The sequence below is a fragment of the Plantibacter sp. lyk4-40-MEA-4 genome (assembly GCF_030209415.1).
Lineage (GTDB): Bacteria > Actinomycetota > Actinomycetes > Actinomycetales > Microbacteriaceae > Plantibacter > Plantibacter flavus_A.
In genome coordinates this window covers 113321-170114 of sequence record NZ_JARVSA010000011.1, presented here as the reverse complement: position 1 = coordinate 170114, position 56794 = coordinate 113321, and the positions used below count along the sequence as shown (strand labels likewise).

The window sequence follows — 56794 nt, the reverse complement described above, 5'->3', positions numbered from 1 at the left end:
TCCGCGAGGACGGCACCGCGGACCTGGTGCGGCAGCTGGAGGGCACCGCCACCGTCGGACGCCCAGCGGCCGGTGACGACCCCGCCGGGCACGTAGGTGGGGCGGAAGCGTCCGTCCTTCACCCAGGTCTCGACCCACGTCCAACCGTTCGCGGTGAGGAGACGGGACAGCTTCTTGTACCGGAGCAGCGGCTCGATGACGGGGTGCTCGATCTCCTGCAGCTCCCACTGCCGAGTGGAGGTCGCGTTGATGCCGGCACGCTGCAGGGCCTTGAGGAGCTCGCCCGGTGACTCGGGGCTGAGCTCTTGCACCCCGAGGGCGGCCTTGACCTCCTCGAGGACCGCGGCCAGCTTCGCCGGACGGACACCGGGCGGCACCTTGGGGCCGAGGGCGTCGGCGAGGATGCGGTCGTGGGCCTCGGCGTCCCACGGGAGACCGGCGAAGGTCATCTCCGTGGCGATGAGGGCACCGGCGGACTCGGCGGCGAGGAGGAGTCCGAGCTGCGAGCGTCCCTGCGGTGTCGCGCCGTCGACGGCGTCACGCTGGAGCGTGAACTCGGCGACGGGATCGCGTTCGCCGCCCGGGAGGTCGAGGTCGAAGAGGGTCCCGACCGCCTCCGCACGCTGGGCGACGCGCGGGTCGAGGACCTCGTCCCACGGGCCGGCCGGAGCCGTCGCGAGGGCGGAGTCGGCGGTGAAGGCGGCGTTGCGGAGGAGGTTGTGGGAGAGCCGGAGGTCGACGCAGCGGGCGACCCGGACACCCGCGGCGAGGAGCGCCGGGTACCAGAGCGTGGTGTCGTCCCAGACCCAGCGCGGCGGATTCGGCTCGGCTTCAAGACGCCGGACGAAGGCCGCGAGGTCGGCGCGCGGGATGGTGGTCTCGGAGACCGGAGGTGGTTCGCCGGACGGAATGGGGCGGTCCTCGAGGTGCACGACGCGCACACGGGCGCCGTCGAGCTGCTGGAGGACGATGTGCACCACCCCAGTCTGCCGTCACCCGCCGACCTCGCCCGACGCAACTCAGCGGCCGAACGAAGGAAAGGCCCTCCGTCCGGCAGCCGGGTTCACGATGCGTGTGCCGCGATCACCTCGAGCGGGTTTCGTTGATCAACCTCAGGACGAGATAACAAGCGAGAAGCAGAACACCGACTCCGCCCGCAACTGCCGCATATTCCGCCGGGGTATACGTCAGGTTCTGACCGACCACGGCAATCAGAACCGCGCTGGACACTAATCCGGCGGTCATAGCGCGTCGGATCTGCAGCGGCTCGCGGCGGGAGTTCACACGCACTGCGGATATCCGAGCTGCTGAACGTGGATACGAAGCACATTGCCGCATAGACCATGAGCGGCAATAGCGGCTGCCGCTGCAACGAAGACCCCGGTAGCTACTGCGCAGAGCGGAATGCCAACGCCGGGCAATGCGCACAGCGCAACCGCCAGAGCACCGGCACCGCCGCTAGCGATGATCCCTTGATCGGTCCGATTGAGATCCACATACAGCCCGTAAGGCCCCCAGCCGCCACCGAGACGCGATCGGTCCTGAGAAACGGCCAACTTGATCCCGGATCCCAAGTCATATGTGGTGATGACTGATGAACCGTCAATGGTGGTCGCGCGTTCGAAGTCCGAAACCTCAAGATTCGCAACAGCGGCTGCGACGGTATCCTGATCGATTTCCCCTGCTGGGAGGCCGCTCGACGGCGATGAGGCGGCGAGCTGCGCGGGCTCAATTGTCTCGCCATGCGCCGGGAAGACCGCCCCGAAAACCACGAGTGCGGCCACCGCCGCTCCAGTAACGCCGCCACGCACGGATACTTTCCTCATCTTGAACCCCTGTTCTCCTTGAATTTCCAGGTTGCCATGACCATAAAGGAATATGAGATGCAAGTCGAGTTAAATATATTTGACTTCATCGTTCCCATGAAGCGGTCGGAACCCGGGACATCCCCCCTATGGGGGTGGGCGCAGCGGTGCCAGACTGCGAGCATGCTGATCTCGACGATGAACGACGTCCCCGGCCGCCAGGTCACCGAGGTGCTGGGCGAGGTGACCGGACTCACGGTCCGTGCACGCAACGCGGGCGTGCAACTCGGCGCCAACTTCAAGGCACTGCTGGGCGGCGAGCTCTCCGGGCTCACCAAGCAGCTCGCTGAGAGCCGCGAGGAAGCGAAGCAGCGACTCATCGAGGCGGCCACCGCGCTCGGTGCCGACGCGGTGCTCGCGATGCGGTTCGACGCGGCCGAGGTCGGCCAGAACTACCAGGAGGTCGTCGCCTACGGCACCGCCGTCAAGCTCGGCTGAGCACGGGGCCTGAACCGACGCGGTCCCTGAGCTGTCGAAGGGCGCACTTCGACAGGCTCAGTGACCGGGGGTGAGGGTCAGGCGCGGAGGCGCTTGAGCTCCTCGCGACGCACGGCCTGCTCGGCCGGGTCTGGCACGGGGAGCGATGCGAGGAGTCGGCGCGTGTAGACGTCGCTCGGCGCACCGAGCACCGCTGAGCCGGGCCCCTCCTCCACGATGTCGCCGCGATACAGCACGACGATGCGGTCGGCGAGGATGTCGACGACGGCGAGGTCGTGGCTGATGAACAGCGACGCGAACCCGAACTCGCGCTGCAGCTCGGCGAAGAGCTCCAGCACGCGGGCCTGCACGGACACGTCGAGTGCCGAGGTCGGTTCGTCGGCCACCAGCAGCGCCGGTTCGAGCGCCAACGCCCGCGCGAGCGAAGCGCGCTGCCGTTGCCCGCCGGAGAGCTCGTGCGGGAACCGGTCGCCGAACGCCTTCGGCAGCTGGACCGCTTCGAGGAGCTCGTCCACCCGGCGTCGGGCCGCCCGTGTGTCGCCGAATCGACCGTGCACGATGAGCGGCTCCGCCACGCACTCGGCGATCGTGAGCAGCGGGTTGAAGCTCGTCGCCGGGTCCTGGAACACGAACCCGATCTCGCGGCGCTTCGGAGCGAACTCGCGCTCCTTCACCCGGTTCATCTCCACGCCGAGCACCGACAGCGAACCGCCGGTCACCTTGGTGAGTCCGGCGATCGCGCGGCCGATCGTGGTCTTGCCGGACCCCGACTCCCCCACCAGGCCGAGGACCTCGCCGGCATGGATCGTGAAGTCGACGCCGTTGACCGCGCGGAAGCCGGCACGGCCGAAGCGACCCGGGTACTCGATCTCGAGTCCCTTCGCGACCACCACCGGTTCACCGAGCTGCAACTGCTTCCCACGCTCGACCTCGGCCGGCGCGGAGCTCTTGCCGCGCCCGACGTGCGGCACCGACGACAGGAGCTTCTTCGTGTACTCGGCCTTCGGTGAGGAGAACAGCTCCTGGACGGGAGCCTCCTCGACGATGTCGCCCTGGTACATGACCACGACGCGGTCGGCGAGGTCGGCGACGACGCCCATGTTGTGCGTGATGAGGACGATGGCCGTGCCGAACTCGTCGCGGCACCGACGCAGGAGGTCCAGGATCTCCGCCTGCACCGTGACGTCGAGCGCGGTCGTCGGCTCGTCGGCCACGATCAGGCCGGGGTCGAGCACGAGCGCCATCGCGATGACGATGCGCTGCTTCTGCCCGCCGGAGAACTGGTGCGGGAAGTAGTCGACCCGCTCCTCCGGCTCCGGGATGCCGACGCGACGCAGGATGTCGATGGCCTTGGCCCGTGCCTCGGCCTTCGTGTACGAACCGTGCGCGCGGAGACCTTCGGCGATCTGCCAGCCCACCTTGTAGACGGGGTTGAGCGCGGTCGACGGTTCCTGGAACACCATCGCCGCGTCGCTGCCGCGGATGGACCGCAGCTGCTCAGCCGACGCCGTGACGACGTCCTGCTCGGTCGAACCGTCGCGGGAGCGCAGCACGACCGCGCCGGACGCCGTCGCCGTCTCCGGGAGCAGGCCGAGGATGGTCTTGGCCGTGACCGTCTTGCCCGAGCCGGACTCGCCGACGATCGCGACGATCTCGCGCGGTGCGACCGACAGTGAGATGTCGTTGATCGCCTTCACCGCGCCGGCGTCGGTCGAGAACGAGACCCCGAGGTCGCGGATGCTGACGATGTCCTTGGTGCCGAGGTCGCGTGGACCGGTGGTCGGCGTCGACTGGCTCATGAGCGCTCGTCCTCTCGTCGGTTCTCCAGATCGCTGTCCGCCGCGGCGTCGCTCACGGCTCCCAGCGACTCGGCGTCCATCATCCCGGCGCCACCGGGGCTGTCGGGCGTGCCACCGGTGGTCGTGATGCTCGACGTCGCAGCGACCGATCCACTCGACGCACCGACACGACGACGGCTGCGCAGACGCGGGTCGGACAGGTCGTTGAGGCTCTCACCGACGAGGGTGATGCCGAGCACGACGAGCACGATCGCGAGGCCGGGGAACAGCGCGGTCCACCAGATCCCGCTCGTGACGTCGGAGACGGACCGGTTGAGGTCGTAGCCCCACTCGGCGGCCGCGGTCGGCTCGATGCCGAACCCGAGGAAGCCGAGACCCGCGAGCGTGAGGATGGCCTCGGAGGCGTTGAGGGTGATGATGAGCGGCAGCGTCCGGGTCGCGTTCCGCAGCACGTGGCGGAACATGATGCGGGAGCTCGACGCACCGATGACCTTCGCCGACTCGACGAACGCCTCGCTCTTGATGCGCACGACCTCGGAGCGGATGACCCGGAAGTACTGCGGGATGAAGACCACGGTGATCGATATCGCGGCGGCGAGGATGCCGCCCCAGAGGCTCGACTGGCCGCGGCTGATGACGATCGACATCACGATCGCGAGCAGCAGCGACGGGAAGGCGTACACCGCGTCGCAGACGACCACGAGCACGCGGTCGAGCCAGCCGCCGAAGTACCCGGCGACGAGCCCGAGCAGGACGCCGATGAAGATCGACAGGATGATCGCGGCCACGATGACGAAGAGCGCGGTCTGGGCTCCCCAGAGCACCCGGGACAGGACGTCGTACCCGCCGACGGTCGTGCCGAGGAGGTTCGTCGCGTTCGGCGCCTGCTGCGTGCCGAACGAACCGTCGTCGCCGCGCAGCTGGTTGAACCGGTAGGGCGCGACGAGCGGCGCGAGGATCGCGATGAGCACGAACACGCCCGTGACGACGAGACCGATGACGAGCATCGCCCGCTGCAGCCCGACCGACTGTCGGAACTGCTTGACGACGGGGAGACGTTCCCGCAACGGTCGCTTCGCCGGCGCGGTCTGAATGGCGGTGGTGGCTGTCGGAGCACTCATGCTCAGTACCTCACCCTCGGGTCGATGATCGCCGCGATGATGTCGACGATGAAGTTGGTCAGGGCGACGATGACGGCCAGCAGCGCGACGATCCCCTGGACGGCGACGAAGTCACGCGCCTTGAGGTACTCGCTCAGCATGAAGCCGAGACCCTTCCATTCGAACGTCGTCTCGGTGAGTACCGCGCCCGCGAGGAGGAGCGCGATCTGGAGGCCGATGACCGTGATGATCGGGATGAGCGCCGGACGGTAGGCGTGCTTCGTCACGAGCCGGAACTCACTGACGCCGCGCGACCGGGCCGCATCGACGTAGCCGGAACCGAGCGTACCGATGACGTTGGTGCGGACCAGCCGCAGGAAGACGCCGGCCGTCAACAGGCCGAGGGCGATCGCCGGGAGCACCGCGTGGGCGAGGACGTCACTGATCGCCGTCGGATCGCCGAGGCGGATCGCGTCGATCAGGTAGATGCCGGACGGGCTCGAGATGGTCTGGAGCGTCAGCTCGGTGCCGGTGCTCGCTCGCCCGGCGACCGGGAGGATCCCGAGCCAGACGGAGAAGATGAGCTTGAGCAGCAGGCCGGCGAAGAACACCGGGGTGGCGTAGCTGAGGATCGCGAAGACGCGGAGGCCCGCGTCCTGCCAGCGGTCACGGCGGGCGGCGGCGAGCATGCCGAGCGGGATGCCGACGATGAACGCGACGATGAGCGCGTAGATCGCGAGCTCGAGCGTCGCGGAGCCGTACGTGAGGAGGACCTCGATGACCGGCCGGTTGTCGGAGATCGTCGTGCCGAAGTTGCCGACCGCGATCTGTCCGAGGAACTCGACGTACTGGACGAAGAGCGGCCGGTCGTAGCCGGCGGCGCTGATGCGTTCGGCGAGCTGATCGGCCGGGAGCCGGCCTCCGAGCGCCGCCGTGATCGGGTCGCCGGTCAGGCGCATCAGGAAGAAGACCATGGTGACGAGGATGAACACCGTCGGGATGATCAGCAGGAAGCGGACGACGAGGTACCGCCAGAGTCCGCCACCTCCGGAACGTCTGGCCGCCTTGGGGGGTGGGGTTGCGACAGCTGCCGTCATTGCAGTGGATCCTCCTCGATCACCGACTCGGTAGAGCCCGGACAGACGATCGGGGCGGCTCTGTGGAGCCACCCCGATCGCGACGTCCGACTCACTGTAGTCGGATATCAGTTGGTCAGGCTACTCAGCCCTTGGTGATGGGTGCGTAGCGGAACTTGAACGACGCGTCGAGGACGGTACCGGAGATGTCCTTGCCGACGACCGCGACCTGCGCGCCCTGGAGCAGCGGGATGGTCGACAGGTCGGCCGCCTCCGCGTCCTGGATCTGCTCGATGAGCTTCGTCCGTGCGTCCGCGTCCGTCGTGGAGCGCTGCTCGTTGATCAGGTCGTTGACGGCCGGGTTGTCGTAGTGGTTCGCGAGGAAGTTGTCCGTGGCGAAGAACGGCGTCAGGTAGTTGTCCGCGTCGGAGTAGTCCGGGAACCAACCCAGCTGGTAGGCCGGGTAGACGTCCGTCGTGCGGTCCTTCGAGTACTGCACCCACTCGGTCTGCTGCAGGTTCACGGTGAACAGGCCGTCGGCCTCCAGCTGGTCCTTGATGAGCGCGTACTCGTCGCCGGACCCGGAGCCGTAGTGGTCACCGTTGTACTGGAGGTTCAGCGCGACCGGGACGGTCACACCGGCGGCCTCGAGCGTCTCCTTGGCCTTCGCGGCGTCGGGGCCGCCGTCGCCGTCGCCGTAGAGACCCTTGAGGGACTCGGTGGCACCGGTCAGGCCGGCGGGCACGTAGGAGTAGAGGGGCGTGTAGGTGTCCTTGTAGACGTCCTTCGCGATCGCAGCGCGGTCGATCAGGTCGGCAGCGGCCTGGCGGACGGCGAGCGCCTTCGCCGGGTCGGCGTCAGCAGTGGTGGCACCGTAGGGCATCGTGTCGAAGTTGAAGACGAAGTAGCGGATCTCGCCACCGGGGCCGTCGACGACCTTGACGTTCTTGTCCTTCTTCAGGTCTTCGATGTCGGTCGCCGAGAGGCTGCGCGATGCGACGTCGATGTTGCCCTGCTTGACGTCGAGCTTCAGGTTGGACTCGTCGGTGTAGTACTTCACGTTGACGGTGTCGTTCTTCGCCTCGCCGAGGAGGCCCTGGTAGTCGGCGTACTTCTTGTACGAGATGAGCTCGTTGAACTTGTAGCTGTCGATCGTGTACTGGCCGGCGAAGGCCTTGCCCTTGACGATGTCCGCGTCGGGCGTGATCTCGGTGGCGGAGAAGACGTCCTCGTCGACGATCGGGCCGACGGGGCTCGAGAGCACCTGCGGGAAGGTCTGGTCGTTCTCGGTCTTCAGCGTGAAGACGACGGTGAGGTCGTCGGGCGCGTCGGTCTTCTCGAGGTTGCCGAGGAGCGAGGACGGTCCGTTGTCGTCCGCGATGGCGAGTTGACGGTCGAAGCTGAACTTCACGTCGGACGAGGTGAGGTCGTTGCCGTTGGCCCACTTGAGGCCCTTCTTGAGCTTCACCGTGTACTCGGTGGGCGAGGTGAACTCGGCCGACTCGGCGATGTCGGGCTCGACGTCCGGGCTGTTGTACGGCGTGTTCAGGAGGAACGGGAAGACCTGGTTCATGACGGCGAAGGAGCCGTTGTCGTACGATCCGGCCGGGTCGAGCGTCGTGACCTTGTCGGTCGTGCCGATGACGATCGTGCCACTGGCGCCGCTGCTGGAGCCGCTCCCGCCGCCGGCGGCGCAGCCGGCGAGGGCGAGGGCGGTGATGGAGAGACCCGCGAGCGCGACGGCGCTCTTCCGGAATCCGCTACGTGGGGATGACATTGATGTCGACCTCGTTTTCTGTGTGTGAGAGACGGCACGGCTGTGTGCAGGTTCTTCGCACGTGCTTGTAGAGGATTACAGCACGCTCCGAACAAATCCCTCAAACCCAGAAGGCTTCCGGTGCTGATTCGTTACGAGCACGAAACGTGCGCATGCGGCAGCTGTCGCGCAAGGACCGCGCGTTTGGCCCGCAGTCCGTGGAACTCGCCATCTCGCACCGATCATGGATCACCGGTTGTCGATAGTATACAGTCTACAGATGACAGGTCCGGATGAGGCGGACCTCAAGACTCTGAGGAGCTCGTATGTCTGTGCACCCGCCTGCGGCCACCACCGCCCAGCTGGGCGGCGACACGCCCGCCGCTCCCGAGTTGCGCCCGGCGCAGAGCGCTCGCGTGGCGCGCACGCACCTCACCTATCGGGAGGCGGCTCCCGGGCTCTCCGTCCGTGAAGCGGACCTGTCGCTCAGACTCGACGGCGGCGGTCACGGGCTCCTCGACACGACGCACTTCGACACCGTCCGCTTCCCGCCACCGGCCTGGGCCGACCAGGCCATCCGCGAGGCCGTCACCAACGGCGAATGGGCGTACACCCCGTACCGAGGCGACCCCGGTGTGCTTTCCGACCTCGCCTCGGCGATCAGCGGCTTCCTCGGCAGCCCGGTGGGTCCCGGCAACCTCGCCCTGACCCCCGGGACGCAGGGCGCCCTGTTCACGACGCTGTCCTCGATCGTCGACGAGGGCGACCTCGTCCTCCTCGCCGACCCGGACTACCTGTTCTGCGAGCGGATCCTCGCGTTCCTCGGAGCACGGGTCGAGCGCATCCCGCTCATCCTCGACGGCGAGCACCCCGGCCTCGACCTCGACGTGGTCGAACGGTTCCTGCCCGAGCAGCCGAAGCTGCTCATGTTCTCGCACCCGAACAACCCGACCGGCGCCGTCTATCCCGCGGAGATGATCTCCCGCGTCGCCGAGCTCGCCGTCGCCAGCGGCTTCCGCGTCCTGGTCGACGAGCTGTACAGTCGCCTGCTCTACACGGACACCCCGTTCCCGCACCTCCGCTCCGAGCCCGGCATGGCCGACCGCACCATCACCCTGCTCGGCCCGTCGAAGACCGAGTCCATGAGCGGCTTCCGGATCGGCGTCGTGGTCGCCCCGGAGGACGTCATCGCGTCGGTCGAGCAGACGCTCGCGATGACCTCCCTCCGCGCCCCCGCCTACGCGCAGCGCATGCTGGCCCGGTGGCTCGTCGACGACGACGACTTCCTCCGCGAACGCATCGCCGACCTGGAGGCGATCAAGCGCACCACCGTCGAGAGCCTGTCGCGGGTCCCCGGCCTGCGCATGACGCCGCAGGACGGGACCGCCTACCTGTTCCTCGACGTCTCGGCGTTCGGGGTGTCGGACGTCGAGGTCGCCGGAGCCCTGCAGCGCGAGGCGCAGGTCGTCGTCTCGCCCGGGTACCAGTTCGGCCCCTCCGGCAGCGGGCACTTCCGGATCTGCTACGCCCGCGACGAGACGGAGTGGGCTGCGGCGCTCGAGCGGATGGTGGCGTGCCTGACCGGCCTCGCGACCGCAGCCGGTATCGACGCGTGACCGACGGCGCGCCTCGCGACGCGGGGCTCCGGCCGGCCGGCGCATACTCCGTCGCACGCCTCGTCGGCGAGCTGGTGCACACCGCGGGCATGACCCCACGGGTCGACGGCGCACTCGTGGCGACCGGACGGATCGGTCGCGAGCTCGACGACGCCCAGGCGCTGGCCGCCACCCGGATCGCGACCGAACGGGCCCTCGCCGCCGCCGCGAGCGCCGTCCCCGCGGGGGCAGCCCTCACCGAGGTGGTCTCCCTGACGGTCTACCTCGCCGTGACCGACGGCTTCGTCCGGCTGAGTGAGATCGCCGATGCGGCGAGCGCCGTGGTCGTCGAACGGTTCCCGGACGCCGAGCTCCCCGTCCGTGCTGCGCTGGGAGTCGCCGCACTGCCGGGCGACGCGCCCGTCGAGATCCAGCTCATCGCCCGATGCGCCGACCGGACGAGCACCTGATCAGCGCCCGTCGCACGACGCCTGTGGTCTGATGGTGGGATGGCCGTCTCGTTCAGTTTCACCGTCGGAGTCCGCGAGCCCCATCACGTCACGGTGCGGGTCGCCGGCATCCGGAACCGGGTGACGATCGAGGTCGACGGGTGGCTGGCGGCCGACAGCGGGGGCAATCTGGGGCGCATCATGCCGAACGTCTTCGACGTCGAGGTCGGGGTGCAGGAACGACACATGGTGTCGGTTCGGGTGATCATCCAGGAACCGATCGACGGTGGCGCACGCTACATCGACGTGTTCATCGACGGCCGCTTCGCCGCGCGGCACGACTGGCGGGCGATCCGCGAGCGGTGACCGTGGGTCGACGGCTCAGTAGCCCCGCTCGGCGTCGAAGCGGTTGAGGAGCGGTTCCCCCGCGCGGTACCGGGCGAGGTTCTCGATGAACAGCGCCGTGAGGGTCGCGTTCTCGCTCTCCACCGTGGACGCGGAGTGCGGCGAGATGAGCACGTTCTCGAGATCCCACAGCGGCGAGTCGGCGGGCAGCGGCTCCTCCCGGAACACGTCGAGGGCCGCACCGCCGAGTCGACCCGCGCGGAGGGCGTCGATGAGCGCGTCCTCGTCGACCACCTGACCGCGTGAGATGTTGACCACGGCCGCGTGCGTCGGGAGCATCGCGATGCGGTCGGCGCTGATGAGGTTCTCGGTCTCGGGGGTGAGTGCCGTGCACAGCACCAGTACGTCGGTCGTCGGCAGCACCTCATCGAGCCGGTCGACATCGCTCAGCTCGACACCCTGCGGCAGCTCGTAGCGTCCGCCCACACGACCAACCGCGGTCACGCGGGCGCCGATCGCGTCGAAGGTCCGGACCACGTTCGAGCCCATGCCGCCGACGCCGACGACGGTGACCCTCATGCCGGCCAGCTGCCGCGTGGTGTACCGCTCGAACCGATGCTCGCGCTGCTGCCGCTGCAGGTACGGCAGTCCCTTCACGACGAAGAGCGCGCCGGTGAGGGCGAACTCGGCGAGCGGCACGGCGTGCACACCGCCCGCGGTCGTCGCGATGATCCCGCTGTGGTCGAGCCCGGTGCGGCGCATGAACGCACCGATGCCGGCGCTCGTCGCCTGGACCCACTGCAGCTTCGGAGCGCGCTGCGGCAGTGCCGCCGGATCCTGCCAGTCGAAGTCGAACGCGACCTCGGCCCGCGCGAGCAGGTCCTCCCAGCGCTGCTGGTCGGCGGCGGACAGCTGCGGCACCGGACCGTGGTGGTCGGCCACGTACTGCGGGACACCGATGAGCGACGGGTCGTAGAGCACCTCGACGTCGGGGTGGGAGGCGCGGATCGCCTCGACGTGCTCCGGTTCGAGATAGCTGGTGATGAGGATCTGCATGATGGTCCATCCTGCCGCGGGCGCGGCGGTGCACGGGTCGGGACGCGGCGTCGGTCGGTCAGGCGGTCGGCCAGGGCGCGACCGCCGCGAGCCGTTCGGACGTCAGCGCGGGCCGCTCGGCGGCCGACTCCCCGGGAGTGGCACGGGGCTGCAGGACGCGGCGCGGCCCGCAGGCGATCGGCAGGAACCCGGGACCGTGGCCTGGCATGGGCGAGCCTCCGTGGACGATGATCCCGACGGTGATCCAGTCACGGCGGAACCCCATGTTGTGTCGGACGTCGAGGTGCTCGACGGCGAAGAGGTCGCCGAGACGCATGTCGATCCCGGCGAGCTCCGGGGAGTCCGGCGTGACCGCGAGGTCGACGTCCCACTGGTGGGCGGGCCGGCCGATCCCGTTGCCCGCGACCTTGCCCGGGAGGACGCCGACCACGTCGACGGTCGCGACGCCCGCCTCGACCGTGAGCGGGAGGGCGGCGAGGAGCGCCGGGTCGATGTTCAGGAGCACGATCTCCTCGGGCAGATCGTCCCGTTCGAGTCCCTGACCCATCGCGTGCACGGCGATCCGGTCTCCGGGCAGGAGCGCCGCCATGGTCTCGTCGTCGAACGACACGATGACCCTGCCGGCCTCGCCGCGTTTGCCGACGACGGAACCGGTCGCGCCCATAGCCGCCCCGGATCGGACCGTGGCGCGATTGCCGACGCACGCGAAGGACGTCAGGCCGAAGCGCGAGCCCGGGTCAGGGTGCACGAGGGTGACGCCGGGCGCCGCGTGGTCGGCGTCGGTCGCGAAGACGGAGTCTCCGAGGTGCACGCCGAGCACCACCCCACCGTCCCCGATGGGCAAATAGGGGTGTCCGTCGCGGTCGATCCGGTACGACACCATCGGGGTGAGGCCGGCGTGCTCGACGAAGCCGAGCAGGTTGTTGGCGATGATCGAGCTCATACGGTCGTCTCCGTCGCGGTCGTGGGGGTGGAGGTGGTCGTCGCCCGGCCCATCGCGGTGAGCGCGGTGGCGAGGTTCGCCGCAGGATCGTCGAGGACGGTGAACGCCGACGCGGGTCCCGACAGCAGGGTCGAGGGCCCTGGTCCGTGCCCGAAGAGGCGGCACTCGCCGGTGGAGATGACCCCGATCGTGATCCAGCCGGGCCGGTAGCCGCGTCCGTAGGAGTGGTCCTGGTCCTCGAGGACGACGATGTCGCCGATGCGGAGGGACTCGAGGCCGAGCGAGAGGTCCTCGCTGAGGCCCGGGTAGGCGCCCATGAGGTCGGTGTTGGCGAACTCGGAGAGCATGCCGCCACCGGCGCCGGCCGCCTCGGCCGGGACGCGCATGGCCACGCCGACCTCGAGCGTGCCGTCTGCGGCCGTCGAGAACGGCAGGTGCGGCAGGAGCCGCGGGTCGAGGTTCTTCACCCGGACGTCCGGGTGGTCGAGGAGGCGCAGCCCCTGACCGCGGGCCTCGACGCTCACGGCGTCGCCGGTCGTCACCTGGCGGAGTGCGCCGTCCGCGAAGTCCGCGAGGACGTAGGCGTGCTGACCGATGACGACCCCCTCGGCGCCGGTGGCAGGACCGGAGCGAACCGTCACGATGTTGCCCACGCAGCTGAGGAACTGCAGCGCGGCGTTGGCCTCGGCGCCCGCGTGCCGGATCGACAGCCCGGGTTCGAGATGGTCGCTCGCGTGCCCCGTGGCGGCCTCACCGACGTGCGCGCCCATCGTGACCCCACCCATGCCGGGCAGGATGAAGGGGTGGCCGTCGGGATCCACCCGGTAGCCGTGACGGTCGGCCTGGGGCGGCCAGACCTCTCCGGTCAGGATCTGCGTGACCAAGCGGTCCTCGTTGGTCCTGAGACTCATGCCGTCGCTCCCTTCGGGGCCGGTGCGGTGCCGAGGGCGAAGCCGCGGATGCGGAGCGGTGGCGCGGTCGCGGCACCGTTGAACACGTTCATGAGCGGCTGGCTCAGCGACACCGATCCGACGCCGTCGACCCGCGCGAGACTGTCGAGCACGCTCACCGTGAACCGTTGCGACTCGACCGGCCGCGTGATCCGGCCGTTCTCGATGAGGAAGCATGCGTCGCGCGTGACCCCCGTGATCGTGGAACGCACCGGATCGACCGTGCGCGTGTACCAGAAGCGCTGCAGGTAGACCCCGCGTTCGACGCCCGCGATGAGGTCGAGCTCGGTGGTGTCGGCCGCGCGGAGGATGACGTTCATCGGGATGGCGTGCGGTGCCTCCTCACGGGCGATGTGGAAGTTGCCGCTCGAGGCGGTCCCGAGCGCGAAGGCGGTCTCCCGGTCGGTGACGACCTCCGCGACCCGTCCGCGGTCGAGGAACGGGACGTCGCGCTTCGTGGTGCCCTGGAAGTCGAACGGGAACGGCAGTCCGAGGTCGGCCGTCGCATCGTCGTGCACCGAGACGAGCGATGAGGCAGCCTGCTCCCCGGCTCGGGTCGCGGCCGTGCCGAAGCCGGATGCCAAGGCCCCACCGGTGAATCCGAAGGCACCGAAGAAGTCGAGGAACTCACCGGCGGCGAGCGCCCCGAGGACCACGTCGTACTCGCCTGGGGCGAGCGGGGAGCGACCCCGGGTGGCGGACGCCTCGGAGAGGGTCCGCTCGACGGACTCCGCCGCGAGCAGGCGGTCCGAGGAACGGGAGAGGTCCTTCCAGTGCGAGGACCCGTCGTCGATGCGGACCGTCAGGGACCCCTGCGCCTCGGTCGCCGCCGCATAGCGGGACGTGCCGCGCTCGCGGTCGTGGAAGGCGACCTCCGTGACCGCGCGGCCGAACATGCCCGCAGCCACTCCACCGGCACGGTCGGCCTCCGTCATCGCACGATCGGCGAGGGCGACGTGTTCGCCGACGTCCCAGGCCGCCGTGTCCTCGCCCCAGAGCAGGGCGCCGGACGCCGTGCGTCCCGCCACGACCGGTTCGTCGACCGGGCCGGGCTCGGCTCGTGGCGGTGCGGCTGGGAGCCCTCGCTCGGCCTGCTCACGCGCGGCGGCACTCGCGTTCGCGACCGCCCGGCCGAGCCCGGCGATCGAACTGGCGGCGGCGAGCGACGCCCGCCCGTCCACCTCGGCGCGGACCATGATCTGCACCTCGTCGATGGCCTGGCTCTGGTGCACCCGACGACCGGCGAATCGGGTGAAGTCCCCTCGTCGACCGGTGAGGAACGCCTCGATCCGGTCCGCGGGGGCGTCGCGCAGGGCGGCCTCGAGCGCCTCGGCGGCTCGCTCGCCGCCGACGACGGGCCCGAAGGCGGTGGTGGTCGTGCTGTCGGTGTCGCTCATCGGTCCACTCCGATCCGGAGGTTCCGCACGAGCGTCGGCGAGGCGCCGTGCCCGAGGAAGCCCCATTGCTTGGGTTCGCCCTTGCCGCAGGGCATGCCGAAGGCCTTGAACTCCTCCGGTCCCGCGACCGCCTCGACGGACTGCCAGAACTCGGGCGTCGTGCCGCCGTAGGAGAAGCCACGCAGCAGGCGACCGCGCCGGCCGTTCTTCACCTCGTACGCCACCTCGGTGCCGAACTGGAAGTTGTGTCGCCGCTCGTCGATCGACCAGCTCCGGTTGTCGTCGATGTAGTAGCCGTCACCGAGCCGCTCCTGGAGTTCCTCGGTCGACCCGCTGCCGGGTTCGAGGAACACGTTCGTCGCGAAGCACACGGGTGTGTACCCCCAGCCGTCGGAGCGGGCGGCGCCGATCGACGGCACCCCGATCCGGGCGGCCGAGTCGCGCGTGGAGAGGAAGTTGCGGATGATCCCCTCCGAGATGAGCGGCTGGCGGGACGCCGGCACGCCCTCGTCGTCGAAGGCGAAGGAGCCTCGGGTGCCGGGCACGGTCGGGTCGGAGGTGATGTTCACCGCCTCGGAGCCGTATCGGAGCGAGCCGACCGCGTCGGGCCCGATGAAGGAGGTGCCGGCGTAGTTCGCCTCGTCGCCGAGGATGCGGTCGAGCTCGAGGGCGTGACCCGTGGACTCGTGGATCTGCAGCGCCATCTGCGCGGGCCCGATGATGACGTCGGCCGTGCCCTGCGGTGCGAGCGGGGCCGTCAGCAGTTCGACGGCCTCCCGGCCGATCCGGTCGGCCTCCTCGACCATCCGGAGCCCCTCGACGTACTCCCAACCCGCCTGCGCGGTGTTGCCGTGGAACGAGTTCGGGAAGGATCGACGCTGCATCGTGCCGTTGCCGACCGCGTTCACGAGCGCCATAGCCCCGCTCTCGATGAGGTGCTGGTGCTGCATCGAGCCCTCGGTGTTGGCGAAGTGCCGATGCTGCCGTTTCGCATTCAGGCCGGCCTGCGCCATCACCACCTCGACCGGGGCGCTCGCGGCGCCCAGGATGTCGCCGAGCAGCGCCTGACGCGTCGACGCCGAGACCGCGAACGGGTCGAGGACGACGTCGGTCGCGTACCGACCGCTCACGGCGGGCATCGGCGGCAGCTCGGTCCGGTACGCGCCGGACACCCGGTCGGCGTTCCGCGCGTTGGCGAGCGCCCGGTGCGCGGCGAGGGTGAGGTCGTCCGCGTCGTCGATTGGCACGGAGGCGAAGCCCCAGCTGCCGTTGAAGAGCACCCGCACGCCGACGCCGAGGTTGTGCTCGATCCGCTCGTCCAGTCCGGACTCGAGCGTCGAGTAGAGGCGCACCTCCTCGGCCTCGATCAGGCGGGCGTCGGCGTAGCTCACGCCTGGGACATCCACCGCGGCGAGCACCCTGCTGAGCATGGCCGCCGCGGCCTGATCGTCCGCGAGTTCACCCCAGGCGTGGGCCGCCGCGTCCACCGCGGCGAGCGGCGCGACCGTGTCGGCGCTCGTCACGCGCGGGCCGCCTCGGCGTCGCTCGCGTCCGAGGGGGCGAGCGCGAGCGGGAAGTCGCACCAGGCGCGCGTGCGGAAGGACAGCTCGAACGCGTTGATCGTCTCCTGGACGAGCGCGCCCTGGTCGAAGTTGCCCTGGTTGAAGTCCTCACCGGAGAGGATCTCGGTGGCGAAGTCCTTACAGAGGTTCGAGTAGAAGAGGAACGGCCATGGCTCGGTGGACGCCCCACCCTCGGGGAAGAACTCCTGCGGGATCTCGAGCTCCTCGAACTCGACCTGGTCCTTCTTCGCGACCTTGATCGTCTGGCAGATACCCGCCTCCTCGACGAGGCGGACGATGATCGCGCCCTCCGAGCCGTAGATGCGGGCCTCGATGCCGGGGAAGTTGCCGACGGTGACGTAGGACGACTGGATCGACGCCAGACGGCCCTGCTCGAACTCGGCGATCCACATGTCACCGTCGTCGATGTTCATCCGCTGCATCGCGCCCGTGTCGCGGACCATCCGCTCCGGGACGAAGTTGCGCATCGTCCCGACCACGCTCGTCATGGGGGCGTCGAGCCACCAGTGCATGATGTCGATGATCGGCGCGCCGTAGCCCTCGATGGAGGAGACGGCGATCACCTCGGGGTCCGCGTCCGGGTCCACCTGACGCAGCGGCGTCTTCGGGTCGATCCACTGGCTGTTCTGCTCGTACCCGTTGAAGATGTACGGCTCGCCGATGAAGCCCTGGTCGATGAGGTGCTTCGCGTACTGGATGGCCGGGGCGAAGCGGAAGGTGAAGCCCAGCTTCGTCTTGACGCCACGCTCGGCGGCGAGCGCCGCGGCACGCCGGGTCTCGGTGTAGTCGCTGTTGACGGGCTTCTCGCAGAGGACGTGCTTGCCCGCCGCGATGGCCGCCATGGAGATCTCGAAGTGCATGGCGTTGCCGGTCGCGACGTCGATGACGTCGATGTCGGGGTCGTCGATCAGTTCGCGGTAGTCGGTCACGGCACGCTCGACACCGAACTCCGCGGCCGCCGACGCGAGCGCCTCCTCGTCGATCTCGGCGAGCGCGACGACCTCGACACGCGGGTCGCGCTGCCAGCCGGGGATGTGGGAGCGGACGGCCCAGCGGCCGGCACCGACGACGGCGACTCGGAGCTTGCGATCGGACTCGGACATGGTGGTTCTCCTTCTGCGGGTGCCGGCATCGTGCGATGCGCGGACGGTGGTGGGATCGGTCGGAGGTTCAGGTCACGCGCGCTGCAGGCGGACGCGTGGGTCGATGACGGAGTAGAGGAGGTCGACGATGAAGTTGACGACCACGATGAAGAGGGCCGAGAAGAGCACGGTGCCGACGATCATCGGGGTGTCGAGGTTGGAGATCGCGTCGAAGGCGAGCCGGCCGATGCCGTTCAGTCCGAACACGGTCTCGACGATCACGACGCCTCCGAGGAAGTATCCGAAGTCGAGTCCGATCATCGTGACGAGCGGGATCGCGACGTGCCGGAAGCAGTGACGCCAGAGGATGGTCCGCTCGGGCATGCCCTTCGCCCTTGCCATCCGGACGAACGGCGAGTCGAGCGTCTCGATCATGTTCGTCCGCGTCATGCGGGCGTACCAGGCACCGCCGCCCGACCCGAGCGTGAAGGTCGGGAGCACGAGGTACCAGATGATCGGGTCACCGAGCCCGTTGAGCGGGAACAGTCCCCAACTGAACGCGAAGTAGTAGATGAGGAGCAGGCCGAGCCAGAACGACGGCGCCGACAGTCCGATCAGCGAGACGAAGGTCACCGTGCGGTCGACCCAACCACCGCGACGGTAGGCGGCGTAGATGCCGGCCGGGACACCGAGGATGATCTGCCAGACGAGCCCGCCGATCGCCACGAGGACCGTCGTCGGCAGAGCGGAGACGATCCGCTCGAACACACTCGTCTCCCGCAGGACGTACGAGGTGCCGAGATCGCCGCTCAGGAGCCGGCCGATGAACCCGAGGTACTGCTCCCACAGCGGGGCGTCGAGGCCGAGCTGTGCGCGGATGGATGCGATCGTCTCGGCACTCGCGTTCGGCCCGGCGAGGGTCGCCGCCGGGTCCGCGGGGACGGCGTAGACGAGGAGGAACGCGAGGCTGACCACCCCGAAGAGGACGAGGGCCATCTGGCCGAGTCGTCGTGCAAGCCACCAGAACACGGTCTACCTCGCCATCGGTGCAGCTGAGTCGAGCATCTCGGACAACCAGTCGCCGACGAGGTTGAACGCCATCACCGTCACGATCAGGCAGATGCCGGGGATGAAGAGCATCCAGGGGGCGATCTGGAAGTAGGTGCTCCCGTCGGAGATCATCTGCCCCCACGAGGCCTGTGGGATCGGGACACCGATGCCGAGGAACGACAGGGCGCTCTCGATGAGGATCGACGAGGCGACGCCGAGCGTGGCGTACACGATGATCGCCGGCAGCAGGTGCGGGATGATGTGCTTCCACATGATGCGGAGGTGCCCGACACCGAGCGTCCTGGTCGCGACGACGAACTCGCGGTGCTTCAGGGAGATCACCATGCCGCGGATGATGCGGGCGAGCGTCGTCCAGTAGATGAGGGCGATGACGATGATGACGTTCGTGGTGCTCCGGGTCGTGACCGCGATGAGGGCGGTGCAGAGCAGCAGGATCGGGAAGGAGATGACGACGTCGGTGATGCGCATGAGCACCGCCTCGACGATGCCGCCGAAGTAGCCGGCGATCACCCCGACCGTCACCCCGACGATCGTCGCGAGTCCGTTGGCCACGATCCCGATCACGAGTGACACCTGCGTGCCTGAGATGAGCCGCGAGAGCACGTCGCGACCGAGCGCATCGGTCCCCAGGAGGAACCCGGGCGTCCCGGGCGGGAGCGGCTGTCCCTGCGGCCCGAGTCCGATGTCGTTGTAGGTCTGCAACGGGTCGTGGGGCGTGATGAGCGGAGCCAGCACCGCGATGAGCGCGATGAGGAGCAGCACGATGAGCGACACGAACGCCGCAGGGTCGCGTCGGAGACTGCGCAGCACCTCGCGGGCGCGCATCGGTCGGTCATCGTCGGTCGCCGCCAGGTCGACACCCTGGCCGATGACGGGAGGCAGTGCTTCACTCATGCGTCGGCTCCGATCCGTGCGGGTTCCGGGACCAGGACGGGATCCGCGAAGTGGCACGCCGCGTCCTGCCCCGATGTCGTGGTCCGCAGCGGCGGGGCGACGGTCCGGCAGACCTCCTGGGCCATCGGACACCGCGGGTGGAAGCTGCACCCGCTCGGCGGGTTCGCGGCGCTCGGCGGTTCGCCCGTGAGACGGACGCGCGGCAGGCGGGTCGAGCGATCGCGGACGATCGGTTCCGGCACCGCCGACAGCAGGGCTCTCGTGTACGGATGCTGCGGGTTCTCGAAGATCTCGTCGCGCGTCCCGATCTCGACCAGACGTCCGAGGTACATGATGCCGACGTGGTCCGCCATGAACCGGAGGGTGGACAGATCGTGCGAGATGAAGAGGTACGCGAGACCGAGCTCCTCCTGCAGGTCCTTGAGCAGATTGAGCACCTGCGCCCGGACCGAGACGTCGAGCGCGGAGACGGCCTCGTCGCAGAGGATCAGGCGCGGGTCGACGCAGAGCGCGCGAGCGATCGACACGCGTTGCCGCTGTCCGCCGGACAGCTCGCGCGGACGCCGTTCGATGAAGCTCCGCGACAGGCCCACCTGGTCGAGGATGCCCTCCACCGCCCGCTTCGGGTCGGTCGGCTTGGTGGTCCGGAGCGAGATCGCCTCGAGCAGGGTCTCCCCCACCTTCATCCTCGGGTCGAGCGAGTCGTAGGGGTCTTGGAAGATCATCTGCATCGTGCGGCGGTACTCCGCGAGCCGACGTCCTCGCAGCGCTCCCACGTTCTCACCGTTCAGCCGCATGCTGCCGGCGGAGGCCTGGTTGATGCCCATGAGCGTCCTGGCGATGGTGCTCTTCCCGGAGCCCGACTCGCCGGCGATGCCGAGGGTCTCGCCGGCACGGAGCTGGAAACTGACGCCCTGCACGGCGGGGACGCGGGACGCCCGTCGGCCGATACCACCGGAGCGGCGGAACGTGACCTCGAGGTCCCGCACGTCGAGCAGCGCCTCGCCGGCCCGCGAGCGGCTGCTGGGACCGTTGACGAGGTCCGAACCGTCGAGCCGGCTCATGCGGCCGACTCCTGCTCGACCGCGAAGGCCTCCGGTGCGACGACGCCGCACGCGACCCGCTGCCCGACACCGCCGAGCGGTGCCTGGACGAGCGCCGGGTCGTTCGTCAGACACGCGTCGACGGCCGCCGGGCAACGCGGCGCGAACGCGCAACCGCTCGGGCGACGACCGGCTGTCGGTGGCGCCCCGGAGATGGTGCGGAGCCGCGGCGGGATCGGCTCGGACAACTTGAGGATGGAGCCGAGCAGCGCGTGCGTGTACGGGTGCTGCGGGTCGCCGACGATCTGCTCGGCCGTGCCCTCCTCCACGATGCGCCCCGCGTACATGACGAGGATGCGGTCGCAGAAGCTGGAGATGACACCGAGGTCGTGGCTGATGAGGATGACGCCCGTGTCCTGCTCGGAGACCATGTCGTCGAGCAGGTCGAGCACCTGGGCCTGCACGGTCACGTCGAGCGCCGTGGTCGGCTCGTCCGCGATCAGCAGCTTCGGTGAGCAGGCGGTCGCGATGGCGATGCAGACGCGCTGCCGCATCCCGCCGGAGAACGCCCCGGGGAAGTCGTTCATGCGCGCCTCCGCGTCGGGGATCCCGACGCGGCGCAGCAGGTCGACGGCGCGGGCGCGAGCGGCGACGCGGCCCATGCCCAGGTGCGTCTCGAGTGACTCCGTGATCTGCCGGCCGACCCGCATGAGCGGGTTGAGGCTCGACATCGGGTCCTGGAAGACCATCGCGACCTGCGAACCGCGCCACTGCTGCAGCGCCCGGTCGGAGTAGGCGAGGACGTCCTCCCCGCCGAACCGCACCGATCCGCCGGCGATCACACCGGGGTCCGACACGAGCCGCATCACGGCCTGCGACGTCAGGGATTTGCCGGAACCCGACTCCCCCACGATGCCGACGCGCTCACCCGCGGACACCTGGAACGAGACGCCGTCGACGGCGTGGAAGGGGTCCCCCGAGGAGGTCGGGAAGTCGACCACGAGGTTGGAGACGTCGAGCAGCGCACTCATGTCGCGTCCTTTCGGTGGGGGCGCCGCGGGTGGTCCGTCGAAGGACCACCCGCGGTTCGGGTTCCGTGGTGCGGTGATGCGGGTGGCGCGCCGGTGCGCCGGGTGATGCGTATCCGGTGGCTACCGCTTGGCGGTGCCGTCGGACTTCCAGTACTCGGCCATGTCCCAGCCCCAGATCGGCTGCGGGAAGTACCCCTCGATGCCGGTGCTGTGGAGCTCGGTCTTGGTACCGAAGTACAGCGGCACGATCGGGTTGTCGGCGAGCATGAGCTTCGACGCCTCCTCGTACTTCGCGGTCGCCGCATCCGGGTCGGTCTCGGCGAGCGCCTGGGCGACGAGGTCGTCCATCTCCGGGTTGCAGTAGTACGCGTAGTTGTGGCCCTGCGGGACCGCCGAGGCGCACGACATGAGCGCCTGCAGGAAGTCCGAGCCCTCGGGGTAGTCGGCCACCCAGAAGGTGAGGGCGAGCGGCGCCTTGCCGGCTCCCGCCAACTCGCTGAAGGTGTTCGGAGCCAGCGTCTGGAGGTTGACGTCGATGCCGATGGCCTTGAGGTCCTGCTGCATCTGCGGCGCCAGGGCCGAGAAGGGCGGGACGTTCCAGGCGTACATGTCGGTCGTGATGCCGTCCGCGAACCCGGCCTCCGCCAGCAGCTGCTTGGCCTTCTCGACGTCCTGTTCGTGGGTCATCTCGTCGCCCGTGTAGCCGAGGACCTTCGGCGGGATGAACTCGGTCGCCGCAGAGCCCTGGCCGTTGACGAGCTTGAGCAGCGCCTTCCGGTCGAAGGCGAGGGAGACGGCCTCACGCACCTTCGGGTTGTCGAAGGGGGCGGTGTTGACGTTCATCGTGAGGTAGTAGGTGCTCGGCTTCTCGATCTCGACGAGCTGATCCTTGAGCTTCGGATCCGAGGTCACCTGGATGAACTTTGCGGGCGGGATCGGGCTGCCCATCAGGTCGATGTCGCCCTTCTGCAGCATGAGCACCTGGTTGTCGGGGTCGACGCCGAGGATCATGCGGATGTGGTCGACGTACGGACGCGGGGAATCCCAGTAGTCGGGGTTGCGGTCGAGCGTGATCTCCTTGCCCGCACTGAAGGTGTTCAGCGTGAACGGCCCGGAGCCGACGGGCTCGGTCGCGACGGTGCCGCCGCTGCCCTCGGGGATGATCGAGCCCGCGGGCATGGCGAGGATGTACTTGAACGAGGAGTTGGGCGTCGTCAGCGTGATCTTCAGGGTCTGATCGTCGACGACCTCGATGCCGCTCGGGAGTCCGGTCGGGTTCGCCGCGTACTCCTCGGCGCCGGCGATACCGCGCCAGAACTCGGCGAGACCCGCCTTCGTCGCGGGGTCGAGGACCCGGGCGTAGGAGTAGGCGACGTCCTTGGCCGTGAGCGGGTCGCCGTCGCTGAAGGTGAGTCCCTCCTTGAGCTTCATCGTGTAGGTGAGCCCGTCGTCGCTGACCTCCGGGAACGACTCGGCCGCCTGGAGCTTCAGCTCGCTGGTGTCGCGGTCGTAGTCGTACATGCGGTCGAACATCATCCGCATCATGTTCCAACACGTCGCTCCCGTGCAGACGGCCGGGTCGAAGGTCTCGGGGTCGGACGCCGCGGCGGTGGTGATCGTGCCGCCGTACTTGGGGTCGCCACCAGTGGCGGAGGTGCTACCGCCGCCGGCACCGCCAGCGCTGCACGCCGTCAGAGCGACCGCGAGCGCTGCTCCCAGCAGCGCGCCTCGCAGTGATTTCTTCACTGAGTTCTCCTGTCAGGGTTGTGCCGGACCTCCTGAGGAAGCGAGCCGCCGACGGAACGTTCGTGTGCTGTTGGTGGACGATATCACAGACTGCACACTGTCGACAATCGACAACACCGATTCGTTTGGGCTAGGATTCGGGCATGGAAACTCTCGAACGAACCGGGTTGACAGGAGCCGCGGTCAACGAGCTGCGGGAGGCGATCCTCGAGGGTCGCCTCGTCCAAGGTGAACGCCTCAGCGAGGTCAATCTGTCGACCACCCTCGGCGTCAGCCGCGCCCCGGTGCGAGAAGCCCTCCTCCACCTCGAGCAGGAGGGGCTCGTCGTGTCTCTCCCGTACAAGGGAGCGTCGGTCGTCACGCTGTCACCACAGGACTTCCTCGAGCTGTCCACGCTCCGCACCGCCCTCGAACGGCTCGCCTGGTCGCGTGCGATCGAACGCACCGGCGACGACGAGGTCGCGGCCATGCGCGCGATCATCGAGGAGATGCGTGTCGCCGTGGAGACGGACCAGAAGGCGAAGCTCGTCCGACTCGACATCGACTTCCACGACCAGGTGTTCCTCCTGGCCGACCACTCACGGCTCTACACCGCCTGGCAGGCCATCAAGTGGCAGGTCGCGCTCTTCCTGCTCACCCGGCGTGTCAAGGTGGACGACTACCACAGCATCATCGTGCAGGAGCACACCGAACTCCTCGACCTGCTCGTCGAACGGCGTTCGGGTGCGATCGACGAGACCATCGAGCGGCACATCGGTTCCGGGTACGGGCGGGTCAGCGAACGACTGGCCGGAGACGCCCGCGCTGCTGCAAGCGACGGAGCGCTCGTCGAACCGGTGTGAGCCCTCGGGCGCGGTGACCCGGCAGGACTCGGAAGCGCTCGACGTGCACCCGGCCGGGTGCCCCCTCAGTCGTTGATGGCGGCGTTGGCCGCCTCCTGCGCCTTCTTGAGGCCGTCGGCGACGGGCGTCGTGCCGGCGAAGATCTCCTTGAAGATCGGGTCGTAGGCGGCGAGTCCCTTCGCATACCCGGCACCCGTCGGCGGTGCGATGGTCTTCGCGTCGTCGGCGATCACGTCGAAGAAGGGCTGAACGTCGACGTCCTGGCCCTTCCAGTAGTCGAAGTACTGCTTCTGAGCGGCGGTGACGGCCGGGACCGCCGAGCCGGAGGCACCGACGGGCGCGTTGCCCTCGGAACTGCCCAGCCAGGCGAGCACCTTCTTCACCTGGTCGGGGTGCTTGGTGGCCGCGTTGCCCGCTGCGGCGATCCCGTTCGTGACGCTGACCTTGCCCGCGGGGCCGGCCGGGAGCTCGGCGACACCCCAGCGGAAGTCGGCGCCGTCGTGCACGGCCTTCAGGCTGTAGAGCCCCGACTGGAACATCGCGACCTTGCCCTGGATGAAGGCGTCGCGGGCGAAGTCACCGTCGGCGTTCGTGGAGGCGGCCGGCGGGGCGACCTTGGCGCCGTTGATCGCGTTCACGAGGTAGCTCACCGACTCGCTCGTCTTCGGGTCGTTGAACGCGAAGTCGTCGCCGTCCTGGTACTTCCCGCCGTTCGAGCCGATGAACGGCAGCAGCACGGCCTGCAGGTCGTACCCGAGGCCGGTGCCGTAGGTCGCGGGGGCCGCGGGGTTGAAGCCGGGCTGGTCGGCCGAGACCCCGGCCGCGTCCTTCGTCAGCTTCTTCGCCAGGGGCAGGAACGTGTCCTTCGTCGCATCGGGCGACCAGGTCGCCTCCCCGAGCTCGGCGGGCTTCACGCCGGCCGCGTCGAGGAGGTCGGCGTTGTAGTAGACCGCGATACCGGCGTCGGACAGCTGCGGAACGGCCCAGAGCTTGTCGTTCCGGGTGAACTGGCTGACCACGCTCGGTGCCCAGTCCTTCGAGGCGTCCTTGCCGAGCGTCTGCCCGACGTCGAGCACGCTCCCGCTGTCCGCGTACCCGGCGAGGTAGGAGTTGTTCAACCAGAAGACGTCTGGAGCGCTGTCCGCCGCGACGTCGGTGCGGAGCTTCGTCCAGTAGTCGGCCCATTCGACGACGTCGACGCGGACGCGGATGTCGGGGTTCTCGCGCTCGAAGGCGGCGAACGAGGTCTCATAGGCGTCGGCGACGGCGGAATCCCAAACGCGCACGGTGACCGTCGTGCGCTCGGTGGATCCGGCGGCGCAACCGCTCAGCATCAGGGCGGAGGCGGCCGCGATCGCGAGGGCGGCGTGTCTCTTGAGCATGAGAATCCTTCGTTCCGTGAACCTCAGGGAGGCTAGCAGTTCAGTCTGAACGCCCGCGAGCTGTCAGAAACGGTCAGTGTGACGCCGTCGGACTGTGCGTTCGTGACAGTTCGCGGGCAGGTGGGGGCGTCACCGGGAGGACCACCAGTCGAGGAGGCGACGCGTCGCCTCCTCCTCGCCGAGCGGGCCCTCGTCGAGACGCAGTTCCAGCAGCCAGCGGTACGCCTCGCCGACCTCGCGACCGGGTGCGATGCCCAGCACCTCCTGGATGCGGTTGCCGTCGAGGTCGGGCCGGACGGACTCGAGCTCCTCCTGCTCCTGGAGCTCGACGATGCGCTGCTCGAGGTCGTCGTAGGCGAAGCCGAGGCGGTCGGCCTTGCGCCGGTTGCGGGTCGTGACATCGGCACGGACGAGCATGTGCAGTCGCTCGAGCAGCGGACCGGCGTCGCGGACGTAGCGCCGCACCGCGGAGTCGGCCCACACGCCCTCCGAGTAGCCGAAGAACCGCATGTGCAGTTCGACGAGCCGCGCGACGCTCTTGATCGTGTCGCCGTCGTACCGGAGCGCGGTGAGGCGCTTCTTGGCCAGCTTCGCACCCACGAGGTCGTGGTGGTAGAAGGTGACGGCTGCGCCGGGGCCGGTCTTCTTCGTCGCCGGCTTGCCGATGTCGTGCAGCAGCGCGGCCCAGCGCAGGACGAGGTCGGGCGCCTCACCGGGGTGCCGCGAGTGCTCGTAGCCGATCGCCTGCTCGAGCACCGTGAGCGAGTGCTGGTAGACGTCCTTGTGGTGATGGTGCTCGTCGGGCTCCAGCCGGAGTGCCGGCAGCTCGGGCAGCACCAGGTCGGCGATGCCGGTGTCGACGAGCAGCTCGAGGCCCGCGCGCGGGTGGTCGGTCGCGAGCAGTTTGCCGAGCTCGGCCTGGACGCGCTCGGGGCTCACGATCGAGATGGTCTCGCGACGCTCCTCCATCGCCTCGATCACGTCGTCGGTCGGCCGGAAGCCGAGTTGCGAAGCGAACCGCGCGGCCCGGAGCATGCGCAACGGGTCGTCACCGAAGGACACCTCGGGCGAGCTCGGCGTCCGCAGCAGGTGGGCGACGAGGTCCTCGACGCCGCCGGACGGGTCGACGAGGGTGATCTCGGGGATGCGGAGCGCCATCGAGTTGACCGTGAAGTCGCGCCGACGCAGGTCGTCTTCGAGGGTGTCGCCGAACGCGACGACCGGCTTGCGGGTCACGCCGTCGTAGGCATCGGCCCGATAGGTGGTGATCTCGACCGTGTCGGCGTGCTCGACGCCGTCGTCGTCGGTGACGGTGACCTTCGCGCCGATCGTCCCGAAGTCGCGGCCGACGTCCCACCAGGCGCTCGCCATCGGCTTGAGGACCGCGAGGATCTGGTCGGGCGAGGCGTTCGACGTGAAGTCGAGGTCGCTCACCGTGCGGCCGAGCATCGCATCGCGGACCGGTCCGCCGACGAGGGCCAGTTCGTACCCGGCTTCGGCGAACGCCGACGCCACCCGAGCGACCACGGGCGACGAGGCCAGGTCCTGCAGGCGCACCAAGGATTCCGCCACGCTCACCATGCGGTCAATCGTACCCGGACGCCGCCCGCGACCCCGTCGCCGTCAAGCAGCGAGCGCTCCTGGGCGACGGCCGTACAATAACGAGGAACCCACTCCCCAGCAGACCAGAGGCGGACACGATCACGAACGAACTCGACGACCAGCGGCCAACCGTCGGCACTCAGGCACCGACGGCCTTCACCAGTACCGTGAAGGACCCGATTCCGCCGGAACTCCCGTTCACCACCGCCCCTGAACTCGTCCTCGTGACCGGAAGTTCACGGTCCCAGCGCTTCGACCGACCGGACGTCGTGCAGCGCAAGGGCGTCTACACCCTCATCAACGGCCACCTGACCCCACAGCAGTCGATGGTGGAGGACCTGCTCGCCGTCGCCGACGTGCTCGACGCGGCCGAGATCGAGTACCTGCTCATCCGAGGCGAGCACGACCGCCCCGTCATCGTCGTCGACCGCTCCCTGCGCAAGCGCCTGCAGATCGCACTCGCGGAGGCGTTCGCCGACGAGCCCTTCTACAGCGTGCCGCTCAAAGCACGCATGTCGACGGTGAAGCCGGCCGGCGATCCGCACCTCCTCTCCGACGGCCTGCTCACCGGCGCCCGCAAGGCTGAGGTGTTCCGGCTGTACCGGCCGCGCATCGAACCGCTCGGTCGCCTCCGCTACGGCATGGAGACCGCCCTGCAGCTCGAACTCTGGCGCTTCGGTGACGAGGAGATCACCGCGCCCGTGGAGAACGTCCTCATGCGGACGTACATGCCGCGGACGGAGGCCGTCGAGACGACCGTCGAACGCTACGGCCGCAGCTGGCGGACGCTCGAGCACATGTTCGGCGCGCTCGCGAGCGACGTCACCTTCGACATCGACCTCGTCTTCTCGTGGGTGGACGGCTCCTCCGAGGAGTTCCAGCGCGCCCGCGCCAAGCGGATGCAGAGCTACGTCGTCGGCGACGGCGACGACTCCGACGCCCGTTTCCGCCAGATCAACGAGCTCAAGTACGCCCTCCGCAGCGTGCACACCTTCGCCCCGTGGATCCGACGCATCTTCATCGCGACCGACTCCCCCGCGCCCGAATGGCTGGCGGAGCACCCGAAGGTCACCATCGTGCGCAGTGAGGAGTTCTTCCGCGACCTCGACGCCCTGCCGACGCACAACTCCATGGCCGTCGAGAGCCAGCTCCACCGCATCGAGGGGCTGTCGGAGCACTTCCTCTACTCCAACGACGACATGTTCCTCGGCCGACCGATCAGTCCCGAACTGTTCTTCTCACCGGGCGGCATCAGCAAGTTCGTGGAGGCGACCACCCGCATCGGCCTCGGGGCGAACGACCCATCGCGCAGCGGCTTCGAGAACGCGGCCCGCGTGAACCGTCGGCTCCTGCACGAGCGCTTCGGACGCGTCACCACCCGCCACCTCGAGCACTGCGCCGCCCCCCTCCGCAGGAGCATCATGGCGGAGATGGAGCGGGAGTTCGCCGAGGAGTTCCGCGCGACCGCCCACAGCGCCTTCCGCGCGGCCGACAACATCTCGGTGACCAACTCGTTCTACCACTACTACGGCCTCATGACGGGTCGCGCGGTCCAGCAGACCCAGGCGAAGGTCCGCTACATCGAGACGACGCTCAAGCAGTCGCTCGGGCAGATGGAGCGACTCCTCAAGCGACGCGACCAGGACATGTTCTGCCTGAACGACGGCAGCCGGCCGGAGATCTCGGTGGAGCAGCGCACCACCGCCGTGATCGACTTCCTCGAGCGGTACTTCCCGTTCCCAGCGCCGTGGGAGCGCGAAGCGGCCGTGCCGAACGCGCTCGAGATCGAGCCCGCCAAGCTCAGCTGACCGCCCTTCGACAGGCTCAGGGACCGGCGACGGTCACCGCCCTTCGACAGGCTCAGGGACCGGAGGGGCGCTCAGGGACCGGAGTTGAACTCAGGGACCGCTACGGGACGATGCGCTCTGCGCGGAGTCGGTCGAAGATCGCGGTGAAGGCGTCCAGCGTCCGCCGGTAGCCGGTGAAGCCGGCGAGTCGACTCTTGCTCATGTCGGTGACGACCTCGATGTCCCGGCCGAGGTCACCGTCGGTGTGCCACCACGACGCCACGCGGGAGAGGTCTGCCTCGACGAGACCGTGTTCGGCCACCACCTCGGCCCAGGTGCCCTCCACGCCCGCCATCTGCTGCTCGAGCGGACGCGGCGCGGTGTCGAAACCCTCCGGCTCGACGCCGAGGTGCGCCGCCAGTCGCGGCCACATCCAGCGCCAGCGGAAGACGTCGCCGTTGACGATGTTGAATGCCTCGTCCGCACCGGCCGGTGAGGTCGCCGCCCAGAGCATCTGCTCGGCGAGAAGTCCGGCGTCGGTCATGTCGGTGAGGCCGTTCCACTGGGTCTCGGAACCGGGGAACACGAACGGCCGGTCGAGTCGCTTGCAGAGCGCCGCCTGCACCGCGAGCGTGGATGCCATGTTCATCGCGTTGCCCACCGCATGTCCGATCACGGTGTGGGAACGGTGCACCGACCAGGTGAACCCGGCTCGCTCAGCCGCGGCGAAGAGCTCGTCCTCCTGCTCGTAGTAGAAGTTGGGCGTGTCGAGTCGGTCCTCGTCCTCGTGGAACGGCGTGTCGGGCATCTCGCCCGCCGCATAGGCCTCGAACGGGCCGAGGTAGTGCTTGAGGCCGGTGACCAGGGCGACGTGCTGAACGGGCTCGGCGGAGAGGGCGGCCAGCAGGTCGCGGACCATGCCGCCGTTGACCCGGATGTTCTCGGCCTCGGTGTCCTGACGCGACCAGGCGGTGAAGAAGACGTGGGTGACGCCGGTGCCGCCGAGGGCGCGTGCGAGGTCGTCCGCGTCCCGGAGGTCGGCCGCGACGTGTTCGACCTGCGGGTGGGCCGCCGGCGCGCGGCGAGAGAGGGCGAGGATCCGCCAGCCACCGTCCTCGAGGAGCTGCGACACGATCGCGGAACCGGTGATGCCGCTGGCGCCGACGACGAGTGCGGTACGGAGTGCTTCTGGGGAGGTCATCCGTCCACGATAGGCGCGTCCGACCGGGGAGGCTCCCGGAACGGCGGACCCGCCGGGTTGCGGTACCCTGCCGCGGTGCGGCCCTTCGACAAGCTCAGGGACCGGAGGGGAAGCTCAGGGACCGGAGGCGAGCTCAGGGACCGGTCGTCGTCAGACGAGGACGCCGATCGGCATCGTCAGCGGCGGCTCCGGCTGCACCGGCACCGTGTCCGACACGGGCAGCTCGATGCCGTCGCGAGCGAGCAGACGTGCACTCTCCTCGGCGTCGATGTAGTGCAGCGGCGGGGTCTCCCCCAGCGGCACCACCGAGTGCAGGACCGTCTTGCCGTAGACGTGGACGAGGTTGAACGCCCGCGCGCCGTCGCGACCACGCGTCCCGCCGACCGGCACGTTGAGGTCCTGCGTGTAGCAGGTGGCCGAGGCGACCGACACCGGGATACCCGCGAAGGTCGCGGTCGACGAGTAGTGCAGGTGCCCGGCGATGATGCTCCGGACGTCGGTCCCCTCGAGCACTTCGGCGAGCTTCGCCTGGTCGCGCAGCTCGACGCTCACGGCGAGGTCGAGCACGCTCGGGACGGGCGGGTGGTGCATCGCGAGGATCGTGCCGTGGGGCGCCTTCGTCGAGAGTTCCTCTGCGAGCCAGTCGAGCTGCTCGTCCGACACCTCACCGTGGTGGTGCCCGGGGACGCTCGAGTCGAGGGTGATGACGCGGAGGCCGTTGACGTCGTAGACGCGGTCGACCGGTCGGGTGGTCGGCACCTCACCGAACAGCCCGGCCCGGAACGCCTGGCGGTCGTCGTGGTTGCCCATCACCCAGATGATCTGCGATCCGAGGCGCTCGGCGACCGGCTCGACGATGGAGCGGATGCGGTCGTACGCGTCGGGTTCGCCCTTGTCGGCGAGGTCGCCCGTGAAGACGATCGCTTCAGGCCGACCGCCGGACGCCTCGAACTCGGCGAACAGTCGACGCAGGTGCGTCTCGCTGTCGACACTGTCGTAGAGGCTCCCCCCGCCGGCCAGGAGGTGCGTGTCGCTCACATGGAGCAGGAAGTGATCGGGCCTCGGGTACTCGGCCGTGCGAAGACTCACGTGACAACTCTCGTTCGAGCGATGCTCTCCGAACCGCATCGCAGCTGTTTGACCATCTGACCAGACTCGGTTGAACGGCAACGGAACGCCACGCTACGACGCAGGAAACTCGTGAGCAAGGTCAGAAGCCGACATCCAGGGGACTCACACCTGACGGTGGGCTGCGAGAGGATGTCCGCATGCCCTACCTCGACGACGACGAGCAGCCGCTGGAGCGGATCGATCTGGCGCAGATCCCCCCGACCGGACGCCGGTTCCGGCTCGAGCGGCGGATCGGGTTCCAGGAGCACGCCCCTGACGGTCCCGTCGTGTGGGCACCGGCGTCCGACGAGGGCCGCGACGGTGACCGGGCGGAGGGCTGGACCGACCTCGCGTCCGTCCCGGGCGTCCTGTGGAGCTTCATCGGCAGCTACGGCCGACAGTCCGCGCCGGCCGTCGTGCACGACCACCGCGCGCTCCTCGCACTGGGGCTCCCGGCGGACCAGGCACTCGAGCAGCGGTTCGAGGACGACCGACAGTTCCGCGTCGGACTCCGCCAGCAGCGGGTGCCGCTCCTCCGGGCCTGGCTCATGTGGGCCGTCGTGTCGGTCGAGCGGTACGTCAGGCACGCTCCAGGCGTCGCCGCCGTGCTGATCGGGCAGTCGGTCCTCGGGGTCCTGGCCGTCTGGGTCGCGACGATCGGACTCGTCACGCCCGTGCTCGGCGCTCCGACGCCCGGGTGGCTCGGCCTCGCGATGGCACCCGCGGTCCTCGCCGTGTGCTGGCGGGAGGAACGGAGACTCCTCGTCTGGCTGCCGTACGCCGGTGCGCTCCTCGGTCCCCTCCTCCTCGTCCAGCTCGCGGCGGTCGGGGCGTTCCGCCTCATCGAACTCCTCGTGCGGGAGACCATCGACCGCCCGTTCATCGACGACTCCCCCGGCCCCGTCGGCCCGCCGACCCTCCGCTGACCGGTTCCCTGTCTCAGGAACGCCTCGGCGTGTCGAACGCGGGGGACCCGACACGCCGAGACGCTCCTGAGACAGGGACGGAGCAGGGGTCCGGTCAGGCGCCGGGGAGGGTGCCGAGTCCGTCGACGACCGGGATCGCCGCGAGCAGCCGCTGCGTGTAGGCGTCCTGCGGGTCGGACCAGACGCGGTCGACCGGACCGTGTTCGACGATGCGACCGGCGCTCATGACCGCCACGTCGTCCGCGATGACCCGCACGACGGACAGGTCGTGGCTGATGAAGAGGAGCGCCGCACCCGTCTCGACCGCGAGCTTCCGCATGAGCTTCGCCACCCGTGCCTGCAGGGAGGCGTCGAGCGACGCGATCGGCTCGTCACCGATGAGCAGCTCGGGACCCGCCGCGATCGCCCGGGCGATCGCGATGCGCTGCCGCTGGCCGCCCGAGAACTGGTGCGGATAGCGGGTGCGGCTGGCTGCGTCGAGCTCGACGTGCTCGAGCAGCTGACCGACATCCCACGCGTCGCGCACCGGGTTGACCCGGAGGCCGTCCTCGATCTGACTCCCGACCGTGCGGCGCGGGTTCAGCGAGGCGTACGGGTTCTGGAAGACCATCTGGATCCGCAGCAGCTCGGGTGCGCGCTTCCGGAGACCCAGCTTGCCGATGGGCGTCCCTTTGAACGTGATCGCGCCACCCGAGGTCGGTTCCAGCCCGCAGACCGCTCGTGCGAGGGTCGACTTGCCGCAGCCCGACTCCCCCACCAGGCCGAGCACCTGTCGCGGCTCGAGGTCGAAACTCACGCCGTCGACCGCGTTCAGCGTGCCGCGACCGGGCAGCTTGTACGTCACATGGACGTCGTCGAGGTGCAGCAGCGTCATGACGCCGCCTCCGTTCCCGTGTCGGGCAGCGCGTCGATGAGCGCCTTGGTGTACTCGTGCTGCGGAGCGGTGATGACCTGGTACCGGCTGCCGTGCTCGACGATCTCGCCGAGCCGCATGACCGCGATCGTGTCGGCGAGCGCCGACATCACCCCGAGGTCGTGGGTGACGAGGATGATCGCGATCCCGAGCTCGTCGCACAGCTTCCGCAGCAGGCGGAGGATGCCGGCCTGAACCGTGACGTCGAGAGCCGTGGTCGGTTCGTCGGCGATGAGCACGGACGGCTCGCACATGAGCGCCGAGGCGATCGCGATGCGCTGCAGCTGTCCCCCCGAGAACTGGTGCGGGTACTTGCGCAGCGCCGCCTCCGGGTTCGGGACGGCGACGAGGCCGAGCATCTCGAGCGCCCGCGCGTGGGCGGCCGCCTTCGAGGCTCCCGTGTGGTGCCGGTAGTGGTCGACGAGTTGGGCCTCGACCGTGAGCATGGGGTGCAGGCTCGCGGTCGGGTCCTGGAAGATCATCGCGATCTCCGTGCCGCGGTACCGGTTCATGGTGCGCTGCTTGAGGCCCACCAGCTCGGTGCCGTCGAAGCGGATGCTGCCGCCGAGGTCCGCTCCGGCCGGCAGGAGCCCGCAGATCGCGAGCCCGGTCATGGTCTTGCCTGACCCCGACTCACCGGCCAGTCCGGTGATGCGACCGGCGGGGACCTCGAGGTCGATGCCGCGGAGGATCTGTTTGGTGGCGGCGCCGCGACCGAAGCCGAGCGTGAGCCCCTCGATGACGATCCCGCCGCCACCGCCTGCTGCCTGCGTCATGTCGCGTCCTTTCGGGTCGCCCGCACCGCGTGCGCCGCTCACAGTGCGCGCCCCTGCACGGCTTCCTGCGACCGGGGGTCGAGGGCGTCGCGGAGGGCGTCGCCGAGGAAGTTGAAGGCGAGCACCACCGTGAGGATGGCGAGTCCCGGGAAGACCGCGATCCACCAGGACGAGAAGTTCTGCACCCCGTCGGACACCATCGCACCCCAGTCCGGCGTCGGCGGGACGGCACCGAGACCGAGGAACGAGAGACCCGACAGCAGCAGGATGGCCGTACCGACGTCGAGTGTGGCGAGCACGACGACCGGCGACACGACGTTCGGCAGGATGTCCTTGCCGAGCGAGGTGAACGGCCCGTTGCCGAGCAGACGACCGGCGATGACGTACTCAGCGCCTCGTGCCCCGATGACGAGCGAACGCGTCACGCGGGCATAGGCCGGCCACGACACGATGAGCATCGCGATGACGGCGTTCGTGAGGCTCGGGCCGAGCGCAGCGGCGATGACCATCGCGAGGATGATCGTCGGGAACGCGAACACGAGGTCGGCGATCCGCATGATGGTCTCGTCGAGGGCCTTGCCGAAGTAGCCGGCGATCGCCCCGAGGAGCGAACCGATGAGCATCGCGAAGATCACGAGCATGAGGGCGAGCGGGATCGAGACCTGCGCGCCGCTGACGACCCGGGACAGGACGTCGCGGCCCACCTGGTCGGTGCCGAACCAGTGCGCGGCACTCGGGGCCTGCAGCCGGTCGAAGTCCTGGGCGAGCGGGTCGAACGGCCGGATCCACGGCGCGAGCACCGCGACGAGCAGCCAGAAGAGCACGATGACGCCACCCGCGACGGCGAGCGGGGTGCGCAGCTGCTTCGAGATGCGGAGGCGGCCCTTGCGCTTGGTCTGGACGGCGAGGACGTCGGTCATGCCACCCTCACTCTCGGGTCGATGAAGCCGTACAGCACGTCGACCAGGAAGTTCAGGCCGATGTACACGAAGCCGACGATGAGCCCGACGCCCATGATCGCGGGCAGGTCGAGTTTGGTCGCCGCGGAGTACGCGTACTCGCCGAGGCCGTGCCACGAGTACACCTTCTCGACGAGGACCGTTCCGGACAGCAGCGATCCGAAGGCGACGCCGAGCACGGTGATGATGGGGACGAGCGCACCGCGGAGCACGTACCGGGTCACGACGACGTGGCCGGGAAGGCCTTTCGCCCGCGCTGCCCGCACGTAGTCGAGGTCGAGCACCTCCAGGATCGCCGACCGCGCGAACCGGGTGAGCAGGCCGATCGTGTAGAGCGCCAGGACGGAGGCGGGCAGGATCAGGTGGGCGATGGCGTCGCCGAAGGTGGACCACTGGCCGGCGAGCAACGCGTCGATCGTGTACATCCCGGTGACCTTCGGCGGCGGGATCGCCGCGGGTGAGAGTCGCCCGGAGCCCGGGAACCAGTGCAGCTGGGAGAAGAACACGAAGTAGACGACGAGTGCGAGCCAGAACGACGGTACCGAGATGCCGATGAGGCTCACGACCCGGATGACCTGGTCGGTGATCGTCTTCCGGCGCAGCGCGGCCCACATGCCGAGGCCGACGCCGATGACGATCGAGATGACGATGGCGGTGAGGGCCAGTTCGGCCGTTGCCGGGAAGGCGCGACCGAGTTCGTCCGCGACGGCGCCCCGGGTCTGCTGCGAGGTCCCGAGGTCACCCTGGAACAGGTTCGCGACGTAGGTGACGTACTGGACGGGCAATGGCTTGTCGAGGCCGGCGTTCTCGCGGAACTGCGCGACGATCGTCGGGTCCGCTGCGGCCTGCTCACCGAGCGCCGCCTGCACGGGGTCGGCGGGGACGAGGTTGGTCAGCGTGAAGGTGACGAGCGTCACCCCGAACATCAGGAGGACCGTGAGTCCGAGCCGGATGCCGAGGTAGCGCGCGAGCGGGTGGAGACCCGCTCGCGCGCTGGACGTCGTCGGTGCGACGCTACTTGATTCCGGCAAGGTCGACGGTCCACGTCGGGTTCAGCGGAACCTCGGTGATCGTGGTCGCGGTGACCACGTTCTGCGCCGGCTGCAGGAGCGGGATGAACGGTCCGCTCGCGTTCTGCGCCTTCTGGAGGTCCTGGTACGCGGCGGCACGGGCGTCCGTGTCGGTCGCGGCGAGCGCCGCGTTCGCGAGGTCGGTCACGGTCGGGTCGGCGCCTGCCGGCCAGCCCGCGCGGAGGCCGACGAGCTCACCCGGCGTGAACGCGAGGTAGTTCGACGGGTCCGGGAAGTCCGGGCCCCAGTACCAGAGACCCACGGTCTCCTTGCCGTCGCGGTAGGCGTCCAGTTCGGTGGCGACCGGAGCCGGGGCCAGCGTGATGGTGATGCCGACCGACTTCAGCTGCGCCTGGACCGATTCAGCGATGCTCTGGAGCGACAGCCCCTGCACCGTGATGTCGTTCGGGAAGTTCAGCGTGACGGCTTCGCCGGCGTACCCGGACTCCTTGAGCGCAGCCTTCGCCGCATCGGCGTCGAACTGGTTGCCGTCGGCGGCGTCGAGCGCCCCGTTGAAGATCGAGGGGATGAAGCCACCGGGACGGACGGAACCGTCGCCCGCGAGGTCGACGATCTTGTCGTAGTCGATGCCGAGCTTGACGGCCTCGAGGAACTTCGGGTTGCTCGTGATGTCGCTGATCGCGGGGTCCTGGTTGAGCATGAGGAAGATCATGTAGCGCGAGGGGTTCGCGATGATCTTCACCTTCGAGTCGTCGAGCTCGGAGACCTGGTCGGGGTTCAGATCGAGGGCGACCTGCGAGTCACCGGCCTCGACGTTGAGCTTCTGCGTCGGGCCCTGCACGTTGCGGAGGACGACGCGCTCGTACGCGGGCTTGGTCCCCGTGTACTCGGGGTTCGCCGTGAAGACGACCTGCGAGGCGGCGTCGAAGGACTCGAGCTTGTACGGGCCGGAGCCCGCGGACGTGGTGTTGAGGAACGACTCGGCCGCGTCGTCGGCGGTCGCGCTGCCACCGTTCTCCTCGACGACCTTCTTGTTCACGACACCGAGGGCCGGGTTCGGAAGGATGAACGGGAGGGCGGGGTTCGGCGTCGCCGAGGTGAGCGTGAGGGTCGTGTCCGAGGTCTTCTCGATCGTGACGCCGTCGAGCAGGAAGGACGGGTTGCCCTTCACGCCCTGGACGCGCTGCAGCGAGAACACCGCGTCGTCGACGGTCACGTCGGAGCCGTCGGAGAACTTCTTGCCGTCCTTCATCGTGAGGGTCATCACCGTGTTGTCGGCGTTCATCTCGTAGCTCGCGAGGCCGTCGACGGGGGCGGTGACGTCGTCGTCCTTGAAGGTGAGGAGGGTCTCGTAGAGCGCCTTCGCGACGATCGAGCCGGTGGTCTCGTACTCGCGGTTCGGGTCGGCGGTCTTGAGGTCGAAGGACGCGTCGACGACGAGCGACTTGCCCGCGCTGTCATCGGAGCCGCCTGAGGGGGAACAGGCGCTGAGCGCGAGGCCGGCGGCGAGGGCGAGGCCGAGGGCCGCCATGCCGCGCCGGCTCGTGCGGCTGAAGGATCGTGACAAGGTGGAGCTCCTTATCTGGTTGGAGGGATGAGCTGAAAGTAGTGCGATACGCGATCATTCGTCAATCCACAAGCCGTTACCAAAGAAGAATTGTCTCGATTTCGCGGTGAATCTGCCATATCCTCTCAATCGACCGCCAGGACCACCGCCGAATCTGGACGTTTGGAGCAATCGATGCAACTCGACGACACCCACATCCGCATGTTGGAGCTGCTCCGGGAGGACGGGCGGGCTTCGGTCGCCGCACTCGCCGAAGAGCTCGGGATCTCCCGTTCGAACGCCTACTCGCGGTATGAGGCCATGCTCCGCGCCGGCGTCCTGAAGGGGGTCCACGCGGAGATCGAGCCGGCGACGGTCGGACTCGGCGTCGCGGCGATGGTCTTCATCACGCTGCGCCAGAGCCAGTGGGCCGACTTCCGCGCGCGGCTGTCTTCGGTCCCCGAGCTGGAGTACTTCGCCGTCACGACCGGCGAGCACGACGCGATGATGCTGATCCGGGCCCCCGACGTGGCGGCGATCCACGAACTGGTCGCCACCCGGCTCGCACAGTGGCCGTCCATCAAGGCGACGACGACCGTGTTCCTCATGGACGAGGAGCGGTCGAACGTGTCGCTCCGCATGACGAGGTCCGAGCGCACGAGCGTCGAGGACTCCGGCGAGCGCTTCGGCATGACCCGATTCGTCCGGACGAGCGACGAGCGCGCCCAGCGGGTGCCGGAGCGACGCGGACGCTGACCCGTCGGCGGTGGCGTGCCGACCCGACCGGTTCAGGCGGCGACGATCTCCCGACAGATGCTGACATGAGCCTGTCCGTCCGGACCGATGAAGTCCTCGGTGAGGATGAACGAGCCGTCCTCGGCGCGGGAGATGATCGAGCTCGCTTCGCCGCGCGTCGTCAGGTCGCCGGCACGGTTGCGGTGCACGAACGAGATGTCGATGCGTTCGCCGGTGCGCACCCCGCAGAACCGTCCGACGGAGACGGTGTCACCGACGTATTCGCCCCACAGCACGCCGTGCGTCTCGTGGTAGACGAATCGCGTGGGCGCGTCGGCGTCGACGACACTCGCGGACGACGAAACCATGTCGAACACCCTCGCGTCGAGGTTGAAGTCGAGCGTGGCGCTGGTGCCGGTGTCGGCGGTTCCTGTCATGCCGTCATTCTGCGGAGGCGTCCGAACAGGTGTCAACCTGCCGACGATCCGTCCATCCCGTCCATCACCTGAGCCGGTCGGACAGGACGAAACGACGGATCAGACGGTACGGACGAGATGTTCCGCTGGCTCCGGAGGTCGCAGCTTGACGGCGTCCACCGCGGGTGGCTTACTGATGTCCATGTGTCCAGACAGCCTGCAGTTCCGCGACCCCCGCACCCAGCCACTCCCCCGGGACGACGCGTTCCGCGAGTACCTCGCGACGGGCTGGGGTGCGGTGGACCGCTCAGTGGACCTCGCCGAGGGTGCCGGCGCAGCCGCCGGACGTCACCGCGACGCCATCAGCGCGCAGTTCCCCGGCCACTGGCTCGTGGTCACCGCGGGACGCGCCGTGACGCGCGCGAACGACACCGAGTTCCCGTTCCGTCCGGACAGCGACTTCGTGTGGCTCACCTCCTGTCAGGCGGAGGGCGCGGTCCTGGTGATGCGGCCGACCGCCGGTGGGCACGACGCGACGCTGTACCTCGCCGAGCCCGTCGGTCCCGGTGAGGAGGCGTTCTACGCCGACGCCATGCGCGGCGAGCTCTGGATCGGCCCGTCCGCCGGACTCCCCCAGTGGGCGGAGGCGCTCGGCATCGAGGTCCGCTCCCTCGAGGTGTTGGACGAGTCCCTCGCGCTCGTGCCCGCCGACGCACTCCGCGCAGGCGCCCCGGAGCCCCGGGTCGACGGTCGATTCGCGGCGTCGCGAGCGCTCCTCATCGCCCTGTCCGCCGCGAAGCTCGTCAAGGACGACTGGGAGATCGCGCAGCTCCGCGCCGCCGTGGACGCGACGGTCGGCGGGTTCCGCTCGGTCGTGCGCGAACTGCCCGCCGCCATCGAGTTCGGCGGAGAGCGCTGGTTGCAGTCGACCTTCGAGCGCCACGCCCGCACGTTCGGCAACGGTGTCGGGTACTCGACCATCATCGGCAGCGGGCCACACGCTCCCACGCTGCACTGGACGCGCTGCGACGGTCCGGTCCTCCCCGAGCACCTCATCCTCATGGACGCCGGCGTCGAAGCCCGCTCGCTGTACACCGCCGACGTCACGAGGACCTTCCCGGCGAGCGGGTCGTATTCCGCGGCCCAGCGCGAGGTCCACGACCACGTCGAGCGGGCCCACCGTGCCGCGATGTCGCAGGTCGGCCCCGGCCGCTCGTTCATCGACATGCGGAACACGGCGTACGAGCAGATCGCCACGAGCCTTCGCGACCTCGGCATCCTGCAGGTGTCGGTCGACGAGGCGATGTCGCCGAACGGCCAGCAGCACCGCCGCTACCTGCCGAGCGGCACCGGCCACCACCTCGGACTCGACGTGCACGACTGCGCCCGCATCGGGGACGAGCGGTACCTCGACGAGCCGCTGCAGCAGGGCGCCGTCCTGACGGTCGAACCAGGTCTCTACTTCCACGCGAACGACCTCACCGTGCCGCCGGAGCTGCGCGGCATCGGCGTCCGCATCGAGGACGACCTGCTCGTGACCGCCACCGGACACGAGGTCCTCTCCGCGGCACTCCCGATCAGCGCGGACGGTCTCGAGGCCTGGTTGCGGAGCTGACCGACGGTTCGCAACGCAGGACGGTCACCGCGTGTCGCGGCCCTTCCGTTCGGTGCTGCCAGCGACTCGCCCGGTGCGTCCTGCGTTGCGAACGAGCCTAGGCTTGCACGGTGAGTCAGCCCGACGCCCCCATGCGCACCGCCGTCCGCCCGAGCCCCGGCGTCCTCGCGACCCTGCGGAACCCCAGGGCCTTCAGCGTCGAGATCCTCGCTGGAATCGTCACGACGCTGGCGCTCATCCCCGAGGTCATCTCCTTCTCGATCATCGCCGGCGTCGACCCCAAGGTCAGCCTCATCGCCTCCGTGGTCCTCGCGATCTCGATGTCGATCCTCGGCGGGCGTCCGGCGATGATCACGGCCGCCGCGGGCGCCGTCGCCCTGGTCGTCGCGCCGCTCGTCAAGGAACACGGCGTGGAGTACCTGCTCCCCGCGGTGATCCTCGCGGGCCTCATCCAGATCGTGTTCGGCGTCACCGGTCTCTCCCGACTCATGCGGTTCATCCCCCGCTCGGTGATGATCGGCTTCGTCAACGCGCTCGGCATCCTCATCTTCGTCGCCCAGGTCCCCCACCTGCTCGGCGTCCCGTGGCTCGTCTACCCGCTGTTCGTCATCACGGTCCTGATCGTCCTCCTGCTCCCCAAGCTCACCACCGCGGTGCCGGCGCCGCTCGTCGCCATCGTCGTCGTCACCGCGATCACGATGATCGCGCACGCCTCCGTGCCGACCGTCGGCGACCAGGGCGACGTCTCCGGTGGCCTCCCCGGGTTGACCGCGCTGCTCGTGCCGCTGAACCTCGAGACGCTCGGCATCATCTGGCCGACCGCGCTGAGCGTCGCGTTCGTGGGACTCATGGAGACCCTCCTCACGGCGAAACTCGTCGACGACATCACCGACACGACGTCGTCGAAGGGGCGCGAATCGTGGGCCCTCGGCGTCGCCAACATCCTGGCCGGTTGGTACGGCGGTATCGCCGGCTGCGCGATGATCGGTCAGACGGTCGTCAACGTCAAACTGGGCCGCGCTCGGACGAGGATCTCCACCTTCGTCGCCGGCGTCTTCCTCCTGCTGCTCGTGACCGCGCTCAGCCCGGTGATGGCGCAGATCCCGATGGTCGCGTTGGCCGCCGTGATGATGATCGTCGCCATCAAGACCGTCGATTGGCACAGCGTGCGCCCGGCGACCCTGCGACGGATGCCGATCCCGGAGACGGTCGTGATGGTGGTGACCGTCGCGGTGGTCGTCGTCACCCACAACCTCGCGATCGGCGTCGCCGCAGGAGCGGTCCTCGCCATGGTGCTCTTCGCGCGACGCGTGGCCCACGTCATCCGCGTCCGCCGGGTCCTCGCGGACGACGCCACCTCCGTCCGGTACAGCGTCATCGGCCCCCTGTTCTTCGGCAGCAGCAACGACCTGGTCGAGCAGTTCGACTACGCGGCCGACCCTGCGGACGTCGTCGTCGACTTCACCGCCTCGCAGATCTGGGACGCCTCGAGCGTCGCCGTCCTCGACGCCGTGCAGGAGAAGTACGCCGCACACGGCAAGCAGGTCGTGTTCACCGGACTCGACGAACGCAGCTCGGCCTTCCACGGGAAGCTCACCGGCCACCTCTGAGCCGATCGCTCCGGCACCACCTCAGAGGTGCAGCACTCGCCGGAGCCCCGCGTCCAGATCCAGTGACAGGGTGACGGGCACCCTTCCGGCGGCCGGACCGAGGTCGTCCTCATCGAGGGTGAGCAGCTGCGTGGTGTTCACGACCGAATCCTTCGGCAGGCCGGAAGCCGCAGCAGGGAGGAACACGTTGCCCGGGAGCTCGGCGAGCGCCGTGTTCGACGTGACGACCGCGACGATCACGGTCCGGAGTGCGCTCCGCGTGTAGGCGTCTTGTTGGACGACGACGACCGGGCGCCGACCGGCGGGCGCACTCCCCCGCTCGCGAGGGCCGAGATCGACCCATCGGATGTCACCGCGGCGGGCCCACGGTACGCAGCCCAGGTCGGTCGCGGCCTGGCCGGCGCAGCAGCGGTGGAGAGGAGCTTCGCAAGCCGAGCTGTGGAGGACTGAAGTCGCCGATTCGCAGGCCACCAGAGGATGATGGAGTCATGGCAGAAACCGGAACGCCCAGAGTCGCGGTCTACATCGACTTCGACAACATCGTCATCTCGCGCTACAACCAGCTCTACGGGAAGGCGGCGTTCAGCCGGGATCGTGCGCGGTCCCACGTGCCCTCCGCCGCACCCGAAGGCGACGAGATCTCCGAGCGCCTGCAGGCCGCTCGCGTCGACGTCGGCGCCATCCTCGACTACACCTCGTCGTTCGGGAACATCGTCATCAGCCGTTCCTACGCCGACTGGTCCGAGCCGGTCAACTCCGCGTACCAGAAGGACCTCGTGGACCGCGCGGTCGACCTGACGCAGATGTTCCCCACGACGAAGGCGATGAAGAACGGTGCCGACATCCGCCTCGCCGTCGACGTCGTCGAGGACCTCTTCCGCCTCCCCGACCTCACGCACATCGTGATCGTCGCCGGCGACTCGGACTACATCTCCCTCGCGCAGCGCTGCCGACGCCTCGGACGCCACGTGATCGGGATCGGTGTCGCCGGTGCGACGAGTCGTGCGCTCATGGCGGCGTGCGACGAGTTCTCCGACTACGACGACATCCCCGGGATCGTCCGCCCGGTCGTCACGCGCACGCCCCGCACCCCTGCCGCCGTCGAGAGCACGGCGGAGGTGTCCTCTGAGACACCGAAGTCCGCACCCAAGTCCGGAGGGCGTCGTCGCGCCTCGTCCGGGTCCGCGCCGACGGCCGAAGCACCGGTCGCCCAGACACCTCCGCGGATCGGCGGCCTCTTCACCGAGCCGGTCTTCAGCCACCGCGACGCCGACGACCTGGACGACTCCGACGACGAGACCGCGGACCCCTCCGGTCCCGACGCACAGCGCGCGGCGACGAAGCTCCTGGTGCGCGCACTCCGCCTCGTGCACGCCAAGAACGACGACGAGGACTGGCTGCTGAACGCCGAGGTGAAGAACCAGATGATCCGCATGGATCCGGCGTTCAAGGAGAAGCCGCTCGGCTACCGCTCGTTCAGCGACTTCATCAACTCGCGCTCGGACCTCGTCGAGGTGAACCCGGACGCGAGCCCCGATGGACGACGGCTGCGGCTGCGCGAACTGGGTTGAGCCCGACCCCGCGGCAGGAGATCAGCCTCGCAGCAGGACCGTCCGCCTTCGGGCGTCCTGCTCCCGCGCGGTTCTCCTGCTGCGGCGGTGCTCAGGCGCCCCGGAAGAACGCCTGGACCGCCGCACTCAGAGCGGTCGGATCGTCGATGTGGCACAACTCGCGGGCGGAGTGCATCGACAGCAGCGGCGTCCCGACGTCGACCGTCCGGATGCCGAGTCGCGTCGCGGTGAGCGGGCCGATGGTCGAGCCGCACGGCACCGTGTTGTTCGACACGAAGTCCTGCGACGGCACACCTGCGGCGGCGCAGCTCCGGGCCCACAGCGCGGCCCCGAGGGCGTCGGTCGCGTAGCGCTGGTTCGCATTGATCTTGAGGAGCGGACCGCCACCGGCGATCGGCCGGTTGGCCGGGTCGTGGCGTTCCGGGTAGTTCGGGTGGACCGCGTGGCCGGCGTCCGCTGACAGGCACCAGGAGGCCGCATAGGCCTGGAGCCGTTCGGACACCGTCGCCCCCAGCGACGCACCGATGCGGGTGAGGACGTCGTCGAGGAACGGACCGCTGGCACCGGAGGTCGAGGCCGAACCGAGCTCCTCGTGGTCGAAGGCGGCGAAGACCGTGATGTGTCCGGCGTGGTCGGTCGCTCCCCCGTCACTCGCGGCCAGCAACGCCGCGAGTCCGGCGTGGACCGAGGTCAGGTTGTCCATGCGTCCGGCGGCGAACAGCTGACCGTCGAGACCGAATCGCCGCGGCTCCTGGGTGTCGGCCACGAGCACGTCGTACCCGGCGATCGCGGTGGGATCGATGCCTGCGATCACCGCCAGGTGCGCGAGCACGTCGGCGTGGGCGAGGTCACCGACCCCGTACACCGGCTGCAGGTGACGCTGGCGATCGAGGACGAGGCCGTCGTTGGCGCTTCGGTCGAGGTGCACGGCGAGCTGCGGGATGCGCAGGAACGGGCCGGTCCGGACGAGGTGCACGGTCCCGTCGAGCGTCACCAGGCGTCCGGCGAGTTCGAGCTCGCGGTCGAGCCAGGAGTTGAGGAGCGGTCCGCCGTAGACCTCCACCCCGGCCTGCAGCCACCCGTGGGCGCCGGTCGTCGGCTTCGGCTTGAGCTTGAAGCTCGGCGAGTCCGTGTGCGAGCCGAGGATGCGGAACGGCGTCGTGGCGTGCGCCTGCTCGGGCTGCACCCAGGCGATCACCGCACCCTCGCGTTCGACGAAGAACCGGCCGGCGCCACCGTCCCAGGGCTCGGTCTCGAGCCGCCGGGTGAAGCCGGCCGCCGTGAGGCGCCGAGCGCTCTCCGCGACCGCGTGATACGAGGTGGGCGAGGCGACGATGAAGTCGGCGAGGTCGGTGATGTGGGCGACGGAGTCCATCCCACCATCCTCCCACCACCCACGCACCCGGCACGTGGATGCACCAGGCCCTACCCTGGACGGGTGACGAAGACCCGCAGCGACCTCATCGGTCCCGCAAGCGGCCTGTCCGAGGATCGTCGCGGACGGATCGCACGCATCGTCGACGGTTGGTTCTTCGCCTTCGGCACGGCTGCGGCCGTCTTCCTGGCCTACGTGCTGCTCACCGAGGCGTTCGCCCGCGGTTGGGCCCAAGCCTGGTTCATCCTCGTCATCTACCTCGTCATCGCCTACCTGATCCTCCCCCGCCTGCACACCGTGCTGTCGCGCGTCTACCTGCCCGACTACTTCATCGGACGCACTCGCACGCGCGAGGGCATCCTCGGTGATTCGGTGAACCTCGGCCTCCGGGGTCGGGAGGAGCAGATCCACATGGCGATGCTCTCGGCGGGCTGGACGCTCGCCGACGACCTCGGGCTGCGCGCGAACCTGCGGATCGTGACCTCGACGCTGACCAGGCGCAGCTACTCGGAGGCGCCCGTCTCGTCGCTCTACCTGTTCGGTCGCCGCCAGGCGTTCTGCTACCAGCAGGAGGTCGACGGCAGTCCGGGGAAGCGGCACCACGTCCGGTTCTGGCCGACACCAGCGGGCTGGCTGCTCCCGGGCGGATACCAGGCGGATTGGTTGGCCGCCGGGACGTACGACCGATCGGTCGGGATCAGCATCTTCACGCTGCAGGTGACCCACCGGATCGCCGACGACGTCGACGACGAGCGCGATCACATCGTCGCGTCGATCGCGGCGGCGGAGGTCGGAGCGACGACGTCCGTGATCGAGAAGTTCTCCACCGGCTACCACTCACGGAACGGCGGAGGCGACGCGATCGTCACCGACGGCGACCTGCCGATCATCGATCTCAGCGCGGTGGTCGTCCCGCCGGCGGCGACCCTGCCGGCCGCCGACGCTCCCCCGACGCGCTCCCTCATCCGGGCCGGCGACCCGCGGCCCCTCGACACCACCGTCGGCGTGGTCCTGATGGTCGTCGCGGCACTGTCGACCGTGCTCTCCGGCGTCCTCCTCGTCTCCGATTGGAAGCAGGTCATCTCGGAGGCCCGTGCGACGGCCGCGACGGCTGACGACGTCGTCCTCATCCCGTGGGTGGTCGGGGCCGTGCTGGCCCTGTCGGCGGTGGTGACGCTCTGCTACCTCGTCCTCGCCTGGCGGGTCCATCGGGGAGGCAACCTCGCGCGCCTGCTCGCCATGACCTTCAGCTCGACGTCCATCGCCACCCTCGCCGCGAGCTATGTCGCCGGCGCCGGCGGATTGACGCTGCAGACCAACCTGATCGGCTTCGCGGTCGACTGTTCCATCATCCTCGCCCTCTCCGGAACCGAGGCCCGTGACTGGGCCCGTGGGCGACAACGACGCACCCGGAGGACGAAAGCATGACCGACGCACCCGACCAGACGGACGAGGGGCCACGCCCCGCCACCTCGCTCAAGCGCGCGCTGCTCCTCGGCGCAGCCATCATCACGATCGTCGCCGGGCTGACGGTGCACTGGTCGGTGGCAGCGGCCTGGGCGAACCCCGTGACTAACGCGCTCTACACGGTCCTCGTCGCGCTCCTGCTGGCCTTCGCCGCCCCACGGCGTCCGCTGTGGCAGATCGCCCTCGGCGCGTTCGGCTTCTCGGCGGCGATCGAGTGCTTCCAGGCCACGGGCGTGCCGGCCGCACTCGCGGACCAGTGGCCGCCCTCGGCGCTCGTGCTGGGCACGACGTTCATCCCGACGGACTTCATCTCCTACGCCCTGGGCGCGGCGGCGTTCCTGTTCCTGTCGCTCGCCATGTCGCTGGTGATCCGCTGGGTTCGCAACGACATCCTCGAACGACGCGCACGCGCGGACCGGGAGACACGGCGCCGATCGGACTCAGGACCCGCCTGACCAGCGCCCTAGCCGCGAGTCGTCTCCCCGTACTGGACGTGTTCGAGGTCGAAGACGGCCTCGGCCAACGCCGACCTCGCCGCTTCGAACTCGACGTCGTCGGGGTGGCCCACCACCCGGGCATGCTCGAGGTGCCAGGTGGCACTGCGCAGGAGTTCGACGGTGGTCGGAGCGGGGGAGGGCGCTCGCGTCGAGGCCGCGGGTGGGACTTCGGCGTTCGCCGCTCCGCCGGGGACGAACTCGATCGTGTTCGATTCCGCCGGAGTGTCGTCCTGAGCGTATGCCTTCTTCTTCATATGTCCTTCATCGAGGTCGTGGACTGCTGTGGCTTGTCGGGCGATGGGCTCCGACGGCGGCGCGGATGCCAGAGTTGGAGCCGATTTGATATATGCCGATATAGGCATGTTCTGCTTGGAACGCTGTTCGGGTCGCGCCATGGCGACGAGCGTGGGGACACGCCCACGGTCGTCCGGAACGTCCGAGGCACCGAGGACCTGGAACCGTTCCAGCCCCCAACGGGACCAGGCGGATGCCGTCCACGCACAGATGGCCGCGTCGATGAGGTCCTCCCGATGCTTGTGCGCCGATTCCTTCAGCGGCGAGGGTTCCGCGGCGAGGAGCGCCGTCACCGGGTGGGTGTCGAGGTCGAGTGGCGGCGTCGCCGAGGTCAGCGCCTGCAGGCGCGAGACGAGGTCGTCACAGACCTCCGCGCGCCGTCGCCGTCGCTCGGCGGCGGGGAGACCGGGGTCGAGGCGTTTGTACCGGGGCCGCGCATCGGGGTAACCGAACTCCTCGGCACCCACCAACGTGGTGTGGGGATAGGCCTCGAAGAACACGACGGCATCCGCCGCCGGCGTGCTCAGTCCGTCGAAGTACTGGAACCCCGCCGCCTCCAGCGCCGTGAAGAGCGCGACACCACCGAGCGCGGGCAGGCCGAGGTTCGACGGGTAGGCCGAGACCTGCCAGCGCCCGTACCGCTGCCCGACCTCACGTTCACAGAGACGCATGCCGGTCTCGTTCTGGACGAGCAGAGGGGCGTCGACCGCGATCACGGAGCCCGGTGAGGCGGTGGCGACGATCCAGGCGACGACGGCGTCGATCCCCACGGCCCACCCGGCCTCGATGACCGTCCCGGTCTCGTCGATGCACACCAGTCCCGACTCGTTCGCCGCGCGGGAGCCGGTCCCCTCGCCCCAGGCGAGGTCGACTCCGAGGAAGCGGGTCACGAGCGGTTCCTTCCGGTGCAGGCGGCGAGGCACCGCCTCCCGAGCCTACTGGGCAGACGTCGACGACTCCTCGGATCCGGCGGCGGGCCGGAGGTGAGGAGCCGTCGAGCGTCCCGAGCGCTCGATCAGCCGACCGGGCCCTCGATCAGCGTCACGTCAGCGGTCTGGGAGGTCCCACTCGCCGTGGTCCAGGTGACGGAGACCGTCTGGCCGGGCTCGAGCGTGGCCATGGTCGCCGTCAGGGTCTGAGCGGAGTCGATGGCGGCACCGTTGATGCCGGTGATGACGTCGCCGGCTGCGAGGCCGATCGACGCCGCGGGCGTGTTCTCGATCACCGAACCGACCACGGCACCCGGCACGGTCTGGGCTGCGCCGGACGCGGCCAGACCGATCCCGATGAAGGCCGGGTAGCCGATCGAGACGGTGTCGGTCTCGACGCCGGTACGGATCTGGTCGACGATGGACAACGCGTCGTCGATCGGGATGGCGAATCCGTCGATGTCGGTCCCGCCGGAGGAGGCAGCGGTGTCGACGCCGACGACCTCGCCCTCCGAGTCGTAGAGCGGCCCGCCGGAGTCGCCGGACTGGATGTCCGCGTCCGTCTGGATCAATCCGGTCAGCTGCTTGCCCGCCCCGGTCGTCTCATCCTGGACCGTGATGTCCTGCTCGAGGGCGGTCACGGACCCGTCCGCAGCGCTGGGGGTCCCACCCGTGCCGCCGGCGTTTCCGACCCCGGTGACGGCGTCACCGACGGCTGCGCCGCCGTCGTCGTCGATCGTGACGGTGTCCAGCCCTGAGGCGCCGTCGAGCTGCAGGAGCGCGACGTCGTTCGTGGCATCCGTCCCGACGACGCGTGCGTCGTACTGCTCCCCGGTCGCCACGACGGTGACGACGATGCTCGTCGCTCCCGCGACGACGTGGTTGTTGGTCAGGATCTGGCCGTCCGCGGTGAGGATCATCCCGGTTCCCGCGGCGGCGGCCCCCTGATAGGCCAGCTCGGTGTCGATGTCGACGACACCCACGGACTCCGCGGCGGTGGCGCTCCGGGTGTTCGCCGTCGCGGCATCCGGCGTCGCCTGCTGTGGCCCAGGCTGCCCACCGGGAGCTCGGAAGCTCTGACCGCCCTCGTCCGGCACCGTCTCCGTCACCTGCGAGGAGGCGGCGACACTCTGGAACGCGCCGGCCGCCAGCGAAGCGAGACCGAGGCCACCGGTCACGAGGGACACGACCGTGGCGGCCGTCGCGGCGGCGATGATCCACCCGATGGGCTGCTTCTTCGCCGGGGTGCCGGTGGTCGACGGCGGCTGGGGGATCGTCTGCTGTCCGTACGGTCGGGGCTGCCAGGTGCCGGAGGGGGCGTACTGGCCCTGGCCGGCGGCGTACGGACCGTACTGACCCTGTGGGCCCTGGTGATGACCGGGCCACGCGTGACCGCTCGTCGCGTGGGGAGCCGTCGCGTAACCGAAGGGCGTCGTGGGCTCGCGTCGCGGACCACCCGCGGCCGTGTTGCCGGGGTAGCCGGCCGGGGGAGTGACGTCCACACCCGGCTGGGGCTGGTACGAGCCGGTGGGCGGCTGGTACGGATCGGGAGCGGGGGACGACTGCGGCGTCTCCGCCGGTCGGGCGCCGTCCGTTGGACGCGGTTCAGGGCGTTCGGGGTCTGGGGTGGTGTTCACGGGGATTCCTCTCGGCGGGGGTGCTGAGATCATCTGACTCCCGCAATCCGAGTGAATCGTCTGGTTCGACCATGAACGACCTTTGAGCTTCCCGACCGTTTCCCGGATGACGATCGTGTACAGGCTCCATGCCCGACACCACCTCAGGGTCGCGTGAGCAACGCCTCCAGCGCGGGTCGGGCCTCAGCCTCGGAGATGTGTCCGGCGACGACGAGTTCCGCGAGCCCGTGGACCGCGGCCCAGACCGCCGTGGTCAGGGCGGCGATGACCTGCGGCTCGGCACCGGGGGCCAGCGACGCCGTCGTCTCGGCGAGCAGCGCCTCGACGCCACCGATGAGTGGCGCCATAGCCTCGCTGGGTGAGCCGGGGACACAGACTTCGGGGTCGTAGATCAGGCGGAACCGCTCCGGATGCTGCGCCGCGTAGTGCACATACGTCGAACCGATCCGGACGGCCGTCTCCTGTGGGTCTCGACCCGTCGTCGCCTCCCGCTCCTCGCGCATGGCGTCCAAGAGCTCGGCCATGCCGCGTTCGCTCAACCGTTTCAGGAGCGCGGTCCGGTCGCCGAAGTGGTGGTACGGCGCGTTGTGACTGACTCCGGCGCGACGTGCGACCTCTCGCAGGCTCAGCGTGGCATGGCCGTGCGTCCGCATGAGTTCGAGCGCAGCGTCCTCGAGCGCCGGCCCGAGGTTGCCGTGGTGGTACGCCGTCGTCGATCTTGACACAAGCAACATCGTACCCGTACCGTCGGTTCCGACCAGAAGTGGACAGTGTCCAGATTCTTGGCACTGTCCAGACCTACAACTGATGGAGAACTGATGCCCACCCTCGTCATCGACGGACACCCGAACCCCGGGTCTCTGTGCGCCGCCCTCGCCGCGAACTACGCGGAGGCGCACGGCGACGCGACCGTCCTCGCCGTGCGCGACCTCGCGTTCGACCCGAACCTCCGCCTCGGGTACACCCGGCGTCAAGACCTGGAGCCCGACCTCGAACGAGCGTGGGAGCAGATCCTCGCCGCGGACCACCTCGTGATCGTGGCGCCGGTCTGGTGGGGATCGGTGCCGGCGCTGCTCAAGGGGTTCTTCGATCGCCTGCTGCTTCCCCGTCGCGCCTACCGGACCAAGGACAACGGTCTCCCCGAGGGACTGCTCGCCGGCCGCTCGGGGCGGGTGATGGTCACGACCGACTCGCCGTGGTGGTACCTCCCGCTCGTCGGCGACACGACGGTGAAGCAACTCCGCACCACCACCCTCAGGTTCTGCGGGGTCAAGCCCGTCGCCGTGAACCGGTTCGGTCGGGTGAAGGATTCGACCGTGGAGCAGCGTCGGCGGTGGCTCGCGAAGGCGGCACAGAACGGTCGTGCCGACGCGGCGCGACGGAGTTCTCGTTCCTCCGCTGCGGCCGCAGAACTGGTCAGTGGCCGTCGACCAACCGGATGAAGGCACTGAGCTCGGCGACGCCCTCCGGCGTGACCGGCAGGTACTCGGTGAGTGCGGGGGAGTGCACGAGGTACGCCGCCCACTGGGCGCGGGAGATACCGACGTTCAGTCGGTTCTTCATCAACAGGAACGACATGCCCCTCGGGACGTCGGCGGGTGAGGACGCGGCCAGCGAGACGATCGCGATGACGGCCTCCTGACCCTGGAACTTGTCGACGGTCCCGACGCGCACCGCCTCGAACCCGGCCGCGTCGAGCGTCGCTCGGACGACGGCGACGTGGGCGTTGTAGGGACAGACGACGATGATGTCGGCCTCGCTCACCGGGTCGTCGATGCGGCCGGCATCCGGATCGGTCCAGCGGAGCCCGATGGTCGACCGGACGAGCTCCGCGACGCGGTCGGCCTCCTCCTGCGAACTCGTCGCGTTTCCGACGTGATGGACCGGGACGACGTGCAGCCCCGGCGCACGACCCTCCAGACGACGCTTCGTCGTGGCCGCCGCTGAGCGCAGCTCGCCACCGTATGACAAGCGCGAGACCGGCTCGGTGACCGCGGCGTCCATCCGCCAGGTCTCGTGGAGGAAGTAGCCGAGTTCCGGAGGAAGGACGTCGCGACCGTCGGCCACGAATCCGAGGGCCGAGGTGTCGATCGGTTCGGGATGCGTCCCCTGGCTCACCTGCGGCAGCTGCTGCGGGTCGCCCAGGAGCAGGAGGTTCCGCGCGGCTACGCTCGCCGCGATCGTGTAGGCGAGCGAGAACTGACCGGCCTCGTCGACGACGAGCAGGTCGAGCGACCTCCGGTCGAACCGGTTGGGATTACTGAAGTCCCAGGCCGTCCCGCCGATGACGAAGCCGCCGGTCTGCTCGGCCATGAACGCGCCATGACCATTGGCCGGGAGGACGGTGTAGCCGCGCTCAGCATCCGGGTCGGCACCGGATCGCAGGGTCTTCGCCACGAGCGCGGGGGAGAGCCCCGCCTTCACCACACGCTCGAGGAGGTTCTCGACGACGTCGTGCGACTGCGCCACGACCCCGATCCGCCAGCCGTGCTGCTGCACGAGGGCCGTGATGACGTGCGAGGCGACGTAGGTCTTGCCGGTTCCAGGCGGCCCCTGGACGGCGAGCGCCGAGTCGTCGAGGTCGAGCAACGCGGCGGTCACGTCCTCGATCGTGCGCCCGTCTCCGCGGTGGGGGAGCGGCTCACCCGAGCTCGTGCGGGGCGGTCGTCGCCGCAGGATGTCGACGACGCCGTCGTCCGGCCACCCTGGAGCGGCGTCGAGGACCGCTCGCCCCCACTCGGCGATCGCATCGACCTGTGTTCCGGGTCGCGGGGGAGGAGACGGCGTGAGCGCGACCGGCAGCTCCGTGTAGGGCTCACGATCCGTCTTGAGCGTCTCCTGGATGAGCAGGGAGTCGTCGTCGACCTCGAGGACCGTGATCTGTCCGGCCGGTCGGGAGCCGGGCTCGGCGCGGGGGAGCGTGTACGGTCCCGGGTGGTCGTAGACCGCGAACGGGTCGGCGCCGACCTTCACACTGCTGCCGGGGGCCCATCGGCCGCGGAGTCGCATGTGACGGCGGTCGCTGCGCTGCCGTCCCTCGCGGAACCAGTCGCGCTCGACGACTCCCGAGGTGACGGTGAAGACGTTCCGGGTGTCCTCCCATTCGTCGCGCGCGGCGATGAGTCGGGAGAAGTGCTCCTGCCAGAACGACTTGTGCTCACGCCGGTGGTAGTCGATGGCGGCCGCCGCGAGCGCATACGCGGTGGCGTCGTCGGAGCGTTCGGGGTCGAGGGGGTCTCCGGCCAACGCCGTCAGCGCGTCGTGGAGCGGCGTCGGTTCGTCCACCAGGGGCTCGGGTGCGTCGGTGACGAAGGTGCCCGGCAGCACGCCCCGTTCCGCACCGAGGTCGAGCAACCAGTTCCGCAGCCGACGGGTCGACTCGCAGTCGTACGCGTTGTACTCGGCGATCTCCGAGAGCTTCCGTTCGCCTTCGGCGACGAGCTCTGGGTCGTCGCTCCGACTCAGCTCGCGCGCCTCCGCGTAGGCCGTGATGGATGCCGCGGCGTCGGTGACGTCGCTGTCGCGGTGCTCCTCACCCATGTAGAGCGGCTCGAGCTTCTTGATCGAGTACGACCGCGATCCGACACGCACCGTCTTGCGGACGAACGGGTAGAGGTCGAACAGCACGGCCTCGCGGAGGAGGTCGTCGATCGTGTCCTCCCCGACCCCGTGCCGGGCGGCCAGCGAGAGCAGGTGCGTCCGCTCGTAGGCGGCGTAGTGATACACGTGCATGCCCGGGAACTCGGCACGGCGGGCGGTGAGGTAGGCGAGGAAGTCGATCAGCGCCGTCCGCTCCTCATGGAAGTCGTGCGCCCACCAGGATCGGAACCGGCCGTCGGTGTCGACCAGGCCGAACAGGTAGTCGATGCCCCACCTCGTGCGGACGCCCCGGCGGGCGTCACCCGGCTCGCCCTCGGTGTACAACGGGTCGCCCTCGAAGTCGAAGAAGACGTCGCCGGGATCGGGTTGCGGCAGGAGCCCGAGTGCCGTGGCGTCGTGCACACGGAACGCCGGCACGCCGGCGGCTGGTGACGGCTCGAGCTGCAGATGCGCCTGCTCGCGCAGCGCTGCGAGCGTGCTCTCGGCGATGCCGTCGACCGTCCCGCCGGCGCCACCCGACAGCCCGTGCGGCCCTGGTCGCTCGGTCGATCCGGTGAGCGTGAGCGACGCCAGATTGTCGATCGTGGCGATGCCGGCCGCCAGCAGGCGGTCGCGCTGCGTCAACCGGAGCCCGGCCACCAGCAGGACGTCACGTGAGGCCGTGATCTCGGCGTCGCACCACGCGCATCGTCCGCAGACGCTGTAGCGCTGGTCGCCCCAGGCCACCGGGGCGTCGGCTTCGAGCCGTTCGGCGACGATCCGCAGCAGGCGCGCACGACGGCGACGGTACACCGGCAGGATGTCGGCCACCGCGTGGGTGCTGACGGTGCCGTCTCCCAGGATGAGGTCGACGTCGTCGTCGACCGGGATCCCGGCCGTCTCCAGCTGCTCCACGTAGGCGGCGAGCTGGAGGAGGGCGGTGACCTTCGGCGAGCGCGCGAGTTTGGTGTCCTGCACGCGATACCGGCCGTCGGGCCGGCGCACGATGAAGTCGGCGAAGCCGATGAACGATCCGTCGAAGAACGCGGCCTGGAAGACGACCGGGGCTCCGTCGCGGAACGCCGTGATCGTCGAATCGACGGCTGCGGCGAGCGCCACCGTGTCTCGGACGTCGGGGCGGTCGAGCTCGACGACGCCGGTGCCGAACTCGGCGCGGTACGACTCGAGGACCCGCAGCTCGTGCTGGTCGCCGAGCTTGGAGGTCCGCATGAGCATCTCGTCCTCCGGCTCGACGATCGGTTCGATCCGACCGAGCTTCGCGTCGACCGTGCGCAGGAACGCGAACTCGCAGTGGGAGGCGTTGGAGAGGTCGCTGGCGCTCGTGATGGCGGAACCGTCGAGGAGGAACATCGGTGCGGTGGGTGCCTTTCGAGACGACTGCCGGGGGCTGGTCCGCCTCCGATCGCTGTCAGTCTGGCACGCACCACCGACCGCAGCGCCGCCGCGGGACGCAGGGTGACGCCAGCCGAGCGGGAGCCGTCTGTGGAGCGGCGTCGGGCGCGCTCGATCCCGCGTCCCCTAGCCTGGAGACGGACCACGACGCCATGGGACGGGAGTGCATCATGACCACCACGATCCAGGTCGTCGCGGGTGTCGCCACGCAGGACGACACCGTGCTCGCGTGCCGGCGGGCACCCGGGCGGGCGTCCGGTGGCCTGTGGGAGTTCCCCGGCGGCAAAGTCGAGGCCGACGAGCGGCCGCAGGACGCGCTAGCACGCGAGCTGCGCGAGGAGCTCGACGCCGACGTCGCTGTGGGGGCGCTGCTGGACCGCTCCACCGTCACCGTGGGCGAGCTCGTGATCGACCTCGCCTGCTACGAGGTCACCTTCCGCGGGGCACCCCCGGTCCACAGCACGGACCACGACGAACTGCGCTGGGTCACCCGCGAACGGCTCCTCGGGCTGGACTGGGCGACACCCGACCTCCCGATGGTCAGGCGACTCACCGCGAGCTGACCCCGGAGCCCCAGGGCGTCACTCGACCGCGTGGAGCGGGATGCGGGCGAGCGTGCGTCCGCTCAGCACGAGGTCGTCGTTGGTCGAGGTGACCGCCAGCTCGGTGACCGTCCACTCGAACAGGGTGACGTCGCGCCAACGCTCGAGGAACGCGGCGAGCGCCGCGGTCTCGGCGGCGTCGAGCTCATCGCGGAAGTGGTGCAGGCCCACCCCGACGAGCGGTGCGGGACGCCCGCCGACGGCCCGCTGGATGGGGGCGAAGGCGTCCGCGGTGGCGGGGAGGTAACAGCGCCCCCGGTTGAACCCGCCGATGACGGGGCCCGCCAGCCTGACCCGGAAGGGTGTGAACTCGCCGACGCTCGTCCGCAGCGCGTCGAGGAACCCGGAGTCCGCGTCGATGGAGGAGAGCGTCGCGTGCAACCGGTGTGCGCGTCGGAGCTCGATGCCTCGGGCGAGCTTGGGTGCGAAGGGTGCCGAGGCGAGGTCGGCCTCGTAGCTCAGGAAGATCGGATCGACGAACAGCCGTTCGACCGGGACGGGGACGACGACCGCCAGGCGCGCCTCGGCGTACCGCCCGCCACGGTAGACGCCGTCAGGACTCGCGGCGAGCGCGAGCGGGTGGTCGGCGTCGATCAGGGGGAGCTGGGCGTACCGGTAGCGCTCGTCGAAGGTCAGGGCCTCGCCCGGTCGGAAGGAGGAGCGGACGACGTCCCAGCTGCGGAGGGCGTCGTGCGAGTCCGATGACGTGTCCACACCGCTCGAGGCCGTTTCGGGGACATCGACCTCGAACGCCCGGTCGGCCGATCCGCCGGTCACCGTCCGGACCAGACCCGTCGCGACACCGGTCGGCAGCGCACCGATCGTGTTTCCGGACGCACCGGCGGAAGAGGGCATGTCGTGAGGTTAGTGGAGCCGTCAGCGCAGCACGTCGGTGACACCCCGAATTCGGGTGATCGACCCAATTCGCCGCACAGCCGAGCCGAACGCCGACACCGTCAGCCGATCAGCGCGCCTTGCCGACCTTCCAGTAGCCGCAGAACATGACACGGTCCCTGGGCATGCCACCACGGACCCAGAGCCGACGCACGTTCGCCGCCAGGGACTGCTCTCCGACGACCCACCCGTAGCACGGGGCGGGCGGCACCCCGAGGGCCGTCGCGGCGGCCAGCGCCGCTCGTCCGGGGACGTCGTGCGGATCCTCTCGGACCACCCACCGCAGCTCGACCCCGTCCGGGACACGCATGTCCTGCGCGTCCTCCGCGGAGGGGATCTCGACGATCGCCGTCCCGACGGTCGACGCCGGAAGCGAGGTCAGGATGCCGGCGACGGCGGGGAGCCCGGTCTCGTCGGCGACCAACAGCACTCGATCCACGTCGGCCGGGAGGTTGAACATGCGCCCCTCGTCCAGCAGCCCCACCACATCGCCCACCTCGCACGACTGGGCCCAGCTCGCCGCGGGCCCCGCAGTCCCCTCGGCGGCCGACCCGTGGATGACGAAGTCGATGTCCAACTCCGGCCCGTCGGGGCCGTCGCGACGGAAATCCCGCACCGTGTAGTTCCTGAGCACCGGTCGCACGGACTTGGAGATCGCGAGGTACTTGGCGTAGGCCAGCATGTCGAGCTTGGTCGGCAGCCGCTCGAGACCGCCCTCGGAGACCGGTATGAAGAACCGGAACCACTGGTCGTACCCGAGGAAGGTGAAGTCGGCGATGTCACCGCCACCGAGGGTGACCCTGGCGATGTTCGGTGAGACGCGCGAGCGGCGGACGACCCGCAGCGTGAGGAGGGTCGCCGCCTCG

General features: G+C 69.4%; 50 protein-coding genes (2 of these 50 cut by a window edge). 15 read left to right on the top strand and 35 right to left on the bottom strand.

What is annotated here, in order from left to right; genetic code table 11:
• Positions 1-977, bottom strand: the 5' portion of a protein-coding gene (locus QRN44_RS17805; protein ID WP_502928652.1) for a bifunctional 3'-5' exonuclease/DNA polymerase. It extends 742 nt beyond the left edge of the window; 977 of the gene's 1719 nt are visible here — the first part of the coding sequence; its start codon is at positions 975-977; its stop codon lies off the left edge, out of view.
• 303 nt (positions 978-1280) lie between these two features.
• Positions 1281-1889, bottom strand: a complete 609-nt coding sequence (locus QRN44_RS17800) for a hypothetical protein (protein ID WP_285039870.1) — start codon at positions 1887-1889, stop codon at positions 1281-1283.
• Positions 1890-1988: 99 nt separating this feature from the next.
• Here QRN44_RS17800 and QRN44_RS17795 point away from each other — a divergent pair, with 99 nt between their 5' ends.
• Positions 1989-2303, top strand: a complete 315-nt coding sequence (locus tag QRN44_RS17795) for a YbjQ family protein (RefSeq protein ID WP_064294105.1) — start codon at positions 1989-1991, stop codon at positions 2301-2303.
• Between the two features lie 77 nt (positions 2304-2380).
• On the opposite strand, the gene QRN44_RS17790 is transcribed toward QRN44_RS17795, so the two are convergent.
• From QRN44_RS17790 to QRN44_RS17775, 4 genes are all read right to left on the bottom strand, one after another.
• A complete protein-coding gene (locus QRN44_RS17790; RefSeq protein WP_175116576.1) occupies positions 2381-4102 on the bottom strand; it encodes a dipeptide ABC transporter ATP-binding protein in 1722 nt (573 codons plus the stop codon).
• Positions 4099-5223, bottom strand: coding sequence for an ABC transporter permease (locus QRN44_RS17785; protein WP_285039868.1), 1125 nt, complete (start codon positions 5221-5223; stop codon positions 4099-4101). The genes QRN44_RS17790 and QRN44_RS17785 overlap by 4 nt, the downstream gene beginning before the upstream one ends.
• Before the next feature lie 2 nt (positions 5224-5225).
• A complete protein-coding gene (locus QRN44_RS17780) occupies positions 5226-6299 on the bottom strand; it encodes an ABC transporter permease (RefSeq protein WP_285039866.1) in 1074 nt (357 codons plus the stop codon).
• A 124-nt stretch (positions 6300-6423) separates the two neighbouring features.
• A complete protein-coding gene (locus QRN44_RS17775) occupies positions 6424-8055 on the bottom strand; it encodes an ABC transporter substrate-binding protein (protein WP_175116578.1) in 1632 nt (543 codons plus the stop codon).
• 305 nt (positions 8056-8360) lie between these two features.
• Between QRN44_RS17775 and QRN44_RS17770 the strand changes: the two genes are divergently transcribed.
• From QRN44_RS17770 to QRN44_RS17760, 3 genes are read left to right on the top strand one after another with little or no spacing between them, the layout of a single operon-like run.
• Positions 8361-9650, top strand: coding sequence for a pyridoxal phosphate-dependent aminotransferase (locus QRN44_RS17770; protein WP_285039864.1), 1290 nt, complete (start codon positions 8361-8363; stop codon positions 9648-9650).
• Positions 9608-10099 (top strand): RidA family protein, encoded by a 492-nt coding sequence (locus QRN44_RS17765; RefSeq protein WP_285039862.1) that lies wholly within the window; start codon positions 9608-9610, stop codon positions 10097-10099. Before QRN44_RS17770 ends, QRN44_RS17765 begins: the two co-directional genes overlap by 43 nt.
• A gap of 39 nt (positions 10100-10138) precedes the next feature.
• Complete coding sequence (locus QRN44_RS17760) at positions 10139-10444, top strand: hypothetical protein (RefSeq protein WP_121292733.1); 306 nt, start codon at positions 10139-10141, stop codon at positions 10442-10444.
• A gap of 15 nt (positions 10445-10459) precedes the next feature.
• Here the strand turns inward: QRN44_RS17760 and QRN44_RS17755 are convergent, their stop codons facing one another.
• From QRN44_RS17755 to QRN44_RS17705, 11 genes are all read right to left on the bottom strand, one after another.
• Positions 10460-11479 (bottom strand): D-2-hydroxyacid dehydrogenase, encoded by a 1020-nt coding sequence (locus QRN44_RS17755; protein ID WP_285039860.1) that lies wholly within the window; start codon positions 11477-11479, stop codon positions 10460-10462.
• A gap of 58 nt (positions 11480-11537) precedes the next feature.
• The gene (locus QRN44_RS17750) at positions 11538-12422 is read right to left on the bottom strand and encodes a DUF4438 family protein (RefSeq protein ID WP_285039859.1); all 885 of its coding nucleotides are present in this window, start codon (positions 12420-12422) and stop codon (positions 11538-11540) included.
• Entirely contained in the window at positions 12419-13333 is a 915-nt protein-coding gene (locus QRN44_RS17745; protein WP_285039858.1) for a DUF4438 family protein, read from the bottom strand. Before QRN44_RS17745 ends, QRN44_RS17750 begins: the two co-directional genes overlap by 4 nt.
• Positions 13330-14769: a metallopeptidase TldD-related protein gene (locus tag QRN44_RS17740; RefSeq protein ID WP_285039856.1), complete on the bottom strand. Its 1440-nt coding sequence runs from the start codon at positions 14767-14769 to the stop codon at positions 13330-13332. The genes QRN44_RS17745 and QRN44_RS17740 overlap by 4 nt, the downstream gene beginning before the upstream one ends.
• Positions 14766-16292, bottom strand: a complete 1527-nt coding sequence (locus QRN44_RS17735; RefSeq protein ID WP_285039854.1) for a TldD/PmbA family protein — start codon at positions 16290-16292, stop codon at positions 14766-14768. The genes QRN44_RS17740 and QRN44_RS17735 overlap by 4 nt, the downstream gene beginning before the upstream one ends.
• The gene (locus QRN44_RS17730) at positions 16289-17455 is read right to left on the bottom strand and encodes a Gfo/Idh/MocA family protein (RefSeq protein ID WP_285039852.1); all 1167 of its coding nucleotides are present in this window, start codon (positions 17453-17455) and stop codon (positions 16289-16291) included. Before QRN44_RS17730 ends, QRN44_RS17735 begins: the two co-directional genes overlap by 4 nt.
• A gap of 72 nt (positions 17456-17527) precedes the next feature.
• Positions 17528-18463 (bottom strand): ABC transporter permease, encoded by a 936-nt coding sequence (locus QRN44_RS17725; protein WP_071262055.1) that lies wholly within the window; start codon positions 18461-18463, stop codon positions 17528-17530.
• A gap of 3 nt (positions 18464-18466) precedes the next feature.
• A complete protein-coding gene (locus tag QRN44_RS17720; RefSeq protein WP_197478999.1) occupies positions 18467-19399 on the bottom strand; it encodes an ABC transporter permease in 933 nt (310 codons plus the stop codon).
• A complete protein-coding gene (locus tag QRN44_RS17715; RefSeq protein ID WP_071262053.1) occupies positions 19396-20463 on the bottom strand; it encodes an ABC transporter ATP-binding protein in 1068 nt (355 codons plus the stop codon). Before QRN44_RS17715 ends, QRN44_RS17720 begins: the two co-directional genes overlap by 4 nt.
• Positions 20460-21473: an ABC transporter ATP-binding protein gene (locus tag QRN44_RS17710; RefSeq protein ID WP_121292743.1), complete on the bottom strand. Its 1014-nt coding sequence runs from the start codon at positions 21471-21473 to the stop codon at positions 20460-20462. The genes QRN44_RS17715 and QRN44_RS17710 overlap by 4 nt, the downstream gene beginning before the upstream one ends.
• A 120-nt stretch (positions 21474-21593) precedes the next feature.
• The gene (locus QRN44_RS17705) at positions 21594-23219 is read right to left on the bottom strand and encodes an ABC transporter substrate-binding protein (RefSeq protein ID WP_285039849.1); all 1626 of its coding nucleotides are present in this window, start codon (positions 23217-23219) and stop codon (positions 21594-21596) included.
• Between the two features lie 143 nt (positions 23220-23362).
• Here QRN44_RS17705 and QRN44_RS17700 point away from each other — a divergent pair, with 143 nt between their 5' ends.
• Positions 23363-24061 (top strand): GntR family transcriptional regulator, encoded by a 699-nt coding sequence (locus tag QRN44_RS17700; RefSeq protein WP_285039847.1) that lies wholly within the window; start codon positions 23363-23365, stop codon positions 24059-24061.
• Positions 24062-24126: 65 nt separating this feature from the next.
• Here QRN44_RS17700 and QRN44_RS17695 read toward each other — a convergent pair whose 3' ends face one another.
• Both QRN44_RS17695 and QRN44_RS17690 read right to left on the bottom strand, forming a co-directional pair.
• Positions 24127-25443, bottom strand: a complete 1317-nt coding sequence (locus tag QRN44_RS17695; protein WP_064294091.1) for an ABC transporter substrate-binding protein — start codon at positions 25441-25443, stop codon at positions 24127-24129.
• Between the two features lie 129 nt (positions 25444-25572).
• Positions 25573-27024: a CCA tRNA nucleotidyltransferase gene (locus QRN44_RS17690; protein ID WP_285039845.1), complete on the bottom strand. Its 1452-nt coding sequence runs from the start codon at positions 27022-27024 to the stop codon at positions 25573-25575.
• Between the two features lie 188 nt (positions 27025-27212).
• On the opposite strand from QRN44_RS17690, the gene QRN44_RS17685 reads away from it, so the two are divergent.
• Positions 27213-28853, top strand: a complete 1641-nt coding sequence (locus QRN44_RS17685; RefSeq protein WP_502928651.1) for a stealth family protein — start codon at positions 27213-27215, stop codon at positions 28851-28853.
• Between the two features lie 100 nt (positions 28854-28953).
• On the opposite strand, the gene QRN44_RS17680 is transcribed toward QRN44_RS17685, so the two are convergent.
• Together QRN44_RS17680 and QRN44_RS17675 are read right to left on the bottom strand one after the other, a co-directional pair.
• Positions 28954-30033, bottom strand: coding sequence for an SDR family oxidoreductase (locus tag QRN44_RS17680; RefSeq protein WP_285039843.1), 1080 nt, complete (start codon positions 30031-30033; stop codon positions 28954-28956).
• Between the two features lie 150 nt (positions 30034-30183).
• Positions 30184-31122, bottom strand: a complete 939-nt coding sequence (locus QRN44_RS17675; protein WP_285039841.1) for a phosphodiesterase — start codon at positions 31120-31122, stop codon at positions 30184-30186.
• A 179-nt stretch (positions 31123-31301) separates the two neighbouring features.
• Between QRN44_RS17675 and QRN44_RS17670 the strand changes: the two genes are divergently transcribed.
• Positions 31302-32069 carry a DUF1353 domain-containing protein gene (locus QRN44_RS17670; RefSeq protein ID WP_175116586.1) on the top strand — a complete coding sequence of 256 codons (768 nt, stop codon included), beginning with the start codon at positions 31302-31304 and terminating at the stop codon, positions 32067-32069.
• Positions 32070-32163: 94 nt separating this feature from the next.
• On the opposite strand, the gene QRN44_RS17665 is transcribed toward QRN44_RS17670, so the two are convergent.
• From QRN44_RS17665 to QRN44_RS17645, 5 genes are read right to left on the bottom strand one after another with little or no spacing between them, the layout of a single operon-like run.
• Entirely contained in the window at positions 32164-32943 is a 780-nt protein-coding gene (locus QRN44_RS17665; RefSeq protein ID WP_285039840.1) for an ABC transporter ATP-binding protein, read from the bottom strand.
• Positions 32940-33758, bottom strand: a complete 819-nt coding sequence (locus QRN44_RS17660; RefSeq protein WP_064294086.1) for an ABC transporter ATP-binding protein — start codon at positions 33756-33758, stop codon at positions 32940-32942. The genes QRN44_RS17665 and QRN44_RS17660 overlap by 4 nt, the downstream gene beginning before the upstream one ends.
• 38 nt (positions 33759-33796) lie before the next feature.
• Positions 33797-34678, bottom strand: coding sequence for an ABC transporter permease (locus tag QRN44_RS17655; RefSeq protein ID WP_079704282.1), 882 nt, complete (start codon positions 34676-34678; stop codon positions 33797-33799).
• A complete protein-coding gene (locus QRN44_RS17650) occupies positions 34675-35748 on the bottom strand; it encodes an ABC transporter permease (RefSeq protein WP_071262045.1) in 1074 nt (357 codons plus the stop codon). The genes QRN44_RS17655 and QRN44_RS17650 overlap by 4 nt, the downstream gene beginning before the upstream one ends.
• The gene (locus tag QRN44_RS17645; RefSeq protein ID WP_199687206.1) at positions 35732-37315 is read right to left on the bottom strand and encodes an ABC transporter substrate-binding protein; all 1584 of its coding nucleotides are present in this window, start codon (positions 37313-37315) and stop codon (positions 35732-35734) included. The genes QRN44_RS17650 and QRN44_RS17645 overlap by 17 nt, the downstream gene beginning before the upstream one ends.
• Positions 37316-37489: 174 nt before the next feature.
• Here QRN44_RS17645 and QRN44_RS17640 point away from each other — a divergent pair, with 174 nt between their 5' ends.
• Complete coding sequence (locus QRN44_RS17640) at positions 37490-38050, top strand: Lrp/AsnC family transcriptional regulator (protein ID WP_079003723.1); 561 nt, start codon at positions 37490-37492, stop codon at positions 38048-38050.
• A gap of 32 nt (positions 38051-38082) precedes the next feature.
• Here the strand turns inward: QRN44_RS17640 and QRN44_RS17635 are convergent, their stop codons facing one another.
• Positions 38083-38466: an avidin-fold protein gene (locus QRN44_RS17635; RefSeq protein WP_285039836.1), complete on the bottom strand. Its 384-nt coding sequence runs from the start codon at positions 38464-38466 to the stop codon at positions 38083-38085.
• 175 nt (positions 38467-38641) lie between these two features.
• Here QRN44_RS17635 and QRN44_RS17630 point away from each other — a divergent pair, with 175 nt between their 5' ends.
• Both QRN44_RS17630 and QRN44_RS17625 read left to right on the top strand, forming a co-directional pair.
• A complete protein-coding gene (locus QRN44_RS17630; RefSeq protein WP_285039834.1) occupies positions 38642-40060 on the top strand; it encodes an aminopeptidase P family protein in 1419 nt (472 codons plus the stop codon).
• Positions 40061-40191: 131 nt separating this feature from the next.
• Positions 40192-41670, top strand: coding sequence for a SulP family inorganic anion transporter (locus tag QRN44_RS17625; RefSeq protein WP_285039974.1), 1479 nt, complete (start codon positions 40192-40194; stop codon positions 41668-41670).
• Between the two features lie 21 nt (positions 41671-41691).
• Here QRN44_RS17625 and QRN44_RS17620 read toward each other — a convergent pair whose 3' ends face one another.
• On the bottom strand, positions 41692-42141 hold the full coding sequence (locus QRN44_RS17620; protein ID WP_285039832.1) for a type II toxin-antitoxin system PemK/MazF family toxin: 450 nt from the start codon (positions 42139-42141) through the stop codon (positions 41692-41694).
• Positions 42142-42158: 17 nt separating this feature from the next.
• On the opposite strand from QRN44_RS17620, the gene QRN44_RS17615 reads away from it, so the two are divergent.
• On the top strand, positions 42159-43241 hold the full coding sequence (locus QRN44_RS17615; protein ID WP_175116588.1) for an NYN domain-containing protein: 1083 nt from the start codon (positions 42159-42161) through the stop codon (positions 43239-43241).
• 91 nt (positions 43242-43332) lie between these two features.
• Here QRN44_RS17615 and QRN44_RS17610 read toward each other — a convergent pair whose 3' ends face one another.
• Positions 43333-44616 carry a M18 family aminopeptidase gene (locus tag QRN44_RS17610; RefSeq protein WP_121292763.1) on the bottom strand — a complete coding sequence of 428 codons (1284 nt, stop codon included), beginning with the start codon at positions 44614-44616 and terminating at the stop codon, positions 43333-43335.
• Positions 44617-44679: 63 nt separating this feature from the next.
• Here QRN44_RS17610 and QRN44_RS17605 point away from each other — a divergent pair, with 63 nt between their 5' ends.
• Together QRN44_RS17605 and QRN44_RS17600 are read left to right on the top strand one after the other, a co-directional pair.
• Positions 44680-46044 carry an LssY C-terminal domain-containing protein gene (locus tag QRN44_RS17605; RefSeq protein ID WP_285039830.1) on the top strand — a complete coding sequence of 455 codons (1365 nt, stop codon included), beginning with the start codon at positions 44680-44682 and terminating at the stop codon, positions 46042-46044.
• Entirely contained in the window at positions 46041-46538 is a 498-nt protein-coding gene (locus QRN44_RS17600) for a ribosomal maturation YjgA family protein (protein WP_064294077.1), read from the top strand. Before QRN44_RS17605 ends, QRN44_RS17600 begins: the two co-directional genes overlap by 4 nt.
• Positions 46539-46546: 8 nt before the next feature.
• On the opposite strand, the gene QRN44_RS17595 is transcribed toward QRN44_RS17600, so the two are convergent.
• From QRN44_RS17595 to QRN44_RS17585, 3 genes are all read right to left on the bottom strand, one after another.
• A complete protein-coding gene (locus QRN44_RS17595) occupies positions 46547-47764 on the bottom strand; it encodes a DUF429 domain-containing protein (RefSeq protein WP_285039828.1) in 1218 nt (405 codons plus the stop codon).
• 125 nt (positions 47765-47889) lie between these two features.
• Positions 47890-49440 carry a trypsin-like peptidase domain-containing protein gene (locus QRN44_RS17590; RefSeq protein WP_285039827.1) on the bottom strand — a complete coding sequence of 517 codons (1551 nt, stop codon included), beginning with the start codon at positions 49438-49440 and terminating at the stop codon, positions 47890-47892.
• Positions 49441-49583: 143 nt separating this feature from the next.
• On the bottom strand, positions 49584-50165 hold the full coding sequence (locus QRN44_RS17585; RefSeq protein ID WP_285039826.1) for a TetR/AcrR family transcriptional regulator: 582 nt from the start codon (positions 50163-50165) through the stop codon (positions 49584-49586).
• A gap of 93 nt (positions 50166-50258) precedes the next feature.
• On the opposite strand from QRN44_RS17585, the gene QRN44_RS17580 reads away from it, so the two are divergent.
• Positions 50259-50882, top strand: a complete 624-nt coding sequence (locus QRN44_RS17580) for an NAD(P)H-dependent oxidoreductase (RefSeq protein WP_071262030.1) — start codon at positions 50259-50261, stop codon at positions 50880-50882.
• On the opposite strand, the gene QRN44_RS17575 is transcribed toward QRN44_RS17580, so the two are convergent.
• Entirely contained in the window at positions 50857-54390 is a 3534-nt protein-coding gene (locus tag QRN44_RS17575) for a TM0106 family RecB-like putative nuclease (protein ID WP_285039823.1), read from the bottom strand. The two genes, QRN44_RS17580 and QRN44_RS17575, sit on opposite strands and share 26 nt — an antisense overlap.
• Before the next feature lie 212 nt (positions 54391-54602).
• Between QRN44_RS17575 and QRN44_RS17570 the strand changes: the two genes are divergently transcribed.
• Complete coding sequence (locus tag QRN44_RS17570; protein ID WP_285039821.1) at positions 54603-54995, top strand: (deoxy)nucleoside triphosphate pyrophosphohydrolase; 393 nt, start codon at positions 54603-54605, stop codon at positions 54993-54995.
• An 18-nt stretch (positions 54996-55013) separates the two neighbouring features.
• Here the strand turns inward: QRN44_RS17570 and QRN44_RS17565 are convergent, their stop codons facing one another.
• Together QRN44_RS17565 and QRN44_RS17560 are read right to left on the bottom strand one after the other, a co-directional pair.
• Complete coding sequence (locus tag QRN44_RS17565) at positions 55014-55889, bottom strand: hypothetical protein (RefSeq protein WP_285039820.1); 876 nt, start codon at positions 55887-55889, stop codon at positions 55014-55016.
• Positions 55890-55998: 109 nt separating this feature from the next.
• On the bottom strand, positions 55999-56794 hold the 3' portion of the coding sequence (locus QRN44_RS17560; protein WP_285039819.1) for a siderophore-interacting protein. It continues 38 nt past the right edge of the window; only the last 796 of its 834 coding nucleotides appear in the window; its start codon lies off the right edge, out of view; its stop codon occupies positions 55999-56001.

Excerpts from the sequence above, each read along its gene's own strand:
- QRN44_RS17795 (WP_064294105.1), top strand. The coding sequence starts at position 1,989 with ATGCTGATCTCGACGATGAACGACGTCCCCGGCCGCCAGGTCACCGAG.
- QRN44_RS17790 (WP_175116576.1), bottom strand. The coding sequence starts at position 4,102 with ATGAGCCAGTCGACGCCGACCACCGGTCCACGCGACCTCGGCACCAAG.
- QRN44_RS17785 (WP_285039868.1), bottom strand. The coding sequence starts at position 5,223 with ATGAGTGCTCCGACAGCCACCACCGCCATTCAGACCGCGCCGGCGAAG.
- QRN44_RS17780 (WP_285039866.1), bottom strand. The coding sequence starts at position 6,299 with ATGACGGCAGCTGTCGCAACCCCACCCCCCAAGGCGGCCAGACGTTCC.
- QRN44_RS17775 (WP_175116578.1), bottom strand. The coding sequence starts at position 8,055 with ATGTCATCCCCACGTAGCGGATTCCGGAAGAGCGCCGTCGCGCTCGCG.
- QRN44_RS17770 (WP_285039864.1), top strand. The coding sequence starts at position 8,361 with ATGTCTGTGCACCCGCCTGCGGCCACCACCGCCCAGCTGGGCGGCGAC.
- QRN44_RS17760 (WP_121292733.1), top strand. The coding sequence starts at position 10,139 with ATGGCCGTCTCGTTCAGTTTCACCGTCGGAGTCCGCGAGCCCCATCAC.
- QRN44_RS17755 (WP_285039860.1), bottom strand. The coding sequence starts at position 11,479 with ATGCAGATCCTCATCACCAGCTATCTCGAACCGGAGCACGTCGAGGCG.
- QRN44_RS17750 (WP_285039859.1), bottom strand. The coding sequence starts at position 12,422 with ATGAGCTCGATCATCGCCAACAACCTGCTCGGCTTCGTCGAGCACGCC.
- QRN44_RS17745 (WP_285039858.1), bottom strand. The coding sequence starts at position 13,333 with ATGAGTCTCAGGACCAACGAGGACCGCTTGGTCACGCAGATCCTGACC.
- QRN44_RS17740 (WP_285039856.1), bottom strand. The coding sequence starts at position 14,769 with ATGAGCGACACCGACAGCACGACCACCACCGCCTTCGGGCCCGTCGTC.
- QRN44_RS17730 (WP_285039852.1), bottom strand. The coding sequence starts at position 17,455 with ATGTCCGAGTCCGATCGCAAGCTCCGAGTCGCCGTCGTCGGTGCCGGC.
- QRN44_RS17720 (WP_197478999.1), bottom strand. The coding sequence starts at position 19,399 with ATGAGTGAAGCACTGCCTCCCGTCATCGGCCAGGGTGTCGACCTGGCG.
- QRN44_RS17715 (WP_071262053.1), bottom strand. The coding sequence starts at position 20,463 with ATGAGCCGGCTCGACGGTTCGGACCTCGTCAACGGTCCCAGCAGCCGC.
- QRN44_RS17710 (WP_121292743.1), bottom strand. The coding sequence starts at position 21,473 with ATGAGTGCGCTGCTCGACGTCTCCAACCTCGTGGTCGACTTCCCGACC.
- QRN44_RS17700 (WP_285039847.1), top strand. The coding sequence starts at position 23,363 with ATGGAAACTCTCGAACGAACCGGGTTGACAGGAGCCGCGGTCAACGAG.
- QRN44_RS17695 (WP_064294091.1), bottom strand. The coding sequence starts at position 25,443 with ATGCTCAAGAGACACGCCGCCCTCGCGATCGCGGCCGCCTCCGCCCTG.
- QRN44_RS17690 (WP_285039845.1), bottom strand. The coding sequence starts at position 27,024 with ATGGTGAGCGTGGCGGAATCCTTGGTGCGCCTGCAGGACCTGGCCTCG.
- QRN44_RS17680 (WP_285039843.1), bottom strand. The coding sequence starts at position 30,033 with ATGACCTCCCCAGAAGCACTCCGTACCGCACTCGTCGTCGGCGCCAGC.
- QRN44_RS17670 (WP_175116586.1), top strand. The coding sequence starts at position 31,302 with ATGCCCTACCTCGACGACGACGAGCAGCCGCTGGAGCGGATCGATCTG.
- QRN44_RS17665 (WP_285039840.1), bottom strand. The coding sequence starts at position 32,943 with ATGACGCTGCTGCACCTCGACGACGTCCATGTGACGTACAAGCTGCCC.
- QRN44_RS17660 (WP_064294086.1), bottom strand. The coding sequence starts at position 33,758 with ATGACGCAGGCAGCAGGCGGTGGCGGCGGGATCGTCATCGAGGGGCTC.
- QRN44_RS17655 (WP_079704282.1), bottom strand. The coding sequence starts at position 34,678 with ATGACCGACGTCCTCGCCGTCCAGACCAAGCGCAAGGGCCGCCTCCGC.
- QRN44_RS17640 (WP_079003723.1), top strand. The coding sequence starts at position 37,490 with ATGCAACTCGACGACACCCACATCCGCATGTTGGAGCTGCTCCGGGAG.
- QRN44_RS17635 (WP_285039836.1), bottom strand. The coding sequence starts at position 38,466 with ATGACAGGAACCGCCGACACCGGCACCAGCGCCACGCTCGACTTCAAC.
- QRN44_RS17630 (WP_285039834.1), top strand. The coding sequence starts at position 38,642 with ATGTCCATGTGTCCAGACAGCCTGCAGTTCCGCGACCCCCGCACCCAG.
- QRN44_RS17625 (WP_285039974.1), top strand. The coding sequence starts at position 40,192 with ATGCGCACCGCCGTCCGCCCGAGCCCCGGCGTCCTCGCGACCCTGCGG.
- QRN44_RS17615 (WP_175116588.1), top strand. The coding sequence starts at position 42,159 with ATGGCAGAAACCGGAACGCCCAGAGTCGCGGTCTACATCGACTTCGAC.
- QRN44_RS17610 (WP_121292763.1), bottom strand. The coding sequence starts at position 44,616 with ATGGACTCCGTCGCCCACATCACCGACCTCGCCGACTTCATCGTCGCC.
- QRN44_RS17600 (WP_064294077.1), top strand. The coding sequence starts at position 46,041 with ATGACCGACGCACCCGACCAGACGGACGAGGGGCCACGCCCCGCCACC.
- QRN44_RS17580 (WP_071262030.1), top strand. The coding sequence starts at position 50,259 with ATGCCCACCCTCGTCATCGACGGACACCCGAACCCCGGGTCTCTGTGC.
- QRN44_RS17575 (WP_285039823.1), bottom strand. The coding sequence starts at position 54,390 with ATGTTCCTCCTCGACGGTTCCGCCATCACGAGCGCCAGCGACCTCTCC.
- QRN44_RS17570 (WP_285039821.1), top strand. The coding sequence starts at position 54,603 with ATGACCACCACGATCCAGGTCGTCGCGGGTGTCGCCACGCAGGACGAC.
- QRN44_RS17565 (WP_285039820.1), bottom strand. The coding sequence starts at position 55,889 with ATGCCCTCTTCCGCCGGTGCGTCCGGAAACACGATCGGTGCGCTGCCG.